Source organism: Streptomyces sp. NPDC101393, assembly GCF_044767385.1.
Taxonomy (GTDB): Bacteria; Actinomycetota; Actinomycetes; order Streptomycetales; family Streptomycetaceae; genus Streptomyces.
Genome location: NZ_JBIWNU010000007.1, coordinates 112870 through 170106, shown reverse-complemented (window position 1 = coordinate 170106; position 57237 = coordinate 112870). Strand labels below are relative to the sequence as shown.

The 57237-nt window shown below is 72.0% G+C and carries 46 protein-coding genes (2 of these 46 cut by a window edge); 23 read left to right on the top strand and 23 right to left on the bottom strand.

Translation table 11 applies throughout. From position 1 onward, the window contains the following. Positions 1-958 carry the 3' portion of an acyl-CoA dehydrogenase family protein gene (locus tag ACIRQ7_RS22985; protein ID WP_401473639.1) on the top strand. It extends 257 nt beyond the left edge of the window, so 958 of the gene's 1215 nt are visible here — the last part of the coding sequence; the start codon falls outside the window, past its left edge; the stop codon is at positions 956-958. Between the two features lie 72 nt (positions 959-1030). Here ACIRQ7_RS22985 and ACIRQ7_RS22980 read toward each other — a convergent pair whose 3' ends face one another. The 3 genes from ACIRQ7_RS22980 to ACIRQ7_RS22970 all read right to left on the bottom strand — a co-directional run bounded on the left by ACIRQ7_RS22980 (position 1031) and on the right by ACIRQ7_RS22970 (position 4218). Next, complete coding sequence (locus ACIRQ7_RS22980; protein ID WP_401473642.1) at positions 1031-1636, bottom strand: TetR/AcrR family transcriptional regulator; 606 nt, start codon at positions 1634-1636, stop codon at positions 1031-1033. Between the two features lie 35 nt (positions 1637-1671). Further along, positions 1672-3333 (bottom strand): AMP-binding protein, encoded by a 1662-nt coding sequence (locus tag ACIRQ7_RS22975; RefSeq protein WP_404264694.1) that lies wholly within the window; start codon positions 3331-3333, stop codon positions 1672-1674. 111 nt (positions 3334-3444) lie between these two features. Then, positions 3445-4218: an SDR family oxidoreductase gene (locus ACIRQ7_RS22970; RefSeq protein ID WP_401473647.1), complete on the bottom strand. Its 774-nt coding sequence runs from the start codon at positions 4216-4218 to the stop codon at positions 3445-3447. A 218-nt stretch (positions 4219-4436) separates the two neighbouring features. Here ACIRQ7_RS22970 and ACIRQ7_RS22965 point away from each other — a divergent pair, with 218 nt between their 5' ends. Next, on the top strand, positions 4437-5714 hold the full coding sequence (locus ACIRQ7_RS22965; RefSeq protein WP_404264693.1) for an exo-beta-N-acetylmuramidase NamZ domain-containing protein: 1278 nt from the start codon (positions 4437-4439) through the stop codon (positions 5712-5714). Between the two features lie 103 nt (positions 5715-5817). Continuing rightward, entirely contained in the window at positions 5818-7182 is a 1365-nt protein-coding gene (locus tag ACIRQ7_RS22960) for an MFS transporter (RefSeq protein ID WP_404264692.1), read from the top strand. Positions 7183-7246: 64 nt separating this feature from the next. Here ACIRQ7_RS22960 and ACIRQ7_RS22955 read toward each other — a convergent pair whose 3' ends face one another. Both ACIRQ7_RS22955 and ACIRQ7_RS22950 read right to left on the bottom strand, forming a co-directional pair. Further along, positions 7247-8218, bottom strand: coding sequence for a LysR family transcriptional regulator (locus ACIRQ7_RS22955; RefSeq protein WP_404264691.1), 972 nt, complete (start codon positions 8216-8218; stop codon positions 7247-7249). Positions 8219-8405: 187 nt separating this feature from the next. Next, entirely contained in the window at positions 8406-11231 is a 2826-nt protein-coding gene (locus tag ACIRQ7_RS22950; RefSeq protein ID WP_404264690.1) for a penicillin acylase family protein, read from the bottom strand. 323 nt (positions 11232-11554) lie between these two features. Between ACIRQ7_RS22950 and ACIRQ7_RS22945 the strand changes: the two genes are divergently transcribed. The 4 genes from ACIRQ7_RS22945 (at position 11555) to ACIRQ7_RS22930 (ending at position 16021) form a co-directional block, all read left to right on the top strand. Next, a complete protein-coding gene (locus tag ACIRQ7_RS22945; protein ID WP_401473662.1) occupies positions 11555-12169 on the top strand; it encodes a hypothetical protein in 615 nt (204 codons plus the stop codon). A 76-nt stretch (positions 12170-12245) separates the two neighbouring features. Then, complete coding sequence (locus tag ACIRQ7_RS22940; RefSeq protein WP_404264689.1) at positions 12246-12983, top strand: 3-keto-5-aminohexanoate cleavage protein; 738 nt, start codon at positions 12246-12248, stop codon at positions 12981-12983. Positions 12984-13006: 23 nt separating this feature from the next. Next, complete coding sequence (locus tag ACIRQ7_RS22935) at positions 13007-14380, top strand: OFA family MFS transporter (protein ID WP_404264688.1); 1374 nt, start codon at positions 13007-13009, stop codon at positions 14378-14380. Positions 14381-14581: 201 nt separating this feature from the next. Then, entirely contained in the window at positions 14582-16021 is a 1440-nt protein-coding gene (locus ACIRQ7_RS22930; RefSeq protein WP_404264687.1) for an amidase, read from the top strand. Between the two features lie 52 nt (positions 16022-16073). On the opposite strand, the gene soxR is transcribed toward ACIRQ7_RS22930, so the two are convergent. Further along, a complete protein-coding gene (gene soxR / locus ACIRQ7_RS22925; protein WP_404264686.1) occupies positions 16074-16583 on the bottom strand; it encodes a redox-sensitive transcriptional activator SoxR in 510 nt (169 codons plus the stop codon). 193 nt (positions 16584-16776) lie between these two features. On the opposite strand from soxR, the gene ACIRQ7_RS22920 reads away from it, so the two are divergent. Continuing rightward, a complete protein-coding gene (locus ACIRQ7_RS22920) occupies positions 16777-17238 on the top strand; it encodes a MaoC family dehydratase (RefSeq protein ID WP_404264685.1) in 462 nt (153 codons plus the stop codon). Between the two features lie 58 nt (positions 17239-17296). On the opposite strand, the gene ACIRQ7_RS22915 is transcribed toward ACIRQ7_RS22920, so the two are convergent. Both ACIRQ7_RS22915 and ACIRQ7_RS22910 read right to left on the bottom strand, forming a co-directional pair. Then, positions 17297-17926: a TetR family transcriptional regulator gene (locus ACIRQ7_RS22915; RefSeq protein WP_401473680.1), complete on the bottom strand. Its 630-nt coding sequence runs from the start codon at positions 17924-17926 to the stop codon at positions 17297-17299. A gap of 151 nt (positions 17927-18077) precedes the next feature. Then, positions 18078-19229 (bottom strand): acyl-CoA dehydrogenase family protein, encoded by a 1152-nt coding sequence (locus ACIRQ7_RS22910; protein WP_404264684.1) that lies wholly within the window; start codon positions 19227-19229, stop codon positions 18078-18080. Between the two features lie 125 nt (positions 19230-19354). On the opposite strand from ACIRQ7_RS22910, the gene ACIRQ7_RS22905 reads away from it, so the two are divergent. After that, positions 19355-19999 (top strand): TetR/AcrR family transcriptional regulator, encoded by a 645-nt coding sequence (locus ACIRQ7_RS22905; protein ID WP_404264683.1) that lies wholly within the window; start codon positions 19355-19357, stop codon positions 19997-19999. Positions 20000-20108: 109 nt separating this feature from the next. Continuing rightward, a complete protein-coding gene (locus ACIRQ7_RS22900; protein WP_404264682.1) occupies positions 20109-21098 on the top strand; it encodes an urea transporter in 990 nt (329 codons plus the stop codon). 104 nt (positions 21099-21202) lie between these two features. Here the strand turns inward: ACIRQ7_RS22900 and ACIRQ7_RS22895 are convergent, their stop codons facing one another. The 7 genes from ACIRQ7_RS22895 to ACIRQ7_RS22865 all read right to left on the bottom strand — a co-directional run bounded on the left by ACIRQ7_RS22895 (position 21203) and on the right by ACIRQ7_RS22865 (position 31708). Further along, entirely contained in the window at positions 21203-22582 is a 1380-nt protein-coding gene (locus ACIRQ7_RS22895) for an MFS transporter (RefSeq protein ID WP_404264681.1), read from the bottom strand. Positions 22583-22766: 184 nt separating this feature from the next. Next, entirely contained in the window at positions 22767-23849 is a 1083-nt protein-coding gene (locus ACIRQ7_RS22890) for a Zn-dependent alcohol dehydrogenase (RefSeq protein WP_404264680.1), read from the bottom strand. Between the two features lie 138 nt (positions 23850-23987). After that, positions 23988-25382, bottom strand: coding sequence for an aldehyde dehydrogenase family protein (locus ACIRQ7_RS22885; RefSeq protein ID WP_404264679.1), 1395 nt, complete (start codon positions 25380-25382; stop codon positions 23988-23990). 106 nt (positions 25383-25488) lie between these two features. Next, a complete protein-coding gene (locus ACIRQ7_RS22880) occupies positions 25489-26808 on the bottom strand; it encodes an MFS transporter (RefSeq protein WP_404264678.1) in 1320 nt (439 codons plus the stop codon). Positions 26809-26929: 121 nt separating this feature from the next. Continuing rightward, the gene (locus tag ACIRQ7_RS22875; RefSeq protein WP_404264677.1) at positions 26930-28417 is read right to left on the bottom strand and encodes a CitMHS family transporter; all 1488 of its coding nucleotides are present in this window, start codon (positions 28415-28417) and stop codon (positions 26930-26932) included. A gap of 180 nt (positions 28418-28597) precedes the next feature. Next, positions 28598-30907, bottom strand: a complete 2310-nt coding sequence (locus ACIRQ7_RS22870) for a molybdopterin-dependent oxidoreductase (RefSeq protein ID WP_404264676.1) — start codon at positions 30905-30907, stop codon at positions 28598-28600. Positions 30908-31057: 150 nt separating this feature from the next. Beyond that, a complete protein-coding gene (locus tag ACIRQ7_RS22865) occupies positions 31058-31708 on the bottom strand; it encodes a TetR family transcriptional regulator (RefSeq protein WP_404264675.1) in 651 nt (216 codons plus the stop codon). 227 nt (positions 31709-31935) lie between these two features. On the opposite strand from ACIRQ7_RS22865, the gene hmgA reads away from it, so the two are divergent. Further along, complete coding sequence (gene hmgA, locus ACIRQ7_RS22860) at positions 31936-33270, top strand: homogentisate 1,2-dioxygenase (protein ID WP_404264674.1); 1335 nt, start codon at positions 31936-31938, stop codon at positions 33268-33270. A 16-nt stretch (positions 33271-33286) separates the two neighbouring features. Further along, positions 33287-34036: a GntR family transcriptional regulator gene (locus ACIRQ7_RS22855; RefSeq protein ID WP_401473713.1), complete on the top strand. Its 750-nt coding sequence runs from the start codon at positions 33287-33289 to the stop codon at positions 34034-34036. Between the two features lie 37 nt (positions 34037-34073). On the opposite strand, the gene ACIRQ7_RS22850 is transcribed toward ACIRQ7_RS22855, so the two are convergent. Beyond that, positions 34074-35465: an MFS transporter gene (locus ACIRQ7_RS22850; RefSeq protein ID WP_404264673.1), complete on the bottom strand. Its 1392-nt coding sequence runs from the start codon at positions 35463-35465 to the stop codon at positions 34074-34076. Positions 35466-35684: 219 nt separating this feature from the next. Between ACIRQ7_RS22850 and ACIRQ7_RS22845 the strand changes: the two genes are divergently transcribed. After that, positions 35685-36920: a type ISP restriction/modification enzyme gene (locus tag ACIRQ7_RS22845; RefSeq protein ID WP_404264672.1), complete on the top strand. Its 1236-nt coding sequence runs from the start codon at positions 35685-35687 to the stop codon at positions 36918-36920. Between the two features lie 267 nt (positions 36921-37187). On the opposite strand, the gene ACIRQ7_RS22840 is transcribed toward ACIRQ7_RS22845, so the two are convergent. The 3 genes from ACIRQ7_RS22840 to ACIRQ7_RS22830 form a co-directional block, all read right to left on the bottom strand. Further along, positions 37188-37451: a hypothetical protein gene (locus ACIRQ7_RS22840; protein ID WP_401473721.1), complete on the bottom strand. Its 264-nt coding sequence runs from the start codon at positions 37449-37451 to the stop codon at positions 37188-37190. Between the two features lie 236 nt (positions 37452-37687). After that, positions 37688-38494: an SGNH/GDSL hydrolase family protein gene (locus tag ACIRQ7_RS22835; RefSeq protein WP_404264671.1), complete on the bottom strand. Its 807-nt coding sequence runs from the start codon at positions 38492-38494 to the stop codon at positions 37688-37690. Between the two features lie 180 nt (positions 38495-38674). After that, complete coding sequence (locus tag ACIRQ7_RS22830; RefSeq protein ID WP_404264670.1) at positions 38675-39409, bottom strand: YoaK family protein; 735 nt, start codon at positions 39407-39409, stop codon at positions 38675-38677. 313 nt (positions 39410-39722) lie between these two features. Between ACIRQ7_RS22830 and ACIRQ7_RS22825 the strand changes: the two genes are divergently transcribed. From ACIRQ7_RS22825 to ACIRQ7_RS22800, 6 genes are all read left to right on the top strand, one after another. After that, on the top strand, positions 39723-40055 hold the full coding sequence (locus ACIRQ7_RS22825) for a hypothetical protein (RefSeq protein ID WP_401473730.1): 333 nt from the start codon (positions 39723-39725) through the stop codon (positions 40053-40055). Between the two features lies 1 nt (position 40056). Beyond that, positions 40057-41151 (top strand): GNAT family N-acetyltransferase, encoded by a 1095-nt coding sequence (locus tag ACIRQ7_RS22820; protein WP_404264669.1) that lies wholly within the window; start codon positions 40057-40059, stop codon positions 41149-41151. A gap of 473 nt (positions 41152-41624) precedes the next feature. Further along, on the top strand, positions 41625-42440 hold the full coding sequence (locus ACIRQ7_RS22815) for a glycosyltransferase family 2 protein (protein ID WP_404264668.1): 816 nt from the start codon (positions 41625-41627) through the stop codon (positions 42438-42440). Further along, positions 42437-43633, top strand: a complete 1197-nt coding sequence (locus tag ACIRQ7_RS22810; RefSeq protein ID WP_404264667.1) for a glycosyltransferase family 2 protein — start codon at positions 42437-42439, stop codon at positions 43631-43633. Before ACIRQ7_RS22815 ends, ACIRQ7_RS22810 begins: the two co-directional genes overlap by 4 nt. After that, positions 43630-44445: a polysaccharide deacetylase family protein gene (locus ACIRQ7_RS22805; RefSeq protein WP_404264666.1), complete on the top strand. Its 816-nt coding sequence runs from the start codon at positions 43630-43632 to the stop codon at positions 44443-44445. The genes ACIRQ7_RS22810 and ACIRQ7_RS22805 overlap by 4 nt, the downstream gene beginning before the upstream one ends. Positions 44446-44529: 84 nt before the next feature. Then, a complete protein-coding gene (locus ACIRQ7_RS22800) occupies positions 44530-48129 on the top strand; it encodes a lipopolysaccharide biosynthesis protein (RefSeq protein ID WP_404264665.1) in 3600 nt (1199 codons plus the stop codon). A gap of 43 nt (positions 48130-48172) precedes the next feature. On the opposite strand, the gene ACIRQ7_RS22795 is transcribed toward ACIRQ7_RS22800, so the two are convergent. Beyond that, positions 48173-49495, bottom strand: coding sequence for a xylan 1,4-beta-xylosidase (locus ACIRQ7_RS22795; protein WP_404264664.1), 1323 nt, complete (start codon positions 49493-49495; stop codon positions 48173-48175). A gap of 223 nt (positions 49496-49718) precedes the next feature. Here ACIRQ7_RS22795 and ACIRQ7_RS22790 point away from each other — a divergent pair, with 223 nt between their 5' ends. The 4 genes from ACIRQ7_RS22790 to ACIRQ7_RS22775 all read left to right on the top strand — a co-directional run bounded on the left by ACIRQ7_RS22790 (position 49719) and on the right by ACIRQ7_RS22775 (position 54776). Next, the gene (locus ACIRQ7_RS22790) at positions 49719-50831 is read left to right on the top strand and encodes a DUF5925 domain-containing protein (protein WP_404264663.1); all 1113 of its coding nucleotides are present in this window, start codon (positions 49719-49721) and stop codon (positions 50829-50831) included. A 565-nt stretch (positions 50832-51396) separates the two neighbouring features. Then, positions 51397-52119 carry a hypothetical protein gene (locus ACIRQ7_RS22785; RefSeq protein ID WP_401473751.1) on the top strand — a complete coding sequence of 241 codons (723 nt, stop codon included), beginning with the start codon at positions 51397-51399 and terminating at the stop codon, positions 52117-52119. Between the two features lie 715 nt (positions 52120-52834). Next, positions 52835-53773: a trypsin-like serine peptidase gene (locus ACIRQ7_RS22780; RefSeq protein WP_404264662.1), complete on the top strand. Its 939-nt coding sequence runs from the start codon at positions 52835-52837 to the stop codon at positions 53771-53773. A gap of 70 nt (positions 53774-53843) precedes the next feature. Next, the gene (locus tag ACIRQ7_RS22775; protein ID WP_404264661.1) at positions 53844-54776 is read left to right on the top strand and encodes a hypothetical protein; all 933 of its coding nucleotides are present in this window, start codon (positions 53844-53846) and stop codon (positions 54774-54776) included. Between the two features lie 264 nt (positions 54777-55040). On the opposite strand, the gene ACIRQ7_RS22770 is transcribed toward ACIRQ7_RS22775, so the two are convergent. The 3 genes from ACIRQ7_RS22770 to ACIRQ7_RS22760 form a co-directional block, all read right to left on the bottom strand. Then, positions 55041-55607 (bottom strand): TlpA family protein disulfide reductase, encoded by a 567-nt coding sequence (locus ACIRQ7_RS22770; protein ID WP_404264660.1) that lies wholly within the window; start codon positions 55605-55607, stop codon positions 55041-55043. Continuing rightward, a complete protein-coding gene (locus tag ACIRQ7_RS22765) occupies positions 55604-56059 on the bottom strand; it encodes a hypothetical protein (RefSeq protein ID WP_404264659.1) in 456 nt (151 codons plus the stop codon). The genes ACIRQ7_RS22770 and ACIRQ7_RS22765 overlap by 4 nt, the downstream gene beginning before the upstream one ends. A 90-nt stretch (positions 56060-56149) precedes the next feature. Further along, positions 56150-57237 carry the 3' portion of a hypothetical protein gene (locus ACIRQ7_RS22760; protein ID WP_404264658.1) on the bottom strand. Its footprint extends 127 nt past the window's final position, so only the last 1088 of its 1215 coding nucleotides appear in the window; its start codon lies beyond the right edge, outside the window — the gene reads right to left on this strand; it ends in the stop codon at positions 56150-56152.

Sequence of the window (57237 nt, the reverse complement as noted above, 5' to 3'; positions counted from 1 at the left end):
CGGCCGCAGCCCGCAGTTGGCCCCGACCGCGCTGAACTGCGCGGCGCCGGACACCGGCAACATGGAGGTGCTGACGCAGTTCGGCAACGACGCGCAGCAGAAGCAGTGGCTGGAGCCGCTGCTGGCCGGTGAGATCCGGTCGGCGTTCGCGATGACGGAGCCCGAGGTGGCGTCGTCGGACGCGACGAACATCGAGACGCGGATCGAGCGGGACGGCGACGACTACGTCATCAACGGCCGCAAGTGGTACATCTCCGGGGCGATGAACCCGCTGTGCCAGATCTTCATCGTGATGGGCAAGACCGACCCCGACGGCTCCGACATCCGCCGTCAGCAGTCGATGATCCTGGTCCCACGGGACACCCCCGGCCTGCACGTGAAGCGCGCCATGCAGGTCTACGGCTTCAAGGACTACTGGCACGGCGGGCACGCCGAGGTGGTCTTCGACAACGTGCGGGTGCCGGCCGCGAACCTGATCGGCGAGGAGGGCGGCGGCTTCGCCATCGCCCAGGCCCGGCTGGGCCCCGGCCGGATCCACCACTGCATGCGGCTGATCGGGATGGCCGAGCGGGCCATCGAGCTGATGTGCCGCCGCGCGGTGTCCCGGGAGGCGTTCGGCAAGCCGCTCGCCCAGCAGGGGGTGATCCAGGAGTGGATCGCGGACGCCCGGGTGGCGGTGGAGCAGCTGCGGCTGCTGGTGCTGAAGACCGCGTGGCTGATGGACACGGTCGGCAACAAGGGCGCGCACACCGAGATCCAGTCCATCAAGATCGCCACCCCGCGCACGGTCGTGGACATCCTCGACCAGGCGGTGCAGCTGTACGGCGCGGGCGGCGTCAGCCAGGACTTCCCGCTGGCGGAGCTGTGGGCCGGCGCACGGACGCTGCGGCTCGCGGACGGCCCCGACGAGGTGCACCAGCGCTCGCTGGCCCGGCGTGAGCTGAAGAAGTACCTGTAGGCGGTTCACCCGGCACACCGGAGCCCCGCGGCCGTCGGCCGCGGGGCTCCGGTGTGCGGTGTGCCGGTCGGGCTACGGGCGCAGCGCGCGCAGCAGCAGATCGGCGAGGTGGTCGGCGACCTGCTGGGGGGTGAGCGGGCCCTTTTCGCGGTACCAGGTGCCGAGGTGGTGCACCGAGCCGAAGTGGTAGTCGACGACGAGGTCGGCGGGGATGTCGGCGGCGAACACCCCGGTCCGCTGGCCCTCTTCGATCAGCGCCCGGAACCGCTCGTGGTAGCGCCGCCGCTCGGCGCGCACCTGCTTGTCCTTCTCGGGGCCGAGGTGGTGCATCGAGCGGAAGAAGATCTTGGTGTCGTCGAGGTTGTCGATGGTGGTGACGACGACGTCCGCCGCGGCGTCCCGCAGCCGCTGCTCAACGGGCGCGTCGGAGTCCGCGAAGTGGTCGAGCCGCTCCTGCTGGAGGCGCAGCACCCGGCCGTAGACCTCGTGCAGCAGATCGTCCTTGGAGCCGAAGTAGTGGTAGAGAGCGCCCTTGGTGACGCCCGCCGCATCGACGATCTCCTGGACGGAGGTCCGGTCGTAGCCCTGATCGGCGAAGAGTTTGGTGGCGGTGGCCAGCAGCCGCTGGGCCACGGGCTTGCTGCCGCCGTTGCCGTTGCCGTCCTTCGTGCCGGCCATCGCCCTCACCTGTCCTTCTTCCGTACGCGGTCGGGTCATGCGCGGTGGCGCAGCTCCCGTCGGAGGATCTTGCCACTCGTGGTCTTCGGAAGCTCGGGCAGGATCTCCACCTCCCGCGGATATTTGTAGGCGGCCAGCCGTTCCTTGCAGTAGGCGGTCAGTTCCGCGGGCTGCGGTGCGGTGCCCGGCCGCAGGCTGACATAGGCCTTCACCGACTCGCCCCGGTAGGCGTCCGGCACGCCGACGACGGCCGCCTCGCGCACCGCGGGATGGGTGTAGAGGACGTCCTCGACCTCGCGTGGCCAGACCTTGAAGCCGGACGCGTTGATCATGTCCTTCTTGCGGTCGACGACGTAGAGCCAGCCGTCGGTGTCCATGAAGCCGATGTCGCCGCTGCGCAGCTCGCCGTCCGGAATGGCCTCGGCGGTGGCCTCGGGCTGCCGCCAGTAGCCGGGGACGACCTGCGGCCCGCGCACCGCGATCTCCCCCTGCTCGCCGAAGGGCAGGTCGTCGCCGTTCTCGTCGATGATCCGCACGACGGTGTCGGGACCCGGGACACCGACGGCGAGGGTGCCGGAGACCTTGTCGACCGGCGCCTCCCTGCCCGGCGGGACGCTGGCGCAGGGCGCGGTGCACTCGGTCAGGCCGTAGCCGTTGTGTATGTACGGGCCGAAGCCGGTGCGGAACTTCTCCACCAGGGCGGGCGGCAGCGGCGCGCCGCCCGAGGACATGGTCCGGAAGGAGGCGAAGTGGTCGCGGCTGACGCCGGGGTGGGCCATCAGCGCCATGTAGGCGGTGGAGGGGCCGACGGTGTAGGCGGGGCGGTGCTCCAGGAAGGCGTCCAGGACGACGCCCGCGTCGAAGCGGTAGGCCAGCGCGAGGGTGCCGGTGCCCGCGATGCAGGCGGACAGTTCGCAGACCATGCCGGTGATGTGGAAGAGCGGGGCGAGCGCGAAGTAGGTGGCGCCCTCCGGGAGGCCGAGGCCGGTGCGCTGGCGTTCGGCGTTGTAGCTGATGTTGCCGTGGGTGTTGGTGGCGCCCTTGGGCGTGCCGCTGGTGCCGGAGGTGTAGCTGATCAGCGCGATGTCATCGGCGGTGAGTTCCGGGTCGTCGGGGACCGCGCGTATCGCGCCGGCGGTGCGTGCCGCCGTCAGCAGGTCGTCGGCGCCCTCCCGCGGCCCGAGCCGCTCGCCGCGCAGCACCCGGGTGTCGTCCCGGGTCTGCAGCTGCGCCTCGCAGGCCGTCAGGGCGATGCGTACGGACGGTATGTCGGCGGCGGTGGCACGCAGGAAGCCGTCCCAGGTCCGGTCGGCGCACAGGACGGCGGTGGCCCCGGAGTCCTCCAGGATGTGCCGCATCTCCGCGGACTTGTACATCGGGTTGACGGACACGGCCACGCCGCCCGCCTTCCAGACGCCGAGCAGCGCGAGCACGAAGTGCGGGGAGTTCTGCAGCATGACGGCGGCCCGGTCGCCGCGCCGGAAGCCGCGCGCGGCGAGGTGGGCGGCGATGCCGTCGGAGAGCGCGTCGGTCTCGGCGTAGGAGAGGCGGCCGTCGAAGTAGGCGAGCGCCGTGCGGTCGGGGGCGCGGCGGACCGCGTCCCGGAAGGCATGCAGGGGCGAGGGGGGCGGCTGGACGGGTGCGCGCTGGGCGTCGGTCAACTGCGCCAGCCACGGCTTGTCCTGGTAGGAGGTCATCGGGGTGCGGCCCTTTCTTCCTGATCGCCTGATCGCCTGGTCGTTGCTGCGGGAGCTGTCCCGCGGTGGGGGCGGCGGTCCGGGCCCGTCCGGAGCGCCGCCCCGGGCCGTTCAGGACTCCCGGCCCTGCGCCTTCTCCAGCTTCTGCTGGAGGTGGTTCATGCCCGACAGCCAGCGGTCGGGGTCGGCGGCGCGGGCGGTGTAGTAGTCGGCCACGTCGGCGTGCGGCAGGACCAGGAAGCGGCCGTCGGCCATGGCGGCGAAGAGCGCGTCGGCGACATCGGCAGGCTCGACGGCCGTGGGGGTCAGGACAAGGTCCCCGGCGGCCCCGGTGGCGGCGAGCATGTCGGTGCGTACGCCCTGGGGGCAGATGGCGTGCACGTCGATCCCGCGGTGACGGTAGGTCAGCGAGAGCCACTCGGCGAAGGCGTAGGCGCCGTGCTTGGTGACGCTGTACGGAGCGGCGTCCACCATGGTGAGCAGGCCGGCGGCCGACACGGTGGAGACGAAGCGGCCGCTGCCGCGCTCCAGCCAGCCGGGGATCAGCTCGCGGGCGGCCCGTACGTGTGCCATGACGTTGACGTCCCAGGCCAGCGCCCAGGCGTCCTCGGACGCCTCGGGCCCGCCGCCGGTGCCGACCCCGGCATTGGCGCAGAAGATGTCGATGGCCCCGCCGAGTGCGTCGCGGGCGGCGGGGACGACGGTGGAGGCGTCGCCGGGGACCGCGACGGCGCCGATCTCGTCCGCGGTGTTCTTGGCCTTCGCCTCGTCCAGGTCGTTGACCACGACGCGGGCGCCTTCGGCGGCGAACCGGCGGGCCAGCGCGGCGCCGATCCCTCCGCCCGCCCCGGTCACGACCACGGCCTTGTCCCGTACGGCTTCCACGCGGTGTCTCCCTCGATCGCTCGTCTCGGCTGTCAGGCAGACTAACCAGTCGGTATGTCCGAGCGGAAGGGGCGGCGGAGCCGGATCGGCCCCGCAACGGCAGGGTGCGTTCCGTAGCGGGCCGCCGCACGTTAGCGTGCGCACGACACCCGCGGCGCGCGGGCACCACACGAGCACCACCCGGACCCCGATCGGTCCCCGATCACGGAGGTGTGCGCATGGCCCTGTCGAGACGCGTTCTGCTCGGACAGCTGGCGGCGACCGGAGCGGCCGGCGCGGCCCTCGCCGCGAGCACCGGCCCCGCCCACGCGGCACGCCCCTCCCCGGGCAGACGGCCGGTGCGCACCGGCTTCGACCTGCTGGCCGCCGACGGCTACCGCCTGCTGGACGGCCACCGGGTCGGCATCGTCACCAACCCCACCGGCGTCACACCGCAGGTGCGGCACATCGTGGATGTGATGCACGCCGACGACCGGGTGCGGCTGACCGCGGTCTTCGGCCCCGAGCACGGCTTCCGCGGCACCGCCCAGGCGGGCGGCTCGGAGGGGCGCTACGACGATCCGGCCACCGGGCTGCCGGTCTACGACACGTACAACAAGAGCGGCAAGGAACTCGCCCGCGTCTTCACCGAGTCCGGCGTGGACACCGTCGTCTTCGACATCCAGGACGTCGGCGCGCGCTTCTACACCTACATCTGGACGCTCTACGACTGCATGGTGGCGGCCGTCCTCGCGGGCAAGCGGTTCGTGGTCCTGGACCGGCCCAACCCCGTCACCGGCCGCTCGGCCACCGGTCCGGTGCTGGACAAGAAGTACGCGTCGTTCGTGGGCCGCGAGCCGATCCCGCAGGCGCACGGGATGACGGTGGCGGAGCTGGCACTGCTCTTCAACCGCGAGTTCGTGCCGGAGGCCGCCGGGCGGCCGGTGCCGTTGGAGACGGTCTGGATGACCGGCTGGCGGCGCGGCGACTTCTTCGACGCGACCGGGCTGCCGTGGGTGCCGCCCAGCCCCAACATGCCCACCGCCGACACCGCGCTCGTCTATGCGGGCACCTGCATGTTCGAGGGCACCAACCTCTCCGAGGGGCGTGGCACCACCCGGCCCTTCGAACTCCTGGGTGCGGACGGCATCGACGCCCGGTGGGCGGCCGCGGCCGGCGAACTGGGGCTGCCGGGCGTGCACTTCCGGGAGGCGTACTTCGCGCCGACCTTCTCCAAGTTCCAGGGCAAGACCGTCGGCGGCGTCCAACTGCACGTCCACGACCGCGAGTCCTTCGATCCGGTACGCACCGGGATCGGCCTGCTGGTGACGGCGAAGAAGGTCTGGAGCGGCTTCGCCTGGCGGCCGGACAACGGGATCGACCGGCTGACGGGTTCGTCCCGGGTGCGCACGATGATCGACGCGGGCGCCGGGACGGACGAGGTGGTCGGCGCCTGGCAGGACGGCCTCCGGCGCTTTCGGGCCGTCCGCCGCCACCACCTGCACTACCGTCCGTAGACCCGCACCCCACGGCTCCCGTACGGCCCGCCCTGTCTCAATTCCCGAGACAGGGCATTCCCCGTATTGACTGCCCCCTACACCGAGCAAGAGAGTTCGGCTCGTGCAGAGTGACGCGACACCGGCGAAGACACCGGCAAGGACAGCGGCGGCGGCATCGGCCCAGGCGCCGGGCAGGACGCCTGAGCCGGACGGCGGTGGCAGCGGCGAGAGCCTGCGCCGGGTGGCGGTGGCCTCGTTCATCGGGACGGCCATCGAGTTCTACGACTTCTACATCTACGGCACCGCCGCCGCCCTCGTCCTCAACCAGGCGTTCTTCCCGACGCTCGACCCGGTCAACGCCACCCTCGCGTCGTTCTCCACCTACGCGGTGGCGTTCGCCGCACGGCCGCTCGGCTCGGTGGTCTTCGGGCACTTCGGCGACCGGGTCGGCCGCAAGTCCGTGCTCGTCGCCTCGCTGCTGATGATGGGTCTGTCCACCGCCCTGGTCGGCCTGCTCCCCGGCTACGGCACGCTGGGGATCTGGGCCCCGCTGCTGCTCATCGCGCTGCGCTTCCTCCAGGGCATCGGCCTGGGCGGCGAATGGGGCGGCGCGGCACTGCTGGCCGTCGAGCACGCGCCGAGGAAACGCCGCGGGCTCTATGCCGCCTTCCCCCAACTCGGGCCGTCCGTGGGCTTCTTCGCGGCGACCGGGGTCTTCTGGCTGCTGTCGTCGGTGCTCGACGACGCGGCGTTCCGCTCGTGGGGCTGGCGGGTGCCGTTCCTGCTGTCGTTCCTGCTGGTCGGCGTCGGACTGTTCGTGCGGCTGCGGATCAGCGAAACGCCCGTCTTCGCCAAGGTGATGGACGCCCAGGAGGCCAGCAAGGTCCCCACGCTCGACGTGTTCCGCCGGTATCCGCGCGAACTGCTGCTCGGCGCGGGCGGCATGATCGTGGCGTACGGCCTCTTCTACACCGCGACGACCTACTGCCTCTCCTACGCCACCGGCACCCTCGGCGTCTCCCGCAACACCATGCTGGGCCTCTCGCTCGTCGCCTGCCTCTTCCTGGCGGCCGGCACCTGGCTCGCCGCCACCCGCTCCGACGGCGCGGGCCGCCGCAAACTGATCCTCACCGGCTGCGGACTCGCGGCCGTCTGGGGGCCGGCCCTCTTCCCGCTGCTGGACACCGAACAGCCGGTGCTGATCGCCCTGGGGATCGGCGGCGCGCTCTTCTGCATGGGGGTGGTCTACGGCCCGATGGGCGCGTATCTGCCGGAGCTGTTCGGCACCACGGTGCGCTACTCGGGCGCCTCGCTCGCCTACAACCTGGGCGGCGTACTGGGCGGCGCGGTCTCCCCGCTGGTCGCAACGAGGCTCCAGTCGGCGTTCGGCTCCGCCTCGGTCGGCTGGTACGTCAGCGCGATGGCCGTCATCTCGCTGGTGTGCGTGCTGGCGCTGCCGGAGACCCGCGAGCGCGAACTGGCCTGAGAGGCACGACGGTCGGGGCCGGGGGGCCGGGCGCGGTCCCGCCTCCCCCGCCCTCGACCGCCGCTCAGGCCCGGAACCACCACCGCTCGCTCTCCTGTGACAGGGCGTCCCAGAGCAGCCCGAGCGGATGCCCCGGCCCGTACGAAGACCGCTCGCCGCGCCGGGTGAACACCCCGACCAGGACCTCGGCCCGCGGCCCCGCCTGCCCGACGAGCTCCAGGGTCCGCAGCCCGCCCGCCTCCGGAAGCTTCCCGCCGGCGGCCGCCTCCCCGATGCCCCGCGTGACCAGCATCGCGCCGCTCACCACGCCCGAACGCAGCAGCTCGAAGCCGTAGTTCGCGGCCTCTATCTCCGCGGCGACGTTCAGCTTCTGACGGTAGTCGACGCCGTACGACGCGCTCAGGAAGCGGGCGATGAGACCGCCGGCCGAGACCACCAGCGGCAGCCGCGGCAGGTCACGGGCGGCGAAGGAGGTGCCCGGGAGCCGCTCGGGCGGCAGATTCGTCAGCAGGGACAGCCCGCTGCGGCGCCACTCCATGACCTCATACGGCGCCAGCAGCTCCGCCTCGTCCGCGGCGGTGACCACGACGCTGCCGCAGACCAGATCGACTTCCTTGGAGCGCAGTCTGGCGAACAGGTCACCGGTGCGGACATGGGTGACCTTCAGATCCACGCCGTCCCGCTCGAACTCCTCGCCGACCCGCTCCACCGCGTCCAGCAGGAAACCGAGGGTGTAGCGGGTGGTGCCGACGGACAGCGTGTGGCCCAGCCGCCGCCGGGCGTCGTGCACGCCGTCCGACCAGACCCCGAGGGTGTGCCGCGCCAGCTCGACCACCGCCTCGCCGGTGCCGGTGAACAGGGCGTCCCTGCCCCGCCCCTGTTTGAGCACCAGCTCCTCGCCGCACAGCGCGGCGAAGGTGCGGTTCATGGTGTCCAGCTGCTTTTGCACACTGGACTGTTCGCGGCCCAGCCGGCGAGCGGCACCCAGCGCCGTCCCCGTCTCCCGCACCACGATCAGCGTGCGCAACTGGTCCATCGTCGTGTCAAGCAGCGCCGTTGGGTACTGCTGCGGACCTGATAAGGCCATGCGTCCCCACTCGCCTCCCACTCCCCCGCTCCGCTCCCCCGGAATTCAGGACTGTGCAGCATAACTCCCGCCGGAACGGCGCGAGGCAGGCCCCGGGCGGGTGCCCGGGGCCTGCCTCGCACTCGGTCCTGCGCCGTTACCTGTGGGCCGGGAACTCCACGACCTGCTGGTAGGTCGGGCGGTTCTGCCAGCTGATGGTGTCGTGGGTCAGACCGCCCACCGCGCGGTGGATGATCGCGTCCGCGCACCACTGGTCGCCGGCCTTGCAGCTCTCGTCGCCCGGGTAGACCTGCTCGGCGGTCCTGCCGTTCGCCTGCTGGAGGGTGGTCAGCAGGGTGTCACGGCAGGTCGCGAGGTCGCCGTCACCGCAGTACTTCTGCGCGAGCGGGCCCTTGACCTCGTCTCCGAGCACCGACCGCAGATCCTTGTCCGCGTAGCTCCACCAGCCGTACTGGAAGGCCGATCCGGCGTGCGCCCCGGTGGGGCCATGGCCCGCCGACGGCGCCTCGTCGATGGCCAGGTTGGCGCCCAGCGCGTCGTAGAGGTCACCGCCCAGCCCCGGCTTGAAGGACTTCTCGATCAGCAGCGGCCACCAGGCGTCCATCAGCCGTACGGCGTCCGGGTGGGTGTAGGTGTGCGAGCCCGCGGCGGTCTCGCGGCGCTGCGCGCCGTCCTTGCGCCAGGCCTCCAGCTGCTGCACCGCGGTCTGCAGCTTCGGGTCGGTCACGGGCTTGCTGCGCAGCACCCGCAGGAGTTCGGGCAGCACGTCCTCGCCGCGCAGGTCGGTGACGGCGGCCTCGGACATCGCGCGGGTGAGCGAGGCACGGGTCACCCCGCCGTCCTTCGTCAGCGCGCGCACCCGGTCGTCGAGCAGATTGCCGCGGTGCACCGGACCGTTGCCGAAGCCCGCCGAGTCGTAGTCCTTGGCCTGCTTGTTGTTCCAGGAGATGTAGTAGTCCTGGTTGACGGACTGCGGATGCTGCTCGGGGGGCGTGTAGTCGGTGGTGTTGTTCTGCGGGTCGTAACCCTTCCACTCGTACGCCTTGTCCGCCTTGACCGGCAGCGCCGCATCGACGTCGGGGTTGCGCACCGGGTTCAGTCCGCTGTTGTAGAAGGCGATGTCACGGGAGTCGGCGTAGAACCAGTTGAAGGCGTATCCGATGTGCTGGGCGGCCTTCTGGAAGGTGGCCGCGTCCCGCACGTACGAGGGGTCGTTGAGCATCTGGAAGCCGATGATCGAGTCGGCCTCGTGGCGGTAGGTGGAGCGCTGCGCCGTATAGGCGACGGGTTTGCCGTCGATGGTGGCGCGGTGGGTGACGGTGCCGTACTTCGTCCGGAAGACCTGCATCCGGTAGGAGCCGGCCGCCGTCGGGTCGGCGATGGTGGGCTTCCAGGAGTTGGTGCGCTCCAGCTTCTCCATCGGGACGCAGGCACCGTCGTAGCGGTAGGAGGTGGAGTCCTTGGTGGGCTTCGAGCCGTCCGCGTTGCACAGGTCGACGGCGAAGGTGTCGGTGATGTCCTGCCCGGCGGAGGTGGCACTCCAGGCGTAGTCCTGGCCGCGCCCGAGCTGGACGTACATCCCCACGCCCGCGAAGGAGGCGCCGCGGGCGCTGATTCCGGGCCCCTGGATCTCCTGGAGCATCAGCAGCTGGGGCGCGAAGTAGCCGGTCTGCGGCCCGAAGACGGCGACCGGGTTGCCGCTGGCGGAGTGCTTGCCCGAGACGAGCAGGGCGTTGGACATCCCGCGGTGCTGGGTGGGGTCGAAACTGCCCTTCGGCAGCACCCCGTCCTTGAACATCCCCTCCAGCTTCCGGTACTTCTTCGGCGCCTTGACCGGATCCTGGGGCAGCGCCTTGCTCTTGGCCGCCGCGGCGCCGGTGCGGTCGTAGACCAGGGGTTCGGAGGTGACCGAGTCCCGGTCGGGCAGCGCGGTGCCCTTGGCCTTGTCCGGTTTGACCGCGTACGGGAAGCTGCTGCCGTCGTGCAGGGTCTTCACGGCCTCGGGGTCGTTGCGCTCGCGGAAGGACTCCCAGACCTTGGTGCCCTTCTCGACGCCGTACTTCTGCTGGGCGGAGAGCAGCGCGAGGGCCGAGGGGACCTCTCCGCCGCCGCCGTTGCCGAAGAGGCCGCCGACGACGGAGGCCAGCGCTATCAGGTCGGTGAGCTTGAAGGGCTGGATCTCACCGGCGTTGGTGATCGCGTCGACATGCCCGGTGAGCACGTACTCGCCGGGGAAGTAGCGGCCGTTCTTGGACTTCTCGCGGTAGGCGTTGATGCCGTCGACGTAGGCCTGGGCGTCCTCCATGGCCTGCTTGCCGCGCGGGCCGTTGGTGTCCCGGATGCGGTCGACCTGGGCCTGCAGATCGGCCTCGGTGTACGGGGCCGACGGCCAGAACTGCTGCTCCAGGCCCTGGTTGGCGAGCGCGCCGCCGGCGAAGGACGTCAGCTCACCGCGTCCGATGTGCCGGAAGAGGTCCATCAGCCAGAGCCGGTCCTGGCCCGCGGCGTAACCGGCGCCGTATTCGGTGCCGTAGCGGGTGGTGCCCTTGATGTGCGGGACGCCGGTCTTCTTGTCGCGGGTGATGGTGACGTCGTCGCGCGGCGCGGTGACCTTGCCGACCTGGTCCTCGGGGACGCCGAAGGAGGCGTCGTTGAAGAAGTTGCCGAGGGTGTCGTCGGTGAGCGACTGGTAGCCGCTCGCCAGCGCGCCGTACGGGGCGAGTTGGTCGGTCGTGTGCGCGGGGTGGGTGCCGAAGACCTTGTTGCCGAGGATCTCCACGAGTGTGGCGTTTCCGGTGGCGCCGGGCGGCAGGATGTCGGCGCACCGGCCCTGGCAGTAGTCGGTGGCTTCGGTCGGTGCGGCGGCCACTGCCGCGTTGGGGGGCGGTGCCAAGAACGTGGCACCCAGGGCGAACAGGGCCGCCGCCGAAGCGGTCCTGAGCCTTCCGGTACGTCGTCGCATTCCTGCTCCTCGAGGAGGGGTCCCCCTGCCCTTCAAGAGCTTGGGGAAGGTGGGCGGGACGTTACCGGCGGTTAACCCCCACCGGAAGATGAACAACAGTCACCTTTTCCAATTCCCCACAGGGGTCGGCCCGATGACATCAGGGTCCACGGCGGCGGGCGAGGAGAAAACGGCCGCAATCGCCACAACAGCCACACCAGCCGCCAGGCGTAACCCGCTGCGGGCCGCGCGCGGAACCGCACGAAAATTCGATGGATCCAGGAGGCGGCGGCATACGTCCCTTCTCTGTCCAGTCGGATCCTCCCCACGGAGGTGGGAAGAAAATGGCCGGTTTCAGAGCCCTCGCGGAACAGGTCCGCAATCCACGCCTCGTCGCAGCTCAGCGGCGTACGGCCCTGCGCAAATGCCTGGAACGCTTCGCCCCCTACGGTCACCGCGCGACCTGGCACCACCTGTGCACCCGGGCCGGGTTCGCGACACAGGACCGCGACCCCGATCCGGAGCGGCTGGTGGCCGCCCTGTCCGAGCTGGAGGAAGCCCGCGCCCTCTGGCTCGCGTACGAGAAGGAATTCGCCGCCCGGCGCCGCCGGGAGAAGCACGACGGCATCCGGCAGCCCAGTGCGATCGACGACTGGCACCGGCGCACCTGGGGCGGCTGTGACATCGTGCCGTGCGAGTCACCCCAGCGGCACCCGGCGGCCCGGCTCGCGGTCGTGCTGCGCAGCATGATCGCGGCCATGGAGTCCGGACGGCCGCGCCGCGACTGCCCGGTGTGCGGCGGCACCCGCTTCACCTGGCTCCCGGAGCCCGCCGGGGACCCGGCGTCCGGGCCCGCGTGCCGGGAGTGCGGGGTGATGGCCCCGGCGTCCGTGCTGACGTCCGAGGCGCTCACCGCCGCCGGACGGGCCCGGGGAGCGGGAGTGTTCGCGGCGGCCTGAGCGGTGCAGGGGGCGGCAACGGCCCGGAGAGCCCTCATTCCGGGGCGTTGTCAGACCCCCCTGTCATCATGGCCGCATGCTTCAGGTGTGCCTCAACGGGCCCCGGACCGCGGCGGATTCCGGGGCGGTGCCGATGTCTCCTGCCGCGCTCGCCGAGGCGGCGCGGCAGGCGGTCGCGGCCGGCGCCGACGACATCCATGTCCACCCCAAGACCCCGTGCGGCCGCGATTCCCTCTCACCGCGCGTGGTGGGGCCGGCCCTGGAGGCGATACGCGCGGTGGTGGACGTCCCGGTCGGGGTGACGACCGGCGCGTGGGCGGAGCCCGACCCCGGGCGCAGGGCGGCGCGTGTCGCCTCCTGGACGGTGCTGCCCGATCACGCCTCGGTCAACTGGCACGAACCGGGGGCCGAGTCGGTCGCCGCCGCGCTGCTGGAGCGCGGCATCGGCGTCGAGGCCGGCATCTGGTCGGGGAGCGCCGGGGCCGAGCTGTTCGCCCGGTCCGTGTCGGCTCCCCGGGTGCTGCGCGTGCTGGCCGAGGTGCGGGACACCGACGCGCGGACGGCGGCCGCAACGGCCCGCGCGCTGCTGGCCGCCCTGTCCGCGGCGGCCCCCGCCGGGCCCCGCCCGCCGGTGCTGCTGCACGGCGAGGACGGCGGCGCCTGGCCCGTGCTGCGGCTGGCGGGCGAACGGGGACTGGCGGGCCGGATCGGCATAGAGGACACCCTGCTGCTCCCGGACGGCACTCCGGCCGCCTCCAACGCCGAACTGGTCGCCGCGGCACGGAGGTTCGGCCTGCGGCCTTCCCGGACGTAGCGGAACGATGTACGTTCCGCCGCATGCTCGCGCTCGCCCGTTCCCGTACCGTCGCGCCGCCGGGATGGAGCCGCTGGCTCGTCCCGCCAGCCGCCCTGTCCATCCATCTGGCCATCGGCCAGGCCTACGCCTGGAGCGTCTTCAAGCCCCCCTTGGAGTCCGCCCTCCAGCTGTCCGGCACGGCCTCCGCGCTCCCCTTCCAGCTGGCCATCGTGATGCTGGGCCTCTCCGCCGCCTTCGGCGGCACCCTGGTCGAACGCAACGGCCCGCGCTGGGCGATGTGCGTCTCCGCCGTCTGCTTCTCGGCCGGCTTCCTCGTCGCCGCCCTGGGCGCCGCCACCGGCAAGTACTGGCTGATCGTGCTGGGGTACGGCTTCATCGGCGGCATCGGCCTGGGCATCGGCTACATCTCCCCGGTCTCCACCCTGATCAAGTGGTTCCCGGACCGCCCCGGGATGGCCACCGGCATCGCCATCATGGGCTTCGGCGGCGGCGCGCTGATCGCCTCCCCCTGGTCGACGCTGCTGCTGGAGCGCCTCGGCGCGGACGCGTCGGGGATCGCCCGGACCTTCCTGGTGATGGGCCTCGTCTATGCCGTCTTCATGACGCTCGGGGTGCTGCTGGTCCGCGTACCCGCCGACGACTGGCGGCCGCCTGCCCGGCCCGCCGCGGCCGGCGCCGCGCGCCCGCTGGTGACCTCGGCCCAGGTCTCGGCCCGCAGCGCGCTGCGCACCCCGCAGTTCTGGTGCCTGTGGGTCGTGCTGTGCATGAACGTCACCGCGGGCATCGGCATCCTGGAGAAGGCCGCCCCGATGCTGTCCGACTTCTTCGGCCGCTCCTCCGCACCGGTCGGCGTCTCGGCCGCGGCCGGGTTCGTCGCGCTGCTCTCGCTGGCCAACATGCTCGGCCGGTTCGTCTGGTCCTCGGCCTCCGACCTCGCCGGGCGCAAGAACATCTACCGCCTCTACCTCGGCGTCGGCGCCCTGATGTATCTGCTGATCGCGCTGGCCGGGAACTCCTCCACGCCACTGTTCATCGGCTGCGCGGTGGTGATCCTCTCCTTCTACGGCGGGGGGTTCGCCACCGTCCCGGCCTATTTGAAGGACCTGTTCGGCACGTATCAGGTCGGCGCGATCCACGGCCGGCTGCTGACCGCCTGGTCGACGGCCGGTGTCCTCGGTCCGCTGATAGTCAACGCCATCGCCGATGCGCAGAAGTCCGCCGGCCGCAGCGGTCCCGACCTGTACTCCACCTCCTTCTTCATCATGATCGGCCTGCTGGTGGTCGGCTTCGTCGCCAACGAACTCGTCCGCCCCGTGCACCCCCGCCACCACGAACCGTCCCCGGCGCCGGCCGCGCAGGAGGCCCCCGCCCCGTCGAAGGGAGCCGACCGGTGACCACCCGCCGCACCCTGCTGCTCACCCTCGCCTGGCTGTGGGTGGGCGCCCCGTTCGCCTACGGTCTTTACGAACTGACCCTCAAGCTGAAACAACTGTTCACGGGCTGATCGCGCACCGCGTGACCTGCGCGGGCGCCGGCCCGTACGGCCCGTACGGCAGCAGGGCCGCGCGGGCACCGCACGAGAGGGTGGACCGTCCATGCCCGAACTGCACGATCTGACCGCGCTCGAACAGGCCGGTGCGATCCGGTCCGGTGAGCTCTCCCCCGTCGAGCTGACCGAGCACTATCTGGCACGGATCGACCGGCTGGACGACGTCCTGGGCGCGTTCCTCACCCGTACCCCGGAGATCGCCCGCAAGCAGGCCGCGGAGGCCGAGAGCGAGGCGGCGGCCGCGCGCCGCGAGGACCGTGAACTGCCGCCGCTGCACGGTGTCCCGGTGCCGGTGAAGGACCTCAATCAGGTCGCGGGCGTGCGCTGCACGATGGGCTCCCGGGCGTTGGCCGACCACGTCCCCACCGTCGACGACCATGTGGCCGGCAAGCTCCGCGCGGCCGGCACCGTCCTGCTCGGCAAGACCAACACCCCCGAATTCGGGCTGCCCTGCTACACCGAGAACGGCCTCGCGCCGCCCGCCCGAACCCCCTGGGACCTGCAGCGTTCGGCGGGCGGCTCCAGCGGCGGAGCGGCCGCGGCGGTCGCCGGCGGCCTGGCTCCGGTGGCGCACGCCAGCGACGGCGGCGGCTCGATCCGTATCCCCGCGTCGGTCTGCGGGCTGTTCGGCATCAAGCCCAGCCGCGGCCGGGTCAGCAGCGGCCCGGTGCTGCACGACATCACGGGTCTGAGCACCTCGGGCCCGCTGGCCCGTACGGTCGCCGACGCGGCCGCGCTGCTGGACGTCCTGGCGGGGCCGATGCCCGGCGACCCGTATACGGCACCGGCGTTGCCGCCCGGTGACACCTTCGCCGGATACGCCCGCCGCGCCCCGGGGCGGCTGCGCGTCGCCGTGCTCACCGACGCGCCCATCCCGGGCGTGGAGATCCACCCCGACTGCCGCGCCGCGACCGCCGATACCGCCGCACTGCTCGGTGAACTCGGCCATCAGGTCGAGGAGTTGGCGCTGCCCGCCGACGACGGTATCCGCTACGCCTTCACCCGCGTCTGGTCGGTCATGGCCGCGAACCGCCCGGTGCCGCCGGAGGGCGAGGAGCTGCTGATGCCGCTCACCCGCTATCTGCGCGCCCGTGGCGCCGAGGTCTCGGGCACGGACTTCGCCGCCGCCCAGTACGCGTTCCGGATGCTCGCGCAGACCCTCGCCGACGGCCTGATGCCGCCCGGCGGTTACGACGTGATCCTCTCGCCGACCGTCGCCCGGCCCCCGGTACCGGTCGGCGCGCTGCGGGACGACGCCGACCCGCAGGCGGAGTTCGCCGCCATCGGGGCGTTCACGCCGTTCACCGCGCTCTACAACGCCACCGGACAGCCCGCCGTGAGCATCCCGCTCCAGTGGAACGCCGACGGGCTGCCCCTCGGTGTGATGCTCGGCGGCCGCTACGGCGACGAAGCCACCCTGCTCTCGCTGTCCGCGCAGCTGGAGGCGGCCCGCCCGTGGATCGGCCGCAAGCCCGAGCTGTGGTGACGGCGCCTGCCGGCAGGCCGTGACGCGCGGCGGCAGCGGGGCCCGGCGCCGGTCACTCGCCCCCGGGTGCGTCGCCCCCGGGGGCCGGCGCCGGGTCCTTCACGGTCCGGTCGACGCGCAGCCGCCGCGCGCCGGGGCCCTGTTCGCCGAGGTTGTCGTAGGGGTTGGACAGCGCGCACTTCTCCAGCGAGAGGCAGCCGCAGCCGATGCAGTCGGTCAACCGGTCGCGCAGCTCGACGAGTTGGCTGATCCGCTCGTCCAGTTCGGAGCGCCAGACCTCGGAGAGCCTGGCCCAGTCGGCGCGGTTGGGGGTGCGCTCGTCGGGCAGCTCGGCCAGGGCATCGCGGATCACCGCGAGCGGGATGCCCACGCGCTGCGCCGCCCGGACGAAGGCGACCCTGCGCAGCGCGTCACGGGTGTAGCGGCGCTGGTTTCCGGAGGTCCGGGTGCTGGTGATCAGCCCCTTGGACTCGTAGAAGTGCAGCGCGGAGACCGCGGCGCCGCTCCGGGCGGAGAGCTGGCCGACGGACAGTTCATGGACCTTGTACGGAAGCTGGGGCACCCGTCCACACTAGGCCCTGCCGTCGGGGCACGGCCGGGCTCGCGGGGCCCGGCGCCCGGTCCGGCCCACCTTGGACGAAAGACCTGGCGCCGCGGTTTCCGCAGGCGTTGACACCGGGGGTCCGCACTCAGCATGCTGAGCAAGCGCTTAGTAAGCGTGGCTGAGCGTACGGATCCCAAGGAGGCAGACGGAGATGGCAGAGCCCCGAGTGTTTGGATCGCTCGACGAGCTGCGGGCCGCGGTCGGCGAGGACCTGGGCACCAGCGACTGGCTGGAGATCGACCAGAAGCGGATCGACCTGTTCGCGGACGCCACCGGCGACCACCAGTGGATCCACGTGGACCAGGAGAAGGCCGCCACCGGCCCCTTCGGCACGACCATCGCGCACGGCTATCTGACGCTGTCGCTGCTGCCCGCCTTCGTTCCGCAGCTGATGCGCGTCGACAACGTGACGATGGGCATCAACTACGGCACCAACAAGGTGCGCTTCCCCGCCACCGTCCCCGTCGGCTCCCGGCTGCGCGCCACGGCGAAGATCGCGGAGGTCACCGAGGTGTCCGGCGGCGTCCAGCTCACGACGACGGTGACGATCGAGCGCGAGGGCGGCGACAAGCCGGTCTGCGTCGCGGAGTCGGTCAGCCGCTTCTACCTCTGACACGGCGGGCGCAGCGCCGGCGCACCTCGGGTGCGGCCCGGGGCTGCGCCGCCCGGCGTCACCCGCCGTCCGCGCCCACCATGCGCAGCACCAGCCCCGCATAGAGCGCGCCGACCTGGTCCGGGGTGCGCGGGCCGTCGGCGGAGAACCAGCGCGCCACGTCCACGCACAGCGACAGCACCGCGAGGGTGGTGCCCGGGACGTCGTCGGCCTGGAACTCGCCGCTGTCCGCGCCGTCCTGGATGATCTGGCGCAGCAGCCGGTCGGTCCGCCGGCGCAGGTCGGTCAGCTCGGCGAGATGCTCGGCGCTCAGCGCCTGGAGTTCGTACTGGATGACCCGGGCGGTGGTGTGGTGCTCGGCGTGCCAGCGGGCGAAGGTGTGCACGGCGTCGCCGAGGCGTTCGGTGGCGCTGCCCCGGGCCTCTGCGGCGGCGCCCATGATGCGCAGCGCCTTCTCGTGGCCGATGCCGCTGATGCGGTAGAGCAGCTCTTCCTTGGTCTTGTAGTGGATGTAGAGCGCGGCGGGGCTCATGCCGGCCCGGCCGGCGATGTCGCGGGTGGTGGTGGCGTGGTAGCCGCGTTCGGCGAACGCCTCGACGGCCGCGCTGACCAGTCGCCGCGCGGCATCCGGCGCCACATCGGCCCATTCGTCGTCGGCCTCTGCCGCCCGCGCCGCCTCCGCACCCATCGCCTACCCCGCTCCTCGATCCGCCAGGGACCTTCCTCTGACGGATCGAACACCATACCGCGCCCCTGAGCAAGCGCTTAGGGGCTGTGCGGGACGGATCCTCGCGGACGGGCGGCCGGGGAGGCGGGCGCGGCGGCTTCCCGGGCGCGGGCTAGAAGGCGGACACCCCGGTCAGCGCACGGCCGATGACGAGTTTCTGGATCTGGCTGGTGCCCTCGTACAGGGTCATCACGCGGGCGTCCCGCAGCAGCTTGCCGACGGGGTATTCGTCGATGTAGCCGTAGCCGCCGAAGACCTGGAGGGCGTTGTTGGCGGCGCGCACCGCGGCTTCGGAGGCGAACAGCTTCGCCGTGGACGCCTCGGTGACGAACGGCTGCCCGCGGTCGATCAGATCGGCGACCCGCCAGGTCAGCAGGCGGGCGGCGTCCACGTCCACAGCGATATCGCTGATCAGCTCCTGCACCAGCTGGTGCCGGGCGATCGGCTTGCCGAACTGTTCCCGCTGCCCCGCGTAGCCGAGCGCGGCGTCGAGGGCGGCCTGGGCGATCCCGACGCAGCCGGCCGCGACCGACATCCGGCCCTTGGCCAGCGCGGACATCGCGACCGAGAAGCCCTTGCCCTCGGGGCCGAGCAGGGCGCTCGCGGGCACCCGTACGCCGTCCAGGACCAGCTCGGCGGTGGCCTGGCCGCGCAGTCCGAGCTTGCCGTGGATCTCCCGGCGTTCGAGGCCGGGGGTGTCGGTGGGGACGAGGAAGGCGCTGATGCCCTTGTGGCCGGGCTCGCCGCCGGTGCGGGCGAAGAGCAGCACGACGTCGGCCCAGGTGCCGTTGGTGATGAACATCTTGGTGCCGTCGATGACGTAGTCGCCGCCGTCGCGGACCGCACGGGTCGTGAGGTTGCCGGCGTCGGAGCCGGTGCCCGGTTCGGTGAGGCCGAAGCAGCCGAGCGCCTCGCCGGAGGTGAGCCGCGGCAGCCAGGCGCGCTTCTGGTCCTCGTCGCCCCAGCTCGCGACGGTCTTGGCCACCAGGCCGAGGGAGACCGAGACGATGCCGCGGACCGAGGAGTCCCCGCGTCCCAGCTCCTCGGTCACCAGGGTGTACGCGAGGTGGTCGCCGCCGGAGCCGCCGTATTCCTCGGGGACGGTCAGGCCGAGGAAGCCGAGGTCGCCGAGCTTCTTCACGATGCCCCGGTCGACCTGTTCGGCACGGTCCCAGGCGATCACATGCGGGGATATCTCCCGTTCGACGAAGTCCTTGGCGAGCTGCCGTACGGCGGCCTGCTCCTCGCTGAGCTCCAGATTCATCAGGGCCCCTTGTGGACGGGCGCAGTGCGATCGAGGTGATCCGGCGGACGGCTCCGCGGCGGAGCGGCACGGACCTCTTAATTAGCACTGCTAGTTTTTGGCGGGCAGCCTCTACTATGTGCGTCATGGCCCGACCCCGCAAGCCCCTCCTGAGCCGCGAGCGCATCGTCACCACGGCGCTGGCGCTCATCGACGCGGAAGGGCTGCCGGCGCTCTCCACCCGGCGCCTGGCGGCGGAGCTCGGCGTGAGCGGGCCGTCCCTCTACAACCACTTCACGACCAAGGACGAGATCCTCGACGCGTGCGCCGACACGGTCATCGCGAAGGTCGACGTATCGACGTTCACGGCCGGCGGCGACTGGCGGTCCGGCCTGCTCGACTGGGCCCGCTCCTACCGCGCGGCGCTCGCCGCGCATCCGCACATCGTGCCGTTCCTCGCCCAGGGACCCGGCCGCCGCCCGGCCGGGCTGAAGATGGCCGACGCGGCCTTCGGCGGCATGGTCGAGGCGGGCTGGCCGCCCGCACAGGCCACCAGGATCTGCGCGATGGTCCGCTACTTCGTGGCGGGCTCCGCACTCGGCTCGTTCGCCCGCGGGTTCGTGGACGACCCCGGGGCCTACGACCCCGCGGACTACCCGCACCTGGGCCAGGCCCACCTGCTGGCGGAGCATCAGCGCCAGGTCGACGAGGGCGCGTTCGAGAGCGGGCTGCTGGCTCTGGTCGACGGCCTCGCGCTGCACCACCCGGACCTCGTACCGCCCCGCACCTGACAGGCCGGCCGCACACCGGACCACCGCCCTGTTTCACCACCCCACCAGGTAGATGTAAAGTGCATCAGTCCCTGGCGGGCAGGGGCGGTCGCGGGATGCGGGAGGTGGCGTGCGCGAACCGGGCACGGCCAACAACAGCCGGTTCGCCGGGCGTTACGGACGCTTCGCCGTCCAGGTGCTCCGCGGGCAGGCCCAGGTCGACTTCCTGCCGAGCGCGCTGACCGGCGCGGTGTTCTCCGTCGCGCTGTTCACCGCGGGCTGGGCGTACGGCCTCTACGGACTGGCGGGCACCGCCGTCGGCACCGCCACCGCCCGCCTGCTGGGCGTGGACCGGGACCGGGTCACGGCCGGACTCGAAGGGTTCAACGCCTGCCTGGTGGCGGTCGGCTTCGCCGTCTTCCTCGGCGCGGGACATCTGTCCACCGCGCTGCTCGCGCTCGCCGGGAGCGCGGTGGTCACCGTCGTCACCGGCGCCGTCGCCCGCATATTCGCCACCTGGGACCTGCCGACCTTCACCCTGCCGTACTGCCTGATGGCGAGCGCGATGACGATCGCCGCGCCCGGTTTCCAGCGGGTCTGGCACCACGGTGCCGGACTCGCCACGCTCACCCGGCCCGCGGGCGGCCCGACGGCGCTCGGCCCGGCCGATCTGTGGCACGCCTTCTTCGCCAACTTCGCGCAGATCTTCTTCATGCCGCAGTGGTACGTGGGCCTGATCTTCCTGGCCGGCATCTTCGCCGCCAGCCGCCGGGTGGGGCTGATGGCCTGCCTGGGCAGCGCCGTGGGCATCCTCACCGCCTGGGCCCTGGGCGCCCCGGCCGACCAGGTGGCCGAGGGCACGATGGGCTACAACGCGGTACTCGTCGCGATGGCGCTGTGCGGGGTCTTTCTCGTCGCGGACGCGTGGAGCCTGGCGTACGCCCTCGCCGGCGCGGTCGCCGCCACCGGTCTGAGCGCGGCGATGGCCGCCGTCTTCGCCCCGTCCGGCGGCCACACCTTCACCTGGCCGTTCGTCCTCGTGTCCCTGGTCTTCCTCGCCGCGGCACCGACCTTCCCGCGACTGCGCAGGGTGGGAGCGCCGGCGCCGGCCCCCGGCTGACCGGCTTCCGTGGTGGGCGCTCGCCCGGCGGCGGTCCGTCCCGGCACCGGGTGGTACCGGGACGGACCAGCCGTCGCGCGGCAGACGGGACGTGGCGGGCACCCCTAACGGCCCTCCGGCGCCTCCTTCACCGTGGCCCGGGGCGCCGCCCCTTCCGCCACTGCCGCCCGGCGGGCCAGCAACCGGATGGAGACCAGGGCGATCACGGACAGCCCGACGATGTAGGCCGACACCGACATCGAGGTGCCGGTCGCCTCCAGCAGCAGGACCATGACGAAGGGGGCGAGGCCACCGCCCAGGATGGCGCTGATCTGGTAGCCGAGCGAGGCGCCCGTGTAGCGCATCTCGGGGGTGAACAGCTCGGCGAACAGGGCGGCCTGCGGGCCGTACATGATGCTCAGGAAGCAGCTGCCGATGAAGGTGCCGACCGCCATCCACACCAGCGAGGCGGTGTCGATGAGCAGGAACATCGGGACCGCCCAGATCAGCAGCCCGACGGCGCCCGCGGCGTAGACCCGGAGCCTCCCGAAGCGGTCGGAGAGGGCGGCGGCGGCCGGAATCAGGGCGAGCTGGGTGAGGCTGACCAGCAGCGTGACGGTCAGCACGGCGGTGCGCTGCATGTGCAGTTCGCGGGTGGAGTAGTCCAGGACGCCGGTGACCAGGATGTAGAAGGTGGCGGTGTTCACCGCGAACGAGCCGCCGGCCAGCAACACCGTGCCCAGGTGGTGGCGCAGGATCATCCGCAACGGCGAGCGCTGCTCCCGGCCCGCCTTCTCCACCGCGGACAACTCGCTCTCGGCGGCCCGGAATTCGGGGGTCTCCTCCACCCGGGTGTGGATGTAGCGGGCCAGGATGAGGACAAGGACGCCGACGAAGAACGGGATCCGCCAGCCCCAGGTGCCGAAGGTCCGCTCATCGGTGACCGCACCGGCCACCAGGAAGACCGAGTTGGCGGTCACCACGCCGATGGGGACGCCGAGCTGGACGAGCGAGCCGTACAGTCCGCGCTTGCCCTCGGGCGCGTATTCGGTGGCCATCAGCATCGCGCCGCCCCATTGCGCGCCGACCGCGACGCCCTGCAGCACCCGCAGGACGACCAGCAGGACGGGGGCGGCGATCCCGATGGAGTCGTAGGAGGGCAGCAGGCCGATGCCGGTGGTGGCCAGCCCCATCACGGTCAGCGCGAGCACCAGCATCGGCTTGCGGCCGCGCCGGTCGCCGAGATGCCCGGCGATCACGCCGCCGATGGGGCGGGCGAGGAAGCCGACGGCGAAGGTCGCGAAGGAGGCCAGCACGCCGGCGGCCTCGCTGCCCGAGGGGAAGAAGGAGTCACCGAGCACGAGGGCCGCGGCGATACCGAAGACGAAGTAGTCGTACCACTCGACGGCGGAGGCGAGCGCCGCGGCCGTGGCGACCTTGCGGCGGTTGCGGGTGGAGGGCGGTGCGCTGCTGCGGTCCGGTGACGCGGAGGGGGCCGTGTCCATGCGTGCACACTCCGGTGGGTGCGGGGAAGGATGGGGGGCGGCGCCGTGATGTCGGGTGACCGTACCGACCGGCCGGTACGCCGTCAACGGCCCGCGCAGCCTCAGTTTTTTACCGGCCCTTGGGGCGGGCCGCCGGCCTGGTCTCCCCCGGCCCGCCCAGGCCTCCGCGCTCCCCGCGCCGCCCTCAGAAGACGATCAGCGCACGCCCGCCCTTGCCCGCCACCATCGCGTCGAAGGCGTCCGGGATGCCGTCCAGACCGATCCGCTCGGTGACCAGCGCGGAGAGGTCGAGCGCGCCCGAGCGCACATGGCCGGCGATGATCGGGAGGTCGCGCGCGGGATCGCTGTTGCCGTAGACGCAGCCGGAGAGCGTCCGCCCGAAGTAGAAGATCTCCAGGGCGGAGAACGTCACCTTCTGGTCCTGGCCGCCGATCCCCACGACCGTGGTGCGCCCGCCGCGCCGGGTGGCGGACCAGGCCGTACGGATCGTGTCCGCGCGGCCCACGCACTCCACGGCGGCGTCGGCGCCATGGCCGCCGGTCAGCTTGCGGATCCGCTTGGCGGTGTCGTCCCCGGCGAGAACGAATTCGGTGGCACCGGCCGAGCGGGCCAGCTCCTCCTTCTCCGGCGAGACATCGACCGCCACGATCGTGCCCGCCCCCGCGATCCGTGCGGCCTGGAGCGTGGCCAGGCCGACGCCGCCGACGCCGAAGACCGCGACGGACTCACCCGGCCGCACCTGCGCGCTGTGGTGCACCGCACCCCAGCCCGTGAGCACCGCACAGCCGAGCAGCGCCCCGTCGGTGAGCGGCACCCCTTCCGGCAGGGGCAGCGCGGCATGCGCCGGGACGACGGTCTCCTCGGCGAAGGCGGCGGTGCCCAGACCCGGGTAGAGGTCACTGCCATCGGCGGCGAGGGTGGCGTACGACGTGTGCGCCGCGAGGCCGGAGTTGGCGCACAGCCAGGGCTCCGCCAATCCGCAGAAGTGGCAACTTCCGCAGGAAGGCGCCCAGTTGAGGACGACCTGGTCACCCGGGGCCGGCGAGGTCACGTCCGGTCCGACGGCGGTGACGGTGCCAGCGCCTTCGTGGCCGAGGACGGCGGGGGCCGGCTGGCGCAGGGTGCCGTTGGACAGCGACAGGTCGGAATGACAGACGCCGGCGGCCGCGAGCCGGATCCGGACCTGGCCGGGGCCCGGTTCCGGCAGATCGATCTCGGTGACCTGGAGCGGGGCGTTGACGGCGGGCAGTACGGCGGCGCGAACCACAGGATCTCCTCGGTGCGGAGGGCGGAGGGCGGAGAGGAACGAGAGGGGAAGGCTCCGGGGCGGGGCGGGTGAGCGGCGGGCGGAGGGGCGGGGCGGGTGAGCGGCGGGCGGACCGCGCGCCCACCGCCCGGCCCGCGGTCAGAACTGCAGCGACTTCGTCTGCAGATATTCGGTGAGACCGTGCGGGCCCAGCTCGCGCCCGACCCCGGACTGCTTGTAACCGCCGAACGGGGCAAGGGGGTTGAAGCGGCCGCCGTTGATGTCGACCTGCCCGGTGTCGAGGCGGCGGGCGAAGGCGACCGCCTCCGCGTCGTCGCCCGCCCAGACGGCGCCGGCGAGTCCGTAGGCGGTGCCGTTGGCGATCCGGGCGGCGTCCTCCTCGTCCTCGTAGCGCAGGATCGACAGCACCGGGCCGAAGATCTCCTCCTGGGCGATGGTCATCTCGGGGGTGACGTCCGCGAAGACGGTCGGGGTGACGTAGTACCCGGTGTCGAGGGGCGCCTGCGGGCCGCCCGCCACCAGCTTCGCGCCCTGGGCGATGCCCTGCTCGATATAGCCGCGCACCCGTTCCTGCTGCTTGGCGTTGACCAGCGGGCCGACCCGCTCGCCGGGGACGTACTTGGCGACGGCGGTGGCGGCGAGTTCGACGGCCTCGGCGTACCGGTCCGTGTGGACCAGCATCCGGGTCCAGGCGCTGCACGTCTGGCCGGAGTTGGACATGACGTTGGCGACGCCGACGCCGACCGCCTTGGCGAGGTCGGCGCCGGGCAGGATGACGTTGGCGGACTTGCCGCCCAGCTCCAGTGCGACCCGCTTGACCGCGGCACCGGCGAGGGCGCCGATCTTCCTGCCGACGGCCGTCGAGCCGGTGAAGGACACCAGATCGACCCCGTCGTGCTCGGCGAGCGCCTGGCCGGCGACCGGGCCGAGGCCGGTGACGAGGTTGAAGACCCCGGCCGGGATCCCGGCCGCGTCGACGCACTCGGCGAACAGCTGGGCGACCAGCGGGGTGTCCTCGGCGGGCTTGAGCACGACGGTGCAGCCCGCCGCGAGGGCCGGGGCGACCTTGGCGACGACCTGGTGCAGCGGGTAGTTCCAGGGGGTGATCGCGCCCACCACACCGACCGGTTCGAGCAGCACGGTGGAGTTGCCGATCTTTTCCTCGAAGGCGTGGGAGCGGGCCAGTTCGGCGTACGAGCCGCAGACCGCCACCGGCACACCGGCGTGCACCATCCGGCTGAACTCGACGGGTGAGCCCAGCTCGGCGGTGACGGTCTGCGCGATCTCCTCGGCGCGGTCCGCGAGCTGGTCGCGCAGCGCGCTCAGCCGGTCGGCGCGCTCGCCGGGCGGGGTGGCGGCCCAGGCCGGCAGGGCGGCGCGGGCGGCCCGTACGGCGGCGTCCACGTCCTGCGCCGACCCGGCCGGGACGGCGCCGATGATCCGCCCGTCGGCCGGGTTGACGACGTCGATCGTGCCGGTGCCCGCCGCGGGCCGCCAGCTTCCGTCGATGTACATCGCGTCGTGCTGCTTCACGTCGTGGTCCTCCCGGGCTGCTGGTGGTCGTCCGCCCCCTAAACTAGCGTCGGTAGTTTTCCGGCGCCAGGGACCTCGGCGCCTCCCACCGCCGGGCGCCTCTTCCCTACTGCTCCCCCGGGCGGCCCGCCCCCGACCCCGTACGCCGCTCGTCCTGCCCCGTCTGCCGGACACCGTCCCCCGCCGCCTCCGCCGGCGGCGTCCCGGGCCCGCCGGACCGGGCGGGCGCCGCGCCGCGCCCGGGCTTCCCGCCCCGCGCCGCCGTGCCCGCGGACGCCAGGAGGAGCACGCCGAGCATGACGAACGGCGCGGCGGTCCCCGCGACACCGGCGAGCAGACCGGCCGCGGCCGGGGCGGCGACCTGGCCCAGGCGGTTGCCGGTGAGCCGGAGGGCGAGGGCGGTGCTGCGGGCCCGGTCGGGGGCGGCCTGCACCACCGTCGTCATCGACAGCGGCTGGCCGACACCGAGACAGAAGCCCAGCCCGGTGAGCATCAGCGCCAGCGCCCAGACCGGCGCGGGCAGCACCATGGCACCGCACAGCAGACCGGCCAGCGCACAGCTGCCGACCATCAGCGCGGTACGGCCCAGCCACCGGATCATCGGCGTCATCACGACCCGGCAGGCGATGGTGGCGGCGGCCCGCAGACTCAGCAGCAGGCCGATGGTGGTGGGGGCGATGTGCCGGTCCTCGCCGATGACCGGGAGGTAGGCGGTGAGGATGTCGGTCGCGGACAGCACCGCCAGGCTCATGAAGATCCCGGCCGGTACGCCGCGGGTGCGCAGAATGCCGCGTACCGGAACGGGCGGCCCGGCGGCGCGGCCCGTACCGCCCTCGGTGGCTCCGGCGCGCTGCTCCAGCCGCCAGAGCGAGAGGTACGCGACGGCGGCGACGGCGCCGGAGACGAGCAGCGCGGTGGCGCTGGTCCGGGCCATCGCGCCGTCGTGCCCGGAGATGACCAGTCCGGCGGCGACCGGACCGACCAGCTGCCCGAGGGAGGCACCGATGGTGAAGTGGCCGAAGTTGCGGTCCCGGTCCTCGGGGGCGCTGCGGCGGGCCACGATCGACTGGGCGCCGATGACGAAGCAGAGGTGCCCCAGGCCCATCACCCCGCTCCAGGCGGCCATCGTGGGCAGCGATCCGGCGAGGCCGCTGAGCGCGCAGCCGCCGCTGATCAGGGCGACGCCGACGACGAGCAGCGGTGCGCAGCGGCCGTGGTCGGTGCGGCGGCCGAGCGGGACGGCGACGAGCAGCGGCAGCAGCGCGTAGACGGCGGTGATGACGCCGATGGCGCGTTCGTCGGCACCCAGCGCGAGGGCCCGGTAGGAGACGGCCGGTCTGGCCATGCTCACCGCTCCCTGGGCGAAGGAGAAGGTGATGACCAGACGCAGCAGCCAGCTCCTGCCGGGCCTCGCGGGTGCCGTCACGGTGCGATGTTCCGTTCCGCTCGTCGGGGAGGGGCAGGGCGGGCCTGCCGGTGCGGGCCAGGGCCTGCCGTGTGGATCACGCCGGGCTCGCGGGGTCCGGCGTGATCCAAAGCGACAGACCCTAGATGATGCCGAAGAGCAGGCCGGCGCAGAGGATCACCAGGGAGGTCAGGGCGGCCCACTTGATGGTGAATTTGGTGTGGTCGCCGAATTCGACCTTGGCCATCCCGATCAGGACGAAGACGGCGGGGACCAGCGGGCTGGACATGTGCAGCGGCTGTCCGACGAGCGAGGCGCGGGCGATCTCGATGGGCGCGACGCCGTGCGCGGCGCCGGCCTCGGCGAGGATCGGCACGATGCCGAAATAGAAGCCGTCGTTGGACATCAGGTAGGTGAGCGGGATGCTCAGGATGCCGGTGACGATGCCCATGTGCGGGCCCATCGCGTCCGGGATGCCGTTGACCAGCCAGTGAGCCATGTGCTCGACCATGCCGGTGCCGGTGAGCACGCCGGTGAAGACGGCCGCGGCGAAGACCATGCCGGAGACGTTGAGCACGTTTTCCGCGTGCGCGGCGATCCGGGCCTTCTGGTCCTTCATCTGCGGGAAGTTGACCGTGAGCGCGATGGCGGCGCCGATGAGGAAGAGCACCGGGATCGGCATCGTCTGCATGATCAGCAGGGTGAGCAGTGCCAGCGTCAACGCGGCGTTGAACCAGTAGAGCTTGGGGCGCAGCGTGGCGCGCCGCGGGTCGAGGCCCTGGAAGCCGTCGGCCGCACCATCCCCGGACTCCGCGCCCGAACCGGTGGCCGGTGCGCCGTCCGCGGCACCGTCACCCGAGCCGCCGGCCGCCGCGGCCTTGCGGAACATCCGGCCGAACGCCTTGCCGCCGCCGTTCGCCCCGGCCCCGACCAGCACCTGCTCGGTCTCCCGCACGCCGTCCGCGGCGGCGCCCGCCTCGGTGTCCTTCTCCTCCACCACGTCGCCGAACGTGAGCACGCCGAGCCGCTTGCGCTCGCGCAGTCCCAGGACGTAGGCGAGGAGGAGGACCGCGACCATGCCGACGGCCAGCGCCGGGATCATCGGGACGAAGACCTCGCCCGCGTCGAGCTTGAGCGCGGTGGCGACACGTGCGGTGGGACCGCCCCAGGGCAGGGTGTTCATCACGCCGTTGGCGGTGGCGGCGACACCGGTCATGACCACCAGGCTCATCTTCAGCCTGCGGTAGAGCGGGTACATCGCGGAGACCGTGATCATGAAGGTGGTCGAGCCGTCGCCGTCGAGCGAGACGATCGCGGCGAGTACGGCGGTGCCGACGACGATCCGCATCGGGTCGGCCTTGCAGAACCGCAGGATGCCGCGGACGATCGGGTCGAAGAGCCCGACGTCGATCATCACCCCGAAGTAGATGATGGCGAACATCAGCATCGCCGCCGTGGGGGCCAGATCACCGATGCCCTTGATGACGTAGTCACCGAGCTGCGCGCCCTGGCCGACCAGAACGCAGAACAGCGCCGGGATGAGCACGAGCGCTGCCATCGGCGACATCTTCTTCATCATGATCAGCACCAGGAAGGTGGCGATCATGACAAATCCAAGGATTGTCAGCATTGGGGTACCTCACGTTCGCCCTTGAACACCCACCGGGGATGGCGGTCGTGGTGACGTTAGGTGCCGCAAACTTTCGTTAACAAGGTCTTGACGCGCGAGCAATACGAGCAAAACACCTGGTCATGGAACCGATCGCGGATCCGCCCCGCGCGCGGCCCCCAAAGGGGGACGAACGGCGGCTCAGGCGGGCGCCGCCGGTCGTGCCGCCGGCGCCTCGGACGCCGGTGCGAGCCGGACCGGCAGGGCGTTGAGGACCGCGGTCCCCGAGAGGACGTCGAGCCGGGTCCCGTCGTGGAGCTGGTTGACGTTCGCGCCGGGGTCGGCGGCGGCCACCGCCATCCGCGTGCCCGGCCGGTCGTGGCCCCAGCCGTGCGGCATGCTCACGACTCCGGGGCGCACCGTGTCGGTGATCTCCACCGGCACCTCGCCGCCGTCCCCCGCCAGCAGGGCAAGGCCGCCGTCGGTCAGCCCCAGCCGCGCGGCGTCGTCGGGGTGCACCTGGACCGTGCAGCGGTTGCTGCCGCCGGTCAGGGCGGGGACGTTGTGCATCCAGCTGTTGTTGGACCGCAGATGGCGGCGCCCGACGAGCAGCAGGCCGCCGGGGCGGGCGGAGAGGCCGGCGCGCAGCCGGGCCGCCTCCGCCACGAGCGGCTCCGGGCACAGTTCGACGGCGCCGCTGCGGGTCCGCAGCACTCCGGGCACCCGGGGTGTGAGCGGGCCGAGGTCGATGCCGTGCGGGTGCTCCAGCAGTCGGGCCAGGGTCAGCCCGCCGGGTTCGGCGCCGAAGCCGTCGCCGTACGGGCCGAGCCGCAGCATCATGTCCAGCCGCCGTTCGGCGCCGGTCCGTCCGGTCAACTCCCGTGCGAGGTCGGCCGGATGGCGTCCGTGGACCGGGGAGTGCGGGTCGCCGGCGGCCTTGCCGAGCGCGGTGTCGATCACCATCGCGTCGACCAGCGCGGGATCGGCGCCGTCCTGGCCGCCGGCGCACAGGATCAGCCGCGCGTGGATCTCGCACTCGTCGGGCCGCCCGTCGGCGAGCGGCAGCACCGGCCGGGTGTAGCGGACCTGGTTGCGGACGGCGAGGGCGTTGAAGGCGAAGTCGTGGTGCGCGCTGCGGGAGGGCGGGGGCGGCGGCAGCACGACATCGGCGTGCCGGGAGGTCTCGTTGAGGTAGGGGTCGACGCTGACCATGAAGACGTCCGCCAGCGCCCGGTCGAGCCGCGCGCCGTCGGGTGCGGACAGCACGGGGTTGGCGGCGATGGCGAGGACCGCCCGGACCGGCCCGGCCGGTGCACCGGGGTGGCCCGGCCCCTGCCCCGGGGTGTCGATCTCTTCGGCCAGGGCGGCCAGCGGCAGTTCGGACTTGGCCTCCGGGTGGCCGCTGACGCGGCTGTGCCAGCGGCCGAGCGCGAACCCCCGGCCGGGCTTCGGCGGCCGGGGCGCGGCGCCGGTCGCCGACAGCGGGAACATGATCCCGCCGGGCCGGTCGAAGTTGCCCGTCAGGATGTTCAGCACATCGACCAGCCAGCTGGTGAGGGTCCCGAACTCGACGGTGCTGGAGCCGACCCGTCCGTATACGGCGGCCCGGCCGGCGGCCGCCAGTTCGCGGGCGAGGCCGCGGATCTCCTCGGCCGGCACCTCGCAGGCGGACGCCACCGCCTCCGGGGCGAAGTCCGCCGCCAGCCGCTCGACCTCGGCGACCCCGCTGATCCGCCCGGCGGGCTCACCCGGGTCCACCAGGCCCTCGTCGAAGAGCACCCGCACCATCGCGAAGAGCAGCAGCGCGTCCGTTCCGGGCCGGATCGCCAGATGACGGTCGGCGATCCGGGCGGTGCGGGTGCGCCGGGGGTCGATCACGGTCAGCCGCCCGCCGCGCCGCCGCAGCGCCCGGAGCCGGCCGGGGAAGTCGGGCGCGGTGCACAGGCTCCCGTTGGAGTCCATCGGGTTGGCGCCGATCACCACGAGATGGTCCGTACGGTCCAGGTCGGGCACGGGGATGGCGAGCGGATCGCCGTAGAGGAGGCCGCTGGAGACGTGCTTGGGCATCTGGTCGACGGTGGAGGCGGTGTAGAAGTTGCGGGTGCGCAGGGTGCTCAGCAGTACCGGCGGATAGAGCGCGCCGGCGACGGTGTGCACATTGGGGTTGCCGAGCACCACGGCGACGGAGTCCGCGCCGTGCTCCTCGATCACCGGCCGCAGTCCCGCCTGTACGGCCGCGAACGCCTCGTCCCAGCTCGCTTCCCGCAGCCGCCCGTCGCGCCGTACCAGCGGCCGGGTCAGCCGGTCCGGGTCGGAGTCGAGCTGCCCGAACGACGCGCCCTTGGGGCAGAGGAAACCCTTGCTGAAGACATCGTCGCGATCGCCCCGGGCAGCGGTGATCCGCCCGCCGCCCTCGCCGTGCGGTCCGTCGGCCGCCGTCTCCTCGACGGTGACGCTCAGCCCGCACGTGGCCTCGCAGAGCGGGCAGATACGCAGGGCGGTTCGACTCATCGGTCCCTCCCGGGGACGGTGCCGGCAGCGGGGCCGCGCGTGGTGCGTGGCGCCCGGAACGACCATACCGACCGGTACGCATGGTGGAACCCCCTAGGCGGGAACTCGCCAGGGACGGCCGGTCCGACAGCCCGCGGGAAGCCCCCACCGTCACCCGTCGGGCGCCGCCCCGTCCAGGTAGCGCGCGAGATAGGCCCGCAGCAGTTCCTTGGTCTCGGCGACGATGGCCGGGTCGCCGGCCGGATCCGTCCGGAACGCGAGCTGGAGCAGCGCGTCGGCGGTCTCGACGCCGACCAGGAAAGCGGTGCGCAGCCGCTCGTCGGCGGCGTCCAGACCGAGCCGGGCGGCGAGCAGCCCGAGCAGCCGGTCGGCGACCTCGTAGTTGGCCTGCCGCGATTCCCGGGGGGCGGGAACGGTGAACTCCACCAGGCCGAAGCCCGGCACGGTCCGCTTCATGGCGAGGTATTCGTCGACGACCACATCCATCACGTGCCGCCATACGAGCGGTGCTTCCGGGGTGGTCAGACGGGCGGTGATGCGGGCGGCGTAGGCGTCGAGATTGCGCCGGGCCAGGGCGGCAGCGATGGCCCGCTTGTTGGGGAAGAAGCGGTAGACGGAGCCGATCGGGACCTCGGCCCGGTGGGCCACGGCGCGGGTGCTGAGGTCCTCGTATCCGGTCTCCTCCAGCAGTTCGGCGCAGGCGTCGAGGATGCGGGCGAGGCGTGCGGCGCTCCGCTGCTGAACGGGGACGCGGCGGAGCGGGTGGGGGTGCGGGGTGGACCGCGGGGTGGGCTGCTGCACCCGTCCATCCTGCCCGTCCCCCGGGCGGGCGTACCCGGCCGGACGGATACCGGGCGGGGCAGCGGTGCTCCGCCCGGCGGGAAACGGGCCGGTGGGCGCGGGCGGGGGAGGCCGGCGAAGGCACGGTACGCAACGATCCGGCCACGGCGGCCGGGAGTCCCCGTTGACGGACCTCCGCGGCAATCCTAAGGTCCTCCATAGGATTCCTTGAGCGGCGGGAGCGCGCGATGGCAGGTACGGGAAACGACCCGGCGGGGACGACAGCGGCCGCCCACCACGGCCCTCCCCTCTCCCCCGGCTTCGGCAACGAACACAGCTCCGAGGCCGTCCCCGGCGCGCTGCCGGTGGGCCGCAACTCCCCCCAGCTCGCACCGCTTGGCCTCTATGCCGAGCAGCTCAGCGGATCGGCGTTCACCGAACCGCGCCACCACAACCGGCGCTCCTGGCTCTACCGCATCCGCCCGTCCGCCGCGCACCCCCCGTTCGTCCGCGCCGAACAGCGCGCCCTGCGCTCGGCGCCGTTCACCGACTGCGTCCCCGACCCCAACCGGCTGCGCTGGAACCCCCTCCCGGATCCCGTCGGAGCGGTCGACTTCCTGGACGGACTGTGGACCCTGGGCGGCAACGGCGACGCCACCCAGCGCACCGGTATGGCCGTGCACCTCTACCACGCCACCTCCTCCATGGAGGGCCGGGTGTTCAGCGACGCCGACGGCGAACTGCTGATCGTCCCGGAGCACGGCCGGCTGCTGCTGCGCACCGAACTCGGCCTGCTGCAGGCCGATCCCGGGCATGTGGCGCTGATCCCGCGCGGGGTCCGGTTCCGCGTCGAGCTGCTGGACGCGAGCGCGCGCGGCTACGTCTGCGAGAACTACGGGCAGCCCTTCCAGCTCCCCGACCTCGGCCCGATCGGCGCCAACGGCCTGGCCAACGCCCGGGACTTCCTCGCCCCGGTCGCCGCCTACGAGGACGCCGAGGGCCCCTTCGAGGTCGTCAACAAGTTCTGCGGCAACCTCTGGACGGCGACCTACGACCACTCGCCGCTGGACGTCGTCGCCTGGCACGGCAACCACGTGCCCTACGTCTACGACCTGCACCGCTTCAACGTCATCGGGTCGATCAGCTACGACCACCCGGACCCGTCGATCTTCACCGTGCTGACCTCGCCGTCGGACACCCCGGGCCTGGCCGGCGTGGACTTCGTCGTCTTCGCGCCGCGCTGGCTGGTCGGCGAGGACACCTTCCGGCCGCCCTACTTCCACCGCAATGTGATGACCGAGTACATGGGCCTGATCGAGGGCGCGTACGACGCCAAAGCCGAAGGGTTCGTGCCCGGCGGCGGCTCACTGCACAACATGATGTCCGCGCACGGCCCCGACCGGGAGACCTTCGACCGGGCGAGCACCGCGGAGCTGAAGCCGCAGAAGATCGATGACGGCCTGGCCTTCATGTTCGAGACCCGCTGGCCGCTGACCCTGACCGAACAGGCCCGGGACGCCGGGCATCTGCAGCGCGGCTACGACGACGTATGGCAGGGTCTCCAGCGCCACTTCCGCCCGTGACACCGGGGACCGATCTGTGACCACCTTCGCTCCCGACTCGCTCGCCCTGAACCGCAAGCTGCCGCTCTGGTATCAGGTCTCGCAGTCGTTGCGCGCCTCCATACTCGGCCGCTCCCCCGACGCCCCGCTCCGGCTGCCCACCGAGGACGCGCTCGCCGCGCACTACGGCGTGAGTGTGCTGACCATGCGCCAGGCCCTCAAGGAACTGGAGACCGAGGGCCTGATCAGCAGGCACCGGCGGCGCGGCACCTTCATCGAGCCGAGCGCGCAGCGCGGTGCGCCGGTGCGGCTGCTGGGCTCGGTGGACGCGATCGTGGCCCAGCAGTCCGGGATGGACACCGAGCTGCTGGAGCACGGCCCGACAGCCGTCCCCACCGAACTGTCCGAATATTTCCCGGAGCTGACGGAGGTGGCCGGATTCCGCCGGCTGCGCAGCGACGAGAAGACCGGCGAGCCGACCAACCACGCGCGCAACTACGTACGGCCCGACGTCGCCGCCCGCATCGACCTGGCGGACCTGGCCCGCTGGCCGATGACGAAGGTGCTGCGGGACGCGGTGGGCGTACGGATCAGCCGGATCACCGACACCGTCGAGGCGCGGCTCGCGGACCCGGAGACCTCCCGGCTGCTCCAGGTCCCGCTGCTCAGCCCGATCCTGCACTACACCGGCATCACGTACGACGAGGACGGCCGGACGGTGGATGTGGCCCGCATCCATTACCGCGGCGACCGCTTCTCCTTCACGGTCACCCTGGACGCGCACTGACCGTCCGGCGGCAGCCGCCCCCGCGGGCGCGGCCCCGTCAGATCCGCTCCAGGCTCCGTCCCGTGGTGCGCGGCCCCAGCAGCGCCACGTCCAGACACAAAAGCACCATCAGCACCGCGGACCCGGTGAAGACCGCGGCGGCCCCGAGGTCGGTCAGCACACTCAGCGCGATGAACGGCAGCACGACCGAGGTCAGCCGGGACAGCGAGTAGGCGATGCCGATCGCGCTGCTGCGCAGGCCGGTCGGGAAGATCTCCGTCTGGTAGACGTGGAAGGCGTTGGAGAAGACATTGCTGCACACCGTCAGCGCGAAGCCGAACCCGACGATGACCCAGGTGGCCGAGGCGAAGCCGAAGGCCAGGCCGCAGCCGGCGATGCCGAGCGCCGAGGCGATGATCAGCGTCCGGCGCTCGATCCGGTCGATGAGCGGGATGGACAGCGCCGAGCCGATCGGATAGCCGCAGAAACTCAGTGCCGCGTACAGCAGCGACTCGGTGACCGTGTGCCCCTTCTCCGTCAGCACCACCGGCGCCAATGACCCGAAGCCGTAGTAGCCGACGGTCTGCAGGACCTGGAAGATCCACCACATCACGGTGCGCCGCCGGTAGTCGGCTCCGAACATGTCGCGCAGCGGCACCCTGCGTTCCGGGACGCCTTCCGCCTCGGGCACCGACGGCAGGGTCGTGCCGGTCTCGGCGGCGACCCGCGCCTCGATGCCGGTGACGATCCGCTCGGCCTCCGCACCGCGGCCGCGCACCGTCAGCCACCGGGGCGACTCGGGCAGCCTGCTGCGCATCAGCTGGAGGAAACCGGCGCCCAGCGCACCGGCCACCAGCAGCCAGCGCCAGCCGTCGATGCCCAGCAACTCGTGCGCGGCCACCAGCCGGGCGCCGAGCAGGGCGGCGACCGGGACACCGAGGAAGCCGAAGGTGTACGCGTAGGCGATGTACCGCCCGCGCACCGCACGCGGCAGGAACTCCGCGAGATAGGTGTCCACCAGGACGAGTTCGGCGCCGAGCCCGAGGCCGGACAGAAAGCGCAGCGCCAGCATCCACTCCAGGTTCGGCGCGAAGGCGGACAGCAGTGAGAAGAGCGAGTACGCGCCCAGGTTCACCATGAACATCCGGCGCCGGCCGAATCGGTCGGCGAGCACCGAGAGCACATTCGCGCCGACGAACATTCCGAGGAAGCCGGAGGCGATCACCCAGGACTTCGCGGTGTGCCCGAGGTGCCACTGGTCGGCGAGGACGGCGCCGAGCACCCCGCCGAGGAAGATCTCGTAGAGGTCGAAGAAGGCGCCGATCCCGACGATGAAGGTGAGGCGGCGGTGCCAGCGGGACGGCGGCAACCGGTCGAGCCGCGCGGCGGCCCGGACACCGTTGGAGGTCCCCCCGCGCCGTTCCGGCGTGGGGGAGGTGGTGTCCGTCATGGCGGTCCTTCCCTGAGCAGGTCCCGGCGTGCGCCGCGGACCACCGTCCGCGCGGGCCCGACGGGCGTACGGCGAGGACCGTACCGGCCAAGATCAGTTAGCGGAAGACCGCATTCGCACACCGCAACGGGGCAGCAGCATCCTGCCCGGACCCGGCGCGGCCCCCGCGCCCGCGGATACGATGCCGGGGTCAACGAAACGGTCCGGGAGGGGCTCCGCGTGACGGCGAAGCAGGACGCGCCACGGCTGTCCGATCTGCTGCCGTGGTCCGTGCCACCCCTACGGCTCGGCCGTTCCTGGGTGCGCGGCCCCGATCCGGCGCTGCTGCGCACCCGCTGGAACGCGCTGCTGAACGCCGCGGACCCGGACGCCCGCGAGCGGCTGTTCCGGCCGTCGCGAGCCCGCACCCTGCACTCCGCCGTCGGCCAACTGCCGGGGCAGGCCACCGCTACCGGACGGCTCTCGCGCGCGAGCGGCCCCTGCCCGGAGCCGGTGCGGATGCTGCACGGCCCGTTCGACCGCCAGTGGCTGCTGCCCGACCACCGGTTGATCGACGCGGCACGTCCGGAGCTGTGGCGGGTGGCGGACGACCGGCAGCTGTTCGCGGTCGAGCTGGCACAGGTGCCGCAGGTCCCCGGCCCCGCCGTGGTGTGCTCGGCGGTGCTCCCCGACGGCCGGTCACCGGCCGGTCGCCCCGGCCGCATCCATCCGCTCTACCGGCGCCCCGGCGGCATCGAGCCCAACCTCGCCCCGGGCCTGCGCGAGCTGCTCACCGACCGCCTGGGCCGCCCCGCCGACCCCGTCGACGTCCTCGCCTGGATCACCGCGAGCGCCGGCCACTCCCCCGACGGCGTCACGGTGCCGCTGACCGCCGATCCGGCGGTCTGGGACCTCGGCGTCGCGCTCGGCGCGCGGATGCTGTGGCTGCACACCCACGGCGCGCACAGCGGCGAGCGACCGCGGATGCCGGGCGGGCGCCGGCCGTATGTGCGCGCCGCGCTCCCCGTCCGCGGGCTGCCGGCGACGATCGGCTACGACCGCGAGGAGGAGGCGCTGCTGATCGGCGACGGCCGGATCTCGCCGGTGCCGGCGGGCGCCTGGGAGTTCCACGCGGGCGGTGTCCGCGTCCTGGAGGCGTGGTTCGCGCAGCGGACCGCGGCGCCCGCCCCGGACGCGGAGCCGGCCGAGGCCGCTTCGCTGGCGGCGCTGCGCGCCACCGCCTGGTCGCAGGAGTGGACGTCGGACCTGCTGGAGCTGATCACCGTACTGGCGCTGCTGGCCGAACTGCGGCCGCGGCGCGAGGAGTTGCGGCAGCGGACGGCGCAGGGCCCGCAGATCGGCACGGCCGGGCTGCGGGCGGCGGGCGTCCTTCCGGCGCCGCCCTCCGCCCGCCGCCCGGCGTCGGTGCTCGACCATCACGAGGAAGGCCCGGAGGGGCAGTTCGCCCTGCTGTGAGCCGACGAGGCCGCCGGCGGCCCGGATCGCCCCGTGCGTGGACACACGAAAAACCACCCGCCGCAGGGGGGCGGGTGGTGATTGCGGGGCGGGAGGCCGGATGCGGGTGGACGGGAGTGTCGAGCCGTGCGGTACCGAGGGCAGGACTCCTGCCCTCGGCGAACACACCGATGCACGTTCGGCAGCCGTGCCTGACGGGCGATCGGATCGCAGCACACTGCTGCGCCGGGACGGTGTGGTCGCCTGAGGTACCGCTTCAGCGGGATGTCAGCTGTGACCGCCGAACAGCGATCGCCGCAGCCTGCGCAGCGGCGCGAACAGCGACACCCTGGCGCCACGGCTCTTCCTCGTGCGTGCGTGATCACGAGCCGTGAGCTCCTGCATCAGCGACGTCGCACCCGCGGCCTCACGCTGCGGGACGGCAGGGCCGCCCAGCACCGCGAGATGGCGGTCCAGACGCGCGCTGGACGCGCTGCTTGTGCAGTTCATGGCAGGGACTCGCGCCCTGCTCCGCACTGTTATCTGTTCCATGACTCTCCCCACCCTACGAGGGCACCCGGCCCCGGGCAGGGTAACCCTATCTCTCTTGGAGGACACGTGTGCAGACCGGTCAACGGATTCACCTGCCTCGCCTTGATGTTGACGAACACCATACGGAACCTCGCGTACAGGGCTGCCAGCAGGGCGAGTTGACTGCCCGTCGGCCTGCGGTAACGCACGAGAAGGGCCCATTGCGCGGCCCTTCTCGACGACGGGTGAACGAAGGATCACGCAGCGGAGGCGAAGACGGGCAGATAGCCACCGGACTGCCCGGCGGCGGTGGGGTGGTAGGACTCGTCGATGGGCAGGGTGACGCTGTGCAGCCAGGGGGAGCCGGAGCACAGTTCATGTCCGGCGAAGGTCGCGTTGACATCGGCGAAGGCGAAGCCGTGGTCGGCCGCGCGCTTGGCGGTGACCGAGTTGATCTCGTCGGCGGCGCCGTTGATGGCGGTGCGTGACTTCTCCGAGAGGCCGGCCGAGCAGCTGCCGCCGATCTTGTAGAAGTGGGGGTAGCCCAGCACGACCACGCGCGCGGCCGGGGCCTTCTGGCCGATGGCGTCGTACACGCCGTCGAGCTGACCGGGCAGGGTGGTCCTGATGTAGTCGACGGCCTGGGCGACGCGGGACAGGCAGGCGCTCTCCGAGTTCAGCGCACAGGTCGTCATGGTGTCGGCGAAACCGGCGTCGTTGCCGCCGATGGTGATGCTCACGAGGCCGGTGGAGCTGTCGATCGGGGCGAGCTGGCCGTTGAGCACATCACCCGTACGAGCGCCGGAGCAGGCGGTCGACCGGTAGGACGAGGGTGCGTGCGCGGCGGCCCAGAGGGCCGGGTAGGCCTTGGTGCTGCGCTTGCAGGAGCCGCTGCCGCTGTCGTAGCTGCCGGCTCCGACACCCGCGGAGTAGGAGTCGCCGAGGGCGACATAGCCGGTGGCGGTGGGGCGTTCGGCGGAAGCGGCGGCGCTCGCGCCGGTGAGCGCGAGCGCCGTGGTGACGAAGAAGGCGGACGTCATGGCCGCGAATCGGGACAGTCTCATGGAACCTCCCTTAGCAGGATCTCTGCCTCATCCGTGGTAGCAGGACTCACCAGTAACCGGAAGTGTCCATGCCAAAACTGATCCAGAGTTCACGGCAAATCTTCTGATTCGTACGGATGTTCACCTTCATGTCATCGCTTCGGCGTCGATTGCCATGGGCACATGTGCGCGATCCGGCGGTCACCCGGCGGCGAGCTGACGGCGGACCAGGCGGGGCACGACGAGCCCGAGAGCGGCGACGGTCACCGCCACGAGCAGGAGCACCGGCGACGGGCGCAGTCCGGCGGCGAGCAGCCCCGCGCCGAGCAGACCCCCGGCCAGCATCGAGCCGACGGAGATCAGCCGGCGGCCCGCGGCGTGCGTGCCGTAGCCCATCCTGGTGTCGCGGCCCAGGCGCGATCCGCTCACCAGGGCCGTCATCGCCCGGGTCTCCACCGTCGTCGCGAGGTCGGGTGCGCCGACCCGCATCGCCGTCACGTTCCGCATGCCCATCGCCACCGCCATCAGGGCGATGACGGTGTAGCGCTGACTCTGCGGCAGCTCACCTGCCGACCCCCGTTCCCAGGCCGCCAGCCCGGCCCCCACCAGCAGCAACGCCTCCACCAGCAGCGCGAGCGGGAACCAGTGACGCCGGCGGGCCGCCACCGCCGACTCCAGCCTGCCGCCGAGCGCCGCGCCCACGGCGAACGCGCCGAGCGAGACCACCGTCGCCACCACCGGCAGCCCGCCCTGGCCCGCGACACCGAAGCCCAGGAAGAGGAGGTTGCCGGTCTGGGTGGCCGTGAAGATCTGCCCGAGCGCCAGGAAGCTGACGGCGTCCAGCACTCCGGTGGCGACGGTGAGACACGCCATCACCACGATCAGGGCGGCACCGCCCGGCGGCTCCGCGGACAGGGCAGGCTCCCTCGGACACATCCCCACAGTCTCCGCAAGACCGCCTCCGCGCCCCGTCATTGCGCCGTCTGTGGGCGCCCCGCCAGGGCCGGAATCCACTCCCCGCGGTCGGCGGATTTCCCGGTCACGCCCCGGTCCGCCTTGACGGACGTCCGAGCGCTGCGCGACATTGAGGCCCGGCATCCGGCGCTTATGGGGGGCAAAGCTGCCCATGCACATCAAGACCCTGAATTCCCGCGGAACTTGTCACGAATCACCACCGGGCCATGCGCCACCGGGCGAGGGCCCACCGGGCGACCGGCCACCGTGGGCGGCCGCTCCGCTCCTCGCGGGTGTGGCGTTCGGTATCGGCGTGATGGGGGCCGTCCTGGCGCTCGCCGATATCGCCTCACCGGTGCGCGCGCCCTTCACACTGTTCTTCCTCCTGGGGGCACCGGCCACCGCGATAGGCGCGGCACTGGGGCGGCTGGACCCGCTCGGGCGTGCCGTGGTCGCCGCCGCCGGCGCACTCGCCGTCGACCTGCTGGTGGCCCAGGTGATGCTCGCCCTGCACCTGTGGTCGGCGCGCGGCGGGGTGATCGCCGTCGCGGCGCTGAGCGGCACCGTGCTTCTGCTGACGGCCGTACTGCGCCGGGCGGGCCGCGGCGGCGAAGGACAGGTGGTCTGACATGGACTTCGAGGTATACCGGCCCGGCGAGCTGACCGGGGCCGACCGGGCGGCCTGGACCGCCCTGCAGCAGCAGGCGCGGACAGCGGGCGCGCCGCAGCTCGCGAACCCCTTCCTCTCCCCCGAATTCGCGCTGGCCGTCGGCCGGTGCCGTGGCGGGGTGCGGATGGCGGTGGTCCGGGAGGACGGCGCGCCGGCGGCGTTCCTGCCGTTCCAGCGGTCGCCGCTGGGCGTGGGGCGCGCGATCGGCCTGGGGGTCTCCGATGCACAGGGGATGGTCCACCGGCCCGGCTTCCTGTGGGACGCGCAGGAGCTGCTGGCGGGCTGCGGGCTGTCGGTGCTGGAGTTCGACCATCTGGTGGCGGACCAGAAGCCGTTCGACGGAGGGCTCTCCGGCCGCCACCCTTCGCCCGTGATCGACGTGGACCAGGGTTTCCCGGCGTATCTGGAGCGGCTGCGCGCGCAGTCGCCGAAGTTCACCCGGACCACCCTGGCCAAGGAGCGCAAGCTCGGCCGGGACGTGGGGCCGGTGCGCTACGTCCATGACGAGCGCGACCCGGCCGCGCTGCGCACCCTCATGGGCTGGAAGTCCGCGCAGTACCGCAGGACGGGCCGCAGCGACCGCTTCGCCCACCCCTGGATCGTCCGGCTCGTGCGGCAGCTCTTCCACACCCGCACGGATTCCTTCGCCGGGCTGCTGTCGGTGCTGTACGCGGGTGAGCGGCCGATCGCCGCGCACTTCGGGCTGCGTTCCGAGTCCGTGCTGGCGTGCTGGTTCCCCGCCTACGACCCGGAGTTCGCGAAGTACTCCCCCGGTCTGGTGCTCCATCTGCGGATGGCGGAGGCGGCGGCCGCGGCGTCGACGGCGTATCTCGATCTGGGGCGCGGCGAGAAGGACTACAAGGATTCCCTCAAGACCCGTGAACTCCTGGTGTCCGAGGGGTGGGTGATGCGCCCGCACCCCGTGGCACTGGGGCATCGGGCGCGGCGGGCCCCGGTGCGGGCGCTGCGCAATGCCGTGGTGGCCCGCCCGGAGCTGTTCGAGCCGGCGGACCGGCTGCTCAAGCGGGTGGGGCGCATCCGGTCGGGCCGCTGAACCGCGTCCTGTTCGTCACGGAACGCCCTGACTGTCAGGGCGTACGCCGGTGCGTCCGCACATGAGCGCGTACATCAGTGCGTACCGGCCAATAGCGCCAAAGAGCCCGAGACGTACGGGGACTTGCCTTAGAGTCCCGCTTATCAAATCCGTCGCACATCCACTCGCATCGGACGATCATCGCAAGACGGCTCAAGGGGAGAGCTCGGGCACCGCGATGACCGTCCGGCGCGAGGCGCGGTGGGGGGGTCCAGTGCGTCCGTTCCTCGCTTGCTGATCCGCTGCACACGCAGCTGATCGCGCTTGCCGGGGCCGGGAGCACAGCCGCGCGGCTGCACACTCATGCCGACTCAGCTCGCCCTGTTCCCATGGCAGTTCACGCTGCCGGGAGCGGGGCGTGACCCCCCTTTCACCGGATTCACAGGGGACCGCCCGGGGGTGGGCGGTCCACCGGACGAGAGGGAAACCACTCCATGAGCTCCTTCCTTCGCCCTGCCGACGCGGCCGAACCTCCGCTGACGCTGCCGCACGCCCAGGCCTCCTACCGGCCTGTTTCCTCGCACCTGGCCATCGCCCCGCCCGTCAGCGTCGTGATTCCGGCGATGAACGAAGCGGAGAACCTCCCGTACGTCTTCAAGACCCTGCCCGACTGGATTCACGAAGTGGTGCTGGTCGACGGGAATTCAACCGACGACACGGTCTCGGTGGCCCGCGAGCTGTGGCCGGACGTGACGGTGGTGACACAGCGAGGCAAGGGCAAGGGGGATGCTCTGATCAGCGGTTTCGCGGCCTGCACCGGCGACATCATCGTGATGATCGACGCGGACGGCTCGGCCGACGGCGGCGAGATCGTCAGCTATGTCTCGGCGCTGGTCTCCGGTGCCGACTTCGCCAAGGGCTCCCGCTTCGCCAACGGCGGCGGCACGGACGACATGACGCCGGTCCGCAAGCTCGGCAACCGCGTGCTGACCGCCATCGTCAATGCCAAGTTCGGTGCCCGCTATACCGACCTGTGCTACGGATACAACGCCTTCTGGCGGCACTGCCTGGAGGAAATCGCCCTGGACTGCGCCGGGTTCGAGGTCGAGACGCTGATGAACATCCGGGTGGTCAAGGCCGGGCTGCGGGTGCAGGAGATCCCCAGCCACGAGTACCACCGCATCCACGGCGTCAGCAATCTGCGGGCGGTGCGTGACGGGCTGCGGGTGGCGAAGGTGATCCTGCGCGAGCGGGGCTCCAGACGGAAGCGGGCCGCCCGGCCCACCCTGATCACCGGCGACGTGCGGTGAACGCACCGCACTCCGTCCCGGCGTCCGGCCCCGTCCCCGTGCCGCTGACCGTGTCCGTCGTCATCTGCGCCTATACCGCGGACCGTTGGGAGGACACCCTCGCCGCGGTGGCGTCGGTCCGCGGCACGGCCCAGTCGCATCCCGCGCACGAGGTGCTGCTCGTGGTCGACCACAACGACGGGCTGCTGGGCCGGCTCCGGGAGCATTTCGGGGGCGCGGACACCGGCGCGTACGCCTCCGGTCCCGGGGGCGCGCTCCCCGCGGCTGCGCCCACTCCGTTGCGGATCATGGCCAATTCCGGACCCCGCGGACTGTCCGCGGGGCGCAACACCGGCATCGCCGCGGCGCGCGGCGAGATCGTCGCCTTCCTCGACGACGACGCCGTGGCCGAACGCGACTGGCTGCGGCATTTCGCCGCCGGGTACGCGGACCCGGCGGTGATGGCGGTGGGCGGACGCACCGAACCGGCCTGGGACGCGGGCCGCCGGCCGGCGTGGTTCCCCGCCGAGTTCGACTGGGTGGTGGGCTGCACCTACCGGGGTCTGCCGCCGGGGAAGGTCCGGGTCCGCAATGTGCTGGGCGGCAACGCCTCCTTCCGCCGGTCGGTGTTCGCGCGCACCGGCGGCTTCGCCGACGGCATCGGCCGGGACGGCGACCGGCGGCCGCTGGGCTGCGAGGAGACCGAGCTGTGCATCCGGATCACCCACACCGTCCCGGGGGCGGTGCTGCTGATCGACGACCGGTCGGTCATCCACCACCGGGTACCGGCCGCCCGGCAGCGCTTCGGCTACTTCCGCAGCAGGACGTACGCCGAGGGCCTGTCGAAGGCGCTGGTGGCGCGGAGCGTCGGCGCGCGCGACGGGCTGGCGACGGAGCGGCGCTACACCACCCGGGTGCTGCCCGCGGGAGTGCTGCGCGGGCTGCGGGACGCGCTGCTGCTGCGGCCCGGCGGCGCGGGCCGGGCAGGCGCGATCGTGACCGGCGTGGCCGCCGCGGCGAGTGGCTATGTGCGGGGCACACTGCGGGCGCGCGGCAGGCGCACGGCGTTCGCGCCGGCGCCGGTGATCCGCGAGGCGGAGGCCGCTCGGGCGGACCCGGCTCCGGCGGCGGGCCCGGTTCCTTCGGCGGACGGTGTCCCCGGCCCGGAGGCGGGCCGGGGTCCGGTGGCGGAGCGCAAGGGGGTGGTGTCATGAGCGGCACGGGCAACGGCCGCCCCTGTACGGTGCCGATCCTGATGTACCACGCGGTCGGCGCATCGCCGGCGCCCGCGGCCTGGGCGCTCTCCGTGACACCGGACGCCTTCGCCGCGCAGCTGGAGGTGCTGGCTGCCGGCGGCTTCACCCCGCTCACCACCGCCGCGCTCGGCGCGGCCTGGCGCGACGGCCGCCCGCTGCCCGCCAAGCCGGTGCTGATCACCTTCGACGACGGCTACGAAGGCGTGCACCGGCACGCCCTGCCGGCCCTCGCCGCCCACGGCTTCGCGGCCACCGTCTTCGTCACGACCGGCTGGCTGCGCGGCCCGTACGACACCGGCGGCGCCCTGGACACCATGCTCGACTGGGACCAGGTGCGGCAGCTGTCGGCGGCCGGGGTGGAGATAGGCGGGCACAGCCACAGCCATCCGCAGCTGGACGCGCTCGGCGACGCACGGCTGCGGGACGAGGTGCTGCGCTGCCGTCAGCTCATCACCGAGGAGGTCGGCAGCGCACCGCAGTCGTTCGCCCATCCCTACGGCTACTCCAGCCGGCGGGTGCGGCAGACGGTGCGCGGTCTGGGCTTCCGGCAGGCACTCGCGGTGCGCAACACGCTCGCCGGCCGCCGCCAGGGGCCGTACGCGCTGGCGCGGCTGACGGTGCGGCGCGATACGGGCACCGAGGAGTTCGCCCGCCTCGTCGAGGGGCGCGGTCTCGGCCGCGCCTATGCCCGGGACCGGGTGCTGACGAAGGGGTACGCGGTGGTCCGCCGGTCCCGGCAGGCGGCCCGGCACTGTCTGCCCGGGGAGTGAGGGGACGGGGCGGGGCAGGCGGGAGGGGTCCGGTGGGGAGAGACGTGCGGTCCGCCGATGGCGGAAGGAAGGGCAGCGAAACCAGTGTCTGACACGACCACCCGGTCCGGGGAGCGGACGGAACCGGAGCGGCGGGGGGACGGCCGGGAGCCGGGCGCCCCGGCGCCGAGCGGCCGGAGCCCGCTGTTCCGCAACGCCTACGCCCTGATGCTCAACACCGGTGTCTCCGGGCTGCTCGGCCTGGGATTCTGGCTGGTCGCGGCCCGCTTCTACACGGAGGCCGCGGTCGGCCAGGGATCGGCCGCGATCGCCGCGATGAAGCTGCTGGCCGGGCTGACGGCACTGACGCTGACCGGCGCGCTGGCCCGCTTCATCCCGGTCGCCGGGCGCGCCACCGGCCGGCTGGTCGTGCGTACGTACGCGGGAAGTTCGGCCGTGGTGGCCGTCGCCGCCACCGTCTTCCTCCTCACCCTCGACCTCTGGGGGCCCTCGTACCGCTTTCTGCACGGTCCGCTGAACGGCCTCGGCTTCCTGCTCGCCGTCGTCGCCTGGTCCCTGCTCACCCTGCAGGACGGGGTGCTCACGGGGCTGCGCAGCGCGTGGTGGGTGCCGGTGGGCAACCTCAGCTTCTCCGCGGTGAAACTGGGGCTGCTGGTGGTGTTCGCGGCGGCGATCCCGACCGCGGGGGTCTTCGTCTCCTGGGTGGCGGCGATCGCGGTCTCGGTGATTCCGCTGGGTCTGCTGGTGTTCCGGCGGCTGATCCCCCGGCATGCGGCGGCCACGGCGCGGATCGCCCGGCCGCCGTCCCGGGGGGAGTTGGGCCGCTTCCTGGCCGGTGACTACACCGGTTCGCTGTTCTCGCTCGCCGTGGTCTATCTCGTACCGGTACTGGTCGCCTCGCAGGTCAGCGCGGCGGACAACGCCTACTTCTACATCACGACCGTGATCGGCGGCACGGTCAATCTGCTCGCCATCAACATGGGCGCCTCACTGACCGTCGAGGGGGCGCACGATCCGGCGCGGCTGGCCCAGGACACCCGGGCCGCGCTGCGGCGGATGGCCCGCATCATGATCCCGGTCTGCGGCTTCCTGTTCGTTCTCGCGCCGTACCTGCTGGGCGTGTTCGGCCCGGGATACGCCCAGGCGGCGACCCCGCTGCTGCGCTGGCTCGCGGTCGGCGCGGCACTGCGGGTCGTCATGGAGGTGTACTTCGCGGTGCTGCGCGCGCAGAGCCGCACCCTGGGGCTCGCCTGGCTGCAGGGCCTGTTGTGCGTCCTGGTGCTGGGGCTGACGCTGTTGCTGCTGCCGCGGATGGGGCTGACGGGGGCCGGTGTCGCGGAGATCACCGGCCTGGCCGTGATCGTCGCGATCGCCGGCCGGCGGCTCGGCCGGGTGCTGCGCGGCCGCCCCGCCCCGCAGTGGGTCCGGGCCCCCGCGGACGGGCCGGCGCCGGACGGTGACCTCGCGGACCTCGCCGTGCACGGCGACCTCGGGGATGCGCCCGGGGCGGGCGTCGCGTACGGGGCGGACGCGGCCGGCGGGCCGGACGACACCGACAGGGCAAGCGGATCCGGCGGTTCGGGCACGGAGGTTCTCGCCCGCCTCCGCTCCCGATGGGCGGCCCGCTCCCGTTGGGCGCCCGCCTCCCGTTCGGCGGTCCGGGCGGTCGGGCCCGTCGTGGGGGTCTGGTGCCTCCTCGCCGCCGCCCTCGCACTGTTCTGGCTGCCGCTGCGGGGCATGGGCGACGCCGATCTGGACCGGATGAACGGGCTCGGCCTGATCTCCGTGCTGCCCGCGGCCACCCTGCTCGGCGTCGCCCTGCTCGTGACGGCTTTCGGCTGCGCCCTGTGGCTGCCCCGGCCGCAGCGTGTCCTGCTGACCGCCGTCCTCCTGCTGACGGTGGTGGCGCTGCACGCGCTGCCGGCCGTATTGGAGACCGAGCCGCGTTTCGCCACGGCCTGGCAGCATCTCGGCTTCCTCGACTACCTCGGCAGGACGGGCTCCGCGGTCCCGGACCTGGACGCCCGCTGGAGCTGGCCGGGGTTCTTCGCCGGGGTGCAGTTCCTCGCCGAGGCGTGCGGCGTCACGGACTTCACCGAGGTGCTGCGCTGGTGGCCACTGACCGTCCAGCTCCTTTATCTCGCACCGCTGTTCCTGCTGCTGAAGGCGGTACGGGCGAGCTGGCGGGCGAAGTGGTGCGCGGCCTGGATGTTCGCGCTGTGCGGCTGGGTGGGCCAGGACTACTTCTCCCCGCAGGGCTTCACCTATCTCTTCTATCTGGCGTTCGTGGCGATCCTGTTGGTCTGGTTCCGGGCGGCCCGCCCGCTGCCGGACGGCGGCCCCGAGCCGCGCGGCGGCCGCCGGCCGGCCCGGCAGCCGGGCGAGGCGGAGGTACGGCCGGCCGGCCGCGGTCAGCTCGCCGCGCTGCTGGCCGTGGTGGTCGCGCTGTTCGCCGCGTCGGTGGCGGGTCACCAGCTCACCCCGTTCGTGATGCTCGGCGTCCTGACCGTGCTGGTGCTCGCCCGCCGCAGCACCCTGCGCGGGCTGCCGCTGCTGCTCGGCGTGCTGGTCGCGGCCTGGGTGGGGTTCCTGGCCGAGCCCTACTGGTCGGGCCACTTCGACGAGCTGTTCGGCGGGATCGGCGGCATCGGCGGCAATGTCTCCTCCTCCGTGACGGACCGGATCGGCGGCGGCGACAGCACCCACAAGCTCGTCCTCTACGCCCGGGTGGCGCTGGCGGGCGGCGTGCTGGCACTGGCCTGCTGGGGCGTACTGCGCAGGCGGGCGGCGGGCTTCACCGAACGCGCCCTGCCCGCCCTGGCCTTCGTCCCGTTCCTGGCCTTCGGGATGCAGTCGTACGGCGGCGAGATGGCGCTGCGGGTTTTCCTGTTCGCCCTGCCCGGTGCCTGCGTACTGGCGGCACTGGCCCTCTTCCCGCGGGACGGGACCGCCCGCCGCGGCCTCGGCCCGCTCGCCGCGCTGCTGGCGGGGCTGGTGCTCGCCCTGGGATTCCTCGTCGCCCGCTGGGGCAACGAACCGTTCGAGCGGATCCGACCGGGCGAGGTCGCGGCGATGGACTACGTCTACGCCCATGACCGCCCCACGGCCCGGCTGCTGTGGCTGACCGACGACCCGGTCGACAACGTCACGCCCGCGATGCCCTGGGGCGCCAAGGACATGGAGCGGGTGCTCTACGAGCCGACGCCCGCGCCCCGCGACCCGGCCCTCGTCGCCCCCGTCGTCGCGTCCCTGCGGGATGCCGGCCCGCAGTCGTACCTCATCGTCAACCACGGACAGTCGGAGTCACTGCGACTGGACGCGGGCTACCCGGCCCGCTGGGAAGAGCGGCTGCGGGCCGCCCTGGACGCCCGCCCCGACCTGCGCCGGGTGCTGTCCAACGACCATGCGGCGGTGTACGAGCTGAAGCAGCGGCCGCCGGGGGCGGCGCCGGCGCCCCGCCCCGGACCGGTCGGCCCGCAGGTGACCTGGAGCTGGTGGTCGGTGACCGGCGCGCTGGCCGCGGTGGTGCTGATCGTGCTGCTGACGGCCCGCGAGGTGCTGCGGGTCGCCACCCCGCCGGACGCACGCCAACAGCGCCGCCTGCAGATGTCGTTCTGGTTCGCGATGCCCCTGCTGCTGCTCTTCCTGGCCTCGCTGGCCCAGCGCTTCCTCACCATGTCCTGACCGCCCGGCCCGCCGCCCCTCCCCTGCTGCTCCCCCGCTTCCCCTATCTCGTCAGCCACCGCACCTCATACCCGCCGAGCGTCACATCCTCCTTGCCGACCGTCGCCTCCACCCGGCGGCCGGTGGTGTTGACGATCAGCGCCGTACGGGCGTCGGCCAGCACCCGCACCTTCGTGAGGTCACCGCCCGCCACCTCGACGCCGATGTCCTGCAGCCGGACCCCGGGCGGGAAGCTGCGCGAGAAGCGGGACAACAGGTCCATCATCGGCAACTTGGCTCCGCCGTCGGACAGTTCGGTGCTGCGCCACAGGCATCCCGGGCAGTCGGCGCCCTCGTTCTGCGGGTTCCAGTAGAGGCCGCCGGAGGCGCCGCCCCGCACCATCTCGATGAGGGCGGCGGCCTGGGCCGCGGTGCGTTTGCGCTCGCTCCAGCCGTCGCGGTCGTCGCTCTCGTCCGCGACCTCGACGTACCACTCCGCCCACCACAGCGGCAGCCCGGTCTCCTTGCGCACCCAGCGCCCCACATCGGCGAACTTGCGGGTGGCGGCGAACGGGTCGGGGGCGTAGTGATCGTCCTTGCTGTAGCTGGAACCGTCGACGACGAGGAAGTCCGCGCCGCTCTTGTGGCGGTTCCAGTACGCCAGGGCGTCGAGGGTGCGCTGGTCGACGCTTCCCCAGGGGCCCTTCAGCGCGGAGGCGTAGGTGGTGTCCCCCGGTACATAGCTGTCCATCACCAGATAGGGGCCGCCCACCTGATTGTCCTGGTCCGCCTTCTTCAGCTCGCGGTGGACGAGGTTGTAGAGCCGGGTGTAACCCTCGTAATTCCAGCGGCCCTTGGCGTCGTCGAAGAATCCCTTGAATTCGTTCCAGACGATGAAGTGCCGGATGTCCGGGTAGCGCCGGGCGATCTTTCCGGCGAGGGCGGCGAAGTCCGCGTAGTGCGAGGGGTCGGGGGCCTTCTCCAGCGTGCCCCAGTCGGTGTGACCCGCCGCGCCGCCCTTCATCCAGTCCGGGGCGCAGCACAGGGTCAGTACGGGCGTGCCGCCGGTGGCACGGATCAGCGCGACCCGGCGGTCGAGGTCGGCGAAGTCGTAGCGGCCCGGGGACGGTTCGGGGTTGTCCGCGCCCCAGCCCATGATGTGCTGGTTCTGCGGCATCGGGACGTCGGACAGCATCCGCGCCGCCCGCTCGGTCGCACTGTCGGCGCCCTGGTCGGCGCTGAACTGGGTGTGGGTGAACCCCCACCCCACGACGGGCCGCACGGCCCCGGGGCGCGCCGGATGCTTGTGGTCCGCCCCCTGCCCGTCCGGGCCCCCGCATCTCGCCAGCAGTGCCGCCAGCACCGCCATCCCGGCAAGGAGGGCCATGACCGCACTCCGCCCCTTCCGGAAGGCGCGTTGCCGCCCTCCCGGTTGCCGGCCTTGCCCATCCCGCCCCTGACGCTCCCCACCAAGACGTCGCACAAGATGTAAGGGTAGCCATCCTTCCGCCCGGAAAGCCCTTTTTCTGGGTAACAGTTCATTTCCGCCCCCGGGGAAACGCCGGGATAATGCGTGTACGCGGGGCGGCGGCGTGACAGATCATGACGGCATGTGTGCCGATCACGTCCAGCCGCCCGCCGCCGAGGAGTCCCTTCCGATCCGTCTGAACCTGGACGACAGCGATTCCCCCTCCGATGTCGTCGACGCCCTCTTCCTGGGGCGGTTCGCCACCGGCGACCAGCCGTACGCCCGCAGTCGCTCCGTGGACCGGGTGAAATCCGGCCTGACGCTGCTGCCGGCCGGTGCGCGGATCCTGCGCTCCGCGCGCGACGACGACCGCAGCGCCACGCTCGCCGAGGGCGACGGCTTCACCCTGCTGATCTCCCGCTGGAGCCAGGGTGCCGATGTGACCGTCACCGCCGTCACCGATGAGCTGGCCGAGAAGGTGCTCGGGCAGTCGACGGACGGCGCGGAGGACGAACCGGAGCCGCAGCCGGAGAATGTCGCGATGGGCTTCTGGTACTTCTCACCGCGCCGCGGCCCGCACCGCACCTCGCGGCAGATCTCGGCGGGCACCTGGGAGGAGATCCGCCCCAACTACACCGCGCCGGTGGCCGATGCGATGGACCGGCTGATGAAGGTGTCACCCGACGAGATCGCTGGCCGGCTGCTGTTGCTGCACGGCCCGCCCGGCACCGGCAAGACCTCCGCCCTGCGCACCCTGGCCCGCTCGTGGCGGGACTGGTGCCAGGTGGACTGCGTGCTCGACCCGGAACGGCTGTTCAACGACGTCGGCTACCTCATGGACATCGCCATCGGCGAGGAGGACAGCACCGGCAAGGGACGCTGGCGGCTGCTCCTCCTGGAGGACTGCGACGAGCTGATCCGCGGCGAGGCCAAGCACACCGCGGGCCAGGCGCTGTCCCGGCTGCTCAACCTGACGGACGGCCTGCTGGGCCAGGGCCGCAAGGTCCTGGTCGGCGTCACCACGAACGAGGACCTGGAGCGCATGCACCCCGCGGTCGTCCGTCCCGGCCGCTGCCTGGCCCGTATCGAGGTCGGCCCGCTGACCCGTACGGAGTCGGCCAACTGGCTCGGCACGGACGAGGGACTCGGCCGCGACGGCAGCACCCTCGCCGAGCTCTACGCCCTACGACGCGGCACCCGCCCGGCATCGGTGCCGGCCCAGGACGCGGGGGCGGATGCGGGGCTCTACCTCTGAGCACGGGCGGGGGCGGGGGGCACGGCCATGGGCGGCGCCGCGCTATCCGGAGGGCAGGGGCAGCGGTTCGTGTGCGCCCCTGTACCGCAGGACGCCGCTGCTGAGCCGTGTACGGCGGTGTGCTGCCGGGCGTCCCGCGGACGCGACGGGTGAAGGGCCGCCGGTGTCCCTTCGGGCACTGCCTCACAGGTCACTGCCCGAAGATCCGATACTCAACTGACCTCCCGCTGCCTACCGTTGAGAGGGAGCAGAGACGGGGGTCACCGGATGCGAAGATCACGCATCGCACCACGTGCGGGTATCGGGGCAGGGCTGACAGCTCTGGCCGGAGCATCAGGAGCCCCGCGCCCGGCATGACGTCAGCTACCGCCACCACGAGGCGCTGATCGGCAAGAAGAAGGCGTTCGCCGGGTCGGGGCCCGAGGGGCGCGTCGACAGGGCGTTCCTGTTCGGCTTGCGGCGGCAGTGCGCCAAGCAACCAGGGAAGACGGCAGCGCACCGCGCCAACTGCCGCACCACAGCGAAGTCGTACCACGACAAGGTCAGCCAACCCAAGGAGAATTCCGTGAAGCACACTGCTCGCCGTACCGCCACCGTCCTGGTGTCCGCAGCGGCTGCCGCTGCGGTCATCGCGCCGTCCGCGCACGCCATGGACACCACCCAGAAGGTGGCCGAGACGAAGCAGGCTGCTGTCGCCGCCCCGGCCAAGAGCAAGCTCACCGTCGGCGGATACGTGTCGTACCTCAAGCAGCACCGCCAGAACAGCACGCTGAAGGCGTTCAAGGCGCTGCCGAAGAACAAGCAGGCCACCTTCGTCAAGCAGCTTCAGGACCGCAAGGTGCTGAAGGCGTTCACCGGGTCGCTGGCCGGGACGAAGGCGAGCCGCGCCAAGAAGGTCACCCGCCACAACGGCGCCGTGTCGTTCGTGAGGGAGGTGTCCGTCAAGCGCGGGGTGAAGGCCCGAGGCTGGAACACGCAGATCACCAGCCGGTTCACGGAGCGGATCTACAACATCCCGGTCACGTCCACCACGACGTTCGTGAAGTATCAGGCGAAGAAGAACCCGACCATCAAGGACGTCGGCACGAAGGTGAAGAACGTCAACGCGGCGTTCAGCATCCGCAGCATCGACACCGAGCCCGACACCCGTGGCCCGAAGGCACAGTTCACGTCGAAGATCGTGGCGGCCCCGAAGGTCCGATCGGCGGGCAAGGGCAACCTGCTCAAGGCCCACTCGGTGACCGGCACCGCGAAGGCCGCTTTCCAGACCCGGCTCGCCAACTCCTAGGACCCACTGGATCGCGCGTCCCGCGGAAAGGGCCACCCCCCAGGCCCTTTGTCCCTCGTCATGGGGCAGCCGGCCACGCCGGTTGACTGCGGGACGTGTCACCGGCCCTTGAAGCTTCCCCCGTTGCCTTCCAGGGCCGAGGGACGGCCGCTGCCCCTGTGGGGGGTGCAGCAGGCTGACGGAGAGGCCCGCACCGCTACCTGATCGGGTGGTGCGGACCTCTTCGTGTGCTCGCGGCCAGGACCCGGCGCCGCAAGACCGGCGCAGCTGAGGAGTAGGTTCCGGCTTACCGGCCGAGCAAGAAGGAAGCCCCGGCCCGCGTGCTTGCGGGCCGGGGCCTTTTGTGTGGCGGCATCGCTCGTGACGCCGTGCACGGCATACGCCCCGGTGACGAGTTCCTCAACGGCCCGGAGGCGGGTGGGGGCCTCCCGGTGGTGCCAGATGTTCGTGCGGTCGGCGAGGCGGTCCGCGGCGTCGCCGGCGTCAGGTTCCAGCGGCGCGGCAGGTAGCCCCCGCCTTGCACCCCGACCACGCGGTCACGGCCACCATCACGGCCCCCACCGCCACGCTCCGCCATATTTCTGCCTCATGAGGCCGCGTATCCCCACACCCTGCACCCCGCCTCACTTGCCCCTTTGGCCAATATCGCCACCCGGGCATCGTCACTTACGGTCAACGCCGCACCACAAGCGCAAAGATCCGGGAGAACCACGCCATGCGCACCAAACGGGGTATACCGCTCGTCGTTACCGCGACCCTTTCCACGGCTCTGCTCACCACCACGCTCACCCACGCCGCCGAACCCGCACCCCGCAGAGGCTCCCCCGCCTCCCCCGCGCCCTCCGTCACCACGGTCAACGCCGGAGAGAGATGGACCGCCAAGGCCGCGGCTGCCTACTGGACACCCCAGCGGATGGCCGGGGCCACACCCGAAACCTCCAAGGGCGCCGCGCCGCCCACAAGTGCCGCCGAGCTGAAGGGGAACAAGGCCTCCTACTTCAGGGGCACCAGCACCGTCGGCACGTTCTTCTACGAAAAAAACGGTAAGCACCGGTTCTGCTCAGGAAGCGTGATCAACAGCCCTCGTAAAGACGTCGCCCTGACCGCGGCGCACTGCACCTACGGCAGCACAAAGAGCGCCTTCATCCCGAAGTACAACGGAGCCGCCAAGACCAAGGCCCCTTACGGGTACTTCCCCGTCAACAGCTGGTTCCGGGACAAGTACAACCCCAGGAACAACCGAACCTCCAGCTACGACTACGCGTTCGCCCGCCTGGGAACCAACAGCAAGGGCAAGAGGGTGCAGCAGGCCACCAAAGCCGCCCTCACCCTGACCGCAGCCAAGGGCTTCCGGCACAAGGTCACCGTCATGGGCTATCCCAACTACCAGCACAACAAAAAGGGACGCCCCATCTTCTGCCGCACCTCCACCCAAAAGCTCACCGGATACAAGCAGATGCGCATGAGCTGCGCCGGCTTCTACGGCGGGACCTCCGGAAGCCCCTGGGTCGTCGGCTACAACAAGAGGACGGGCACCGGCCGCGTCATCGGCAGCCTCGGCGGACTGGGGAAGGGCGGACCCAATCACCGCATCTCCTACGCCCCCGCCTTCGGCAAGTTCGCCTTCACGCTCTTCCGCGCCGCCAAGAAGTAGGCAACCTTCCCGGTCCCACGGCCATCTGCCCCTACACAGCAGCATCCTGTACTCACCGACCCGAGGAACGATGACCCCATCACGCGCTGCCCTCGCCACCACCGCCGCCCTTCTGACCGCCCTCACCGCCGGTAGCGCCGGAACCGCCCTCGCGGACGACCACTCCGGCGAACTGTCGATCACGAGCGCCACCGACACCACGGGCAAGGACTCCTCCTTCCACCCCGGCGAAGAGGTCGAAGTCACCGCACTGCCCGGACTCGTCGCCCTGTCGGAGGACGGCGACCTGACCGTCGAATCACCGGCCTTCTCCCACCCCGCCAAGCTGACCGGCGCCAAGAACACATCCGTCGGAAAGGTCAAGATCCGCTGCGGCACCGAACCCGGCACCTACAAAGCCAGGATCACCGGCCACGACGACGCGCCCGCCATGAAGGCAGGTGACGGAAGCACCACCCTCGAGGTCACAGGTGGAACCGGCAAGAACTGCAACGACGCGGACGATTACGACGACGGCAGCGAACTGCGCATCACCAGCGCCACCCACAAATGGGGCGAAGGCGACACCTACCGAAAGCCCCCGCCCTTCGCCCCCGGCGAAAACATCAGCGTCACCGCCCTACCCGAACTCAGCGCCATCGCGAAGAACGGCACCCTCACCGCCCGGTCCCCTGCCTTCGCCCGGCCCCTCAAGCTGACCCGCGACAAGAAGCAGTCCATCGGGCAGGCACAGGTGCCCTGCGACGCCACACCAGGCAGCTACAAAGTCAAGATCACCGGCCACCCCAACGACCCCGTCATGGACACCGGCGCAGGCCGCACCACCATCGAGGTCAAGGCAGGCTCCACCAAGAACTGCGCCGACCACAGCAACCAACAGGCACAGGGCGCCAAGAACGACAACGGATCCAACACCGCCCTCATCGCCCTGTCCGCCGGCGGAGCGGCAGTCCTTGCAGGCGCGGTATTCACCTTCTCCCGCCGCCGCAACACCACCGGCTGACCCCCACCGGCTCCGCACCCTGCCCCCGCACCCACCCGGCGCGGGAGGGAAGCGCGCACCCGGGACCAACACCGCCCGGAACCTGGCCCTTTGGCCACCACCGCCACACCGGCCACGTAGCTGCCGTGACCGACTGCGAGCGAGCGTGCGGATGATCGGGCGGGGCAGGAGGGGCAGGGAGGGCTGCGCAGCGCGGCGGAGCACCGCTGCACATGGCCAGGCGCTCCAGGCGGGTTCAGGGCACGGCGCGCCGCGGCTGGGCGGTTACGGCTTTTCCTTGATGAGGCGCTGGGTGATGGCGGTCAGACGTCCTTCGGTGATGGTTCCGGAGACGGTGGCCGCCAGGCGTCCCTTGCGGTCGATGAACGCGGTGTACGGGAGGAACTGGGGGTTGAACTCGCCTCGGGGCATGCGCAGGATCTGTTTTCCGTTGCGGTCGGCGAAGCTGGGGTAGGTCAGCTTGAACTCGCGGATGAAGGACCTGGAGGTGTCCTGGTTGTCATCCTGGGTCAGGCCGATGACCTGGACGTTCTTGGCGTTCTTGTCCTGGAAGCGCTGAAGGGCGGGGGTCTCGGCGCGGCAGGGGCCGCAGGTGAAGGACCAGCCGTTGAGGACGACGACCTTGCCCCGGTAGGTATTGAGCTTGAGGGTCTTGCCGGTCATCAGGTCGGGGGCGGTCAGGTTGGGGGCGACGGGCCGGTCCTGGGGGGCGCGGGTGGGCAGGGTCAGACCGGTGCCGGGTTCGATCTTGGGCGGCGTCTCGGAGCAGCCTGCCAGCATCAGGCAGGCCAGGGCGGCGGCGCCGGCGGCGAGAGTGCGGGGTGTGGTCACGGGCGCACCCCGTCGAGGCGGTAGCGGGCTTTGATGACGGCCTGGAGGTGACCGGAGCGCCAGGCGGACAGGCCCCAGGCTGCCGGAATCTGCAAGGTGAACATGCCCCAGAACCACCACATGGCCATGCCGTCCAGGAGGGCGGCGTCGAGGCCGGCGCCGGGCAGGGCCTGGACGAGGCCGAAGACAGCCAGGTAGAGGATGCCGTCGGTCAGGACGGCCAGAGCGCGGGGCAGCGGCGTCATCAGACGGCGGGCGGTGGCCAGGGTCAGGGTGCAGATGGTGAGGAAGGCCACCTGGGTCAGGGCCCAGGATGCCGGGTCGCCTCCGGTGAGGTTGGTGTCCTCGCCGAATCCGGCGGTTCCGGCGACGGTGACGGCGATCCCGACCGCCCACGACGGGAAGGTGATCCACAGTGCGTAGGGCAGGGCGCTACGCCAGGGCGTGAACATGCCCGGGCTCCTTTCCGGCCCACCCAGGCCGGGCGGGCTGCTCAGCAATCATCCTCGCATCGTGGGCGGTTGAGGTGGGGAGGGGGTCGGTCAGTACCCTCCGCTGTTGCCGATGGTTCCGCGTTCGCAGGCCTTGGCGAAGAGGCATTCGAGACCGCTGAACTTGTGGGTGCTCATGCGGGACTGGTGGACGGTCCGGGTCGTGTGCTTCTTGCCCTTGACGCCGTAGAGGTACATCTCGTGGTCGGGGGCGGGCTTGTATGTGCCGGAGACGTAGAAGTCGCCGTTACGGGCGAGGCGGGCGTTGAAGACGACGCCGATGCCGGCCTTGCGCATACCGGACTTGGGGCAGAAGGGATCGGTCGCTTCGACGACGCCGCGCACGGCGCGGTCCTTGCCGTTGTGGCGGGTCATGGCCTTGAAGGTGATCTTCTTGTAGGAGGCCTTGCGCTTGGCGACGTACTTGCCCTTTTTGGTGTAGACCTTGGTCCAGCCGGTGCCGCGCTTGTAGGAGTACTTGGACTTGTTCCAGTTGATGACGGCGCGGACTCCGGCGCGGAAGTGGGGGCCGGAGACCTTGCGGCTGAAGCCGCGTCCGTCGCCACGGTACTTGTAGTTGCTGCCGTACTTGCAGCCTGCGGGTTTGCTGATGTAGCTGGGGACGGTGACCCACTTCTGGCGGATGAAGGAGCGCCAGTTGATGACCGTCTTGGTGTACTTGCGGGCCTTGGCTTCGAGGCCTTCGGCGGTGGCCTTGAGCGTCTTGGTGGAGTCATTGACCGGGACGGTGGCGTCCAGTCCCCAGGTGTGGCCGAGGCCGCCGGCTTCGCCGGTGATCTGGTAGCCCGCCTCGCTTCCGGGGCGGATGCCGGTGTCGCGGAAGCTGTTGGTCTTGGTGGTGGCCAGCACCTTGCCGTTGCGGGTGACGGTGTAGCTCTTCGCGCCCAGGTCGGGCCAGGACAGGTCCACGAACTTCGAGGAGGCGGCCCAGGCCGCGCGTTCCTTGGGGTTGGGCGAGTTGGCCATGGTGGTATCGGCGATGACCTGCCCGGCGCCGGGCTTGGCCAGGAGCTGGCTGGTGGTGGCCTTGCCGTCGTAGGTCGCCAGAGACCGTATGCCGTGGTGGGCGGCCGGGGCGCGTCGGCCGGTGGGGGTGAAGGTCCCTGCGGCCGCATCGA

Excerpts from the sequence above, each read along its gene's own strand:
- ACIRQ7_RS22980 (WP_401473642.1), bottom strand. The coding sequence starts at position 1,636 with ATGGCCGGCACGAAGGACGGCAACGGCAACGGCGGCAGCAAGCCCGTG.
- ACIRQ7_RS22975 (WP_404264694.1), bottom strand. The coding sequence starts at position 3,333 with ATGACCTCCTACCAGGACAAGCCGTGGCTGGCGCAGTTGACCGACGCC.
- ACIRQ7_RS22965 (WP_404264693.1), top strand. The coding sequence starts at position 4,437 with ATGGCCCTGTCGAGACGCGTTCTGCTCGGACAGCTGGCGGCGACCGGA.
- ACIRQ7_RS22955 (WP_404264691.1), bottom strand. The coding sequence starts at position 8,218 with ATGGACCAGTTGCGCACGCTGATCGTGGTGCGGGAGACGGGGACGGCG.
- ACIRQ7_RS22950 (WP_404264690.1), bottom strand. The coding sequence starts at position 11,231 with ATGCGACGACGTACCGGAAGGCTCAGGACCGCTTCGGCGGCGGCCCTG.
- ACIRQ7_RS22945 (WP_401473662.1), top strand. The coding sequence starts at position 11,555 with ATGGCCGGTTTCAGAGCCCTCGCGGAACAGGTCCGCAATCCACGCCTC.
- ACIRQ7_RS22940 (WP_404264689.1), top strand. The coding sequence starts at position 12,246 with ATGCTTCAGGTGTGCCTCAACGGGCCCCGGACCGCGGCGGATTCCGGG.
- ACIRQ7_RS22935 (WP_404264688.1), top strand. The coding sequence starts at position 13,007 with ATGCTCGCGCTCGCCCGTTCCCGTACCGTCGCGCCGCCGGGATGGAGC.
- ACIRQ7_RS22930 (WP_404264687.1), top strand. The coding sequence starts at position 14,582 with ATGCCCGAACTGCACGATCTGACCGCGCTCGAACAGGCCGGTGCGATC.
- ACIRQ7_RS22920 (WP_404264685.1), top strand. The coding sequence starts at position 16,777 with ATGGCAGAGCCCCGAGTGTTTGGATCGCTCGACGAGCTGCGGGCCGCG.
- ACIRQ7_RS22915 (WP_401473680.1), bottom strand. The coding sequence starts at position 17,926 with ATGGGTGCGGAGGCGGCGCGGGCGGCAGAGGCCGACGACGAATGGGCC.
- ACIRQ7_RS22910 (WP_404264684.1), bottom strand. The coding sequence starts at position 19,229 with ATGAATCTGGAGCTCAGCGAGGAGCAGGCCGCCGTACGGCAGCTCGCC.
- ACIRQ7_RS22905 (WP_404264683.1), top strand. The coding sequence starts at position 19,355 with ATGGCCCGACCCCGCAAGCCCCTCCTGAGCCGCGAGCGCATCGTCACC.
- ACIRQ7_RS22895 (WP_404264681.1), bottom strand. The coding sequence starts at position 22,582 with ATGGACACGGCCCCCTCCGCGTCACCGGACCGCAGCAGCGCACCGCCC.
- ACIRQ7_RS22875 (WP_404264677.1), bottom strand. The coding sequence starts at position 28,417 with ATGCTGACAATCCTTGGATTTGTCATGATCGCCACCTTCCTGGTGCTG.
- ACIRQ7_RS22870 (WP_404264676.1), bottom strand. The coding sequence starts at position 30,907 with ATGAGTCGAACCGCCCTGCGTATCTGCCCGCTCTGCGAGGCCACGTGC.
- hmgA (WP_404264674.1), top strand. The coding sequence starts at position 31,936 with ATGGCAGGTACGGGAAACGACCCGGCGGGGACGACAGCGGCCGCCCAC.
- ACIRQ7_RS22850 (WP_404264673.1), bottom strand. The coding sequence starts at position 35,465 with ATGACGGACACCACCTCCCCCACGCCGGAACGGCGCGGGGGGACCTCC.
- ACIRQ7_RS22840 (WP_401473721.1), bottom strand. The coding sequence starts at position 37,451 with ATGGAACAGATAACAGTGCGGAGCAGGGCGCGAGTCCCTGCCATGAAC.
- ACIRQ7_RS22835 (WP_404264671.1), bottom strand. The coding sequence starts at position 38,494 with ATGAGACTGTCCCGATTCGCGGCCATGACGTCCGCCTTCTTCGTCACC.
- ACIRQ7_RS22830 (WP_404264670.1), bottom strand. The coding sequence starts at position 39,409 with ATGTGTCCGAGGGAGCCTGCCCTGTCCGCGGAGCCGCCGGGCGGTGCC.
- ACIRQ7_RS22820 (WP_404264669.1), top strand. The coding sequence starts at position 40,057 with ATGGACTTCGAGGTATACCGGCCCGGCGAGCTGACCGGGGCCGACCGG.
- ACIRQ7_RS22815 (WP_404264668.1), top strand. The coding sequence starts at position 41,625 with ATGAGCTCCTTCCTTCGCCCTGCCGACGCGGCCGAACCTCCGCTGACG.
- ACIRQ7_RS22805 (WP_404264666.1), top strand. The coding sequence starts at position 43,630 with ATGAGCGGCACGGGCAACGGCCGCCCCTGTACGGTGCCGATCCTGATG.
- ACIRQ7_RS22795 (WP_404264664.1), bottom strand. The coding sequence starts at position 49,495 with ATGGCCCTCCTTGCCGGGATGGCGGTGCTGGCGGCACTGCTGGCGAGA.
- ACIRQ7_RS22790 (WP_404264663.1), top strand. The coding sequence starts at position 49,719 with ATGTGTGCCGATCACGTCCAGCCGCCCGCCGCCGAGGAGTCCCTTCCG.
- ACIRQ7_RS22780 (WP_404264662.1), top strand. The coding sequence starts at position 52,835 with ATGCGCACCAAACGGGGTATACCGCTCGTCGTTACCGCGACCCTTTCC.
- ACIRQ7_RS22775 (WP_404264661.1), top strand. The coding sequence starts at position 53,844 with ATGACCCCATCACGCGCTGCCCTCGCCACCACCGCCGCCCTTCTGACC.
- ACIRQ7_RS22765 (WP_404264659.1), bottom strand. The coding sequence starts at position 56,059 with ATGTTCACGCCCTGGCGTAGCGCCCTGCCCTACGCACTGTGGATCACC.